The organism is Nocardiopsis alborubida (assembly GCF_012396365.1).
GTDB lineage: Bacteria > Actinomycetota > Actinomycetes > Streptosporangiales > Streptosporangiaceae > Nocardiopsis > Nocardiopsis alborubida.
Map to the genome: position 1 here is coordinate 1 of NZ_JAAXPG010000025.1, position 57,671 is coordinate 57,671.

The window sequence follows — 57,671 nt, forward strand, 5'->3', positions numbered from 1 at the left end:
GCGCACCGCCTCGCGTCGCTGGCGTTCTGCGGCGGTCAGCCCGCCGCCGGTGGAATACCTCATACCTTCGGGATACTCCGGCGGGGCTGCTTGTCAAGAACGGTAACCCCACAAATTAAAGTTCAGTAATGCCAGCCGTCATTCCAAGTGCGCGTTTTCGGACACCTTTTGAGCCCGCCCTAATTGCAGCCTTTCAATCAAGGGCGACCCCGAGAGAGAAAGGCTTATAATTTCGGCTGTGAATAGTGGAGAAATGGTGGGCGCCGGCCTATAATAAGAAGTATGGAGATGATGATCGCAGCGCCCGAGGCGGCCCCCGGGGAATGTTCCCCGGCCGTGGCCGCGCTGGCCGGTGCGCGCGAGATCATCCACCAGGCGTTGAACACCGAGGTCCCGCCCGGGGCCGACGAGGCCGCCGCGGAGGAGATCGCGGCGCTGTGGGCCCAGGTGGAGAAGATCCGCTACCAGGCGCTGGCGCGGATGGCGCGTTTGTACGCGCGCGGTGAGGTGGCCCGCTACAGCGGCTACTCCACGCTGGACAAGTGGATCACCCACCGCTGTAAGGTCCCCACCGCTCAGGCCAAGGATTTGGCCCGTTTGGCCCAGCATGTGCACGAGGAGACCCTGCCCGCCACTGCCCAAGCAGTAGCTGAGGGCAGGGTGGTGTTGGGTGAGGCGGTGGCGATCGCCAAGGTCACCGACAAAGCCGTCCAGACCCGCGATGAACAGCATTTCTCCGATGAGGGGGAGTATCGGCAGGGGTTTGAGTCGGCTCTGGTGGCCGCGAAGACGGAGCGGCCCGCGTTGTCGGTGAACCAGCTCCAGTCGGTGGCCCGTCAGGTCGCCTACCGTTTGGACCCCCGCCGCCTGGACCGCGACCACGAGGCCGCTCACGCCGCCCGCGGACTCACGCTCCATGACACCTTCCAGGGCAGCTACCAACTCCAATCTTGGGGCGGGTCTGGGGATGCGTTGGTCGTGCGCGCGGCCATCGACACCTTCTCCACCCCACCCGGAGAGGGCGAGGAACGGTCCCGGTCCCAGCGTGAGCATGACGCGCTCATCGCCGCGCTGCGTTTTGCCACCACCCACACTGGGTGTGACAACGCTCCGGCTCCGTTGGCGCAGATCCGCATCGTGGTGCCCGTGCAGACCTACCTGGACGCCGAAGGCCAGGAGGTTCCGGCGTTGGACGAGAACGGTCGGGTGGTTCCGGCCGGTGTGGTGCACGAGTTGGCCGCCGATTCTGAGGTGGTGCGGATGCTCACCGCCCCGCCCACCGGGCAGGTGCTGGATGTGGGCCACAGTCGCCGCCTGGCCTCAGCCCGGCAACGCACGGCCGCGTTCCACGGGCACAGCACCTGCGCCCACCCGCAAGGGTGCGAAGTACCGGTCGCCCTGTGCCAGGCCGACCACGTGCGGTCGTTCTCCCGAGGCGGGCGCACGGTGGTCGCCAACCTGCAACCGTTGTGCGGGCCGCATAACCGGGCCAAGTACCAACGCGAACTGCGCACACACCAGCAGCGGGGGCGAGGGCGACACCATCCGCCCGGCAGGGATCCGGATCCACCGCCCCGGGAATGACCCCCGGGTCGTGCCGAGCCCCGGCTTGCCCGCACCCGACAAACGGCCCGGGCCCCGCGCCTACCGTCGTCGCTGCCACCGTCGCCCGCCCCCGCCCCGGGGGCCGGTACCGCTGCCCAAGGCCCGCCAGGCCCTCGGCCTTTGGTGCCGACGCAGCAAAGCCCCACCACGCGCGAACAGCAAGCGTTGATCGCCCTCCCGAGCCACTTCGCGGCAGCTGACGCCGCTACCTCCGGCCACCATCAGCGGGTGGGGCGTTGAACGGCGCCCCCGGACACCCGCTGCCTTCGCTGCCACCGCAGCAAAGCCCCACCACGCGCGAACACCAACCGTTGATCACCCTCCCGCACCACTACGCGGCAGCTGACGCCGCCACCACCGACCACCACCCGCAACCAGGGCGTTGAACGGCACCCCCAGACACCCGCCGCCTTTGGTGCCAACGCAGCAAAGCCCCACCACGCGCGAACACCAACCGTTGATCACCCTCCCGCACCACTACGCGGCAGCTGGTGCCACCGCCGGAGCGAGCAACCACGCGCGAACGGCAAGCGTTGACCGCTTGCCTCGCGTACCCCGCTTCCCCGAACAGGTGCGGCGGGGAGCCCCGAAGAACTCCCCGCCGCACCTTCACGGACCCCGGCTCTCTTCGCCGACCGACGGAACCAACCTCGTCACGTCATCTCGTGCCTCGTCCCGCCCCGACCCAGCTCGACTCCGACCCGGACAGACCTGCCCCGGCCCGGTCCGGCCCGATCCGGTCCGTCACAACGAGGCGCGCACCCTCTCCACGATCCGGGGCACGGACACGCCGTAGCGGTCATAGAGGGTGGGCAGCGCCCCCGCGTCCAGGAACTCGTCCGGCAGCCCGATGTGCTCCACCCGCCGGGCCACCCCCACCCCGTGCTGGACCAGCGCCGAGGCCACCGACTCGAACAACCCGCCCACGACCGAGTGGTTCTCCAGCACGAACACCTTGCGGTCCCGCCCCACCTGCTCCAGGACCGCGTCCACGTCCAGCGGCTTGATGGTGGGCACGTGCAGGACCGCGACGCCGATCCGGTCGGCCTCCAGCTCCGCGGCGGCACGCAGCGCGCGCTCGGTCATCATCCCCGAGGAGACGAACAGGACGTCGTCGCCGCCGCGCAGGAGCGCGGCCTTGCCCAGCCGGAACTCGTAGTCGTACTCGTCCAGCACCGTGGGCACCGCGCCGCGCAGGATGCGGGTGTAGGTCGGCCCCTCGTGCGCGATCAGCTGGGGAACCGCCTGCTCGATGTCCACCGAGTCGCACGGATCCACGATCACCATCCCGGGGATGCCCCGCAGTAGGGCGACGTCCTCAGTGGCCTGGTGGCTGGGTCCGTAGCCGGTGGTCAGGCCGGGCAGCGCCGCGACGACGTTGACGTTCAGGCGCGGCTCGGCGATGTCCAGGCACAGGAAGTCGTAGGCGCGGCGGGTGGCGAAGACCGAGTAGGTGGAGGCGAAGGGCACGAAGCCCTCCATCGCCAACCCGGCGGCGGCGCCCATCATCACCTGCTCGGCCATGCCCATCTGGTGGAAGCGGTCGGGCATGGCGTCGCGGAAGACGTGCATGTCGGTGTACTTGGCCAGGTCCGCCGACAACCCCACGACGCGCTCGTCCTCGCGCGCGGCACGCACCAGCGCGTGCCCCAGGGGCGCCTGCACGGTGCGCGCGCCCTCCTCGGCGATCGAGGCGATCATGGCGTCCGACGTCAGCTTTCTACCACTGCCACTACCGATGCTGGTGGTGCTGCCGGTTCTGGTGCTGGCGGTGCTCATGCCGTGTACCCCTCGTATCCCTGGCGCAGCTGCTCGCGCGCGGTCTGCCACTCGTCCTCGGCCACCCGCATGAAGTGCAGCTTCTCCCTGCTCTCCAGCATCGGCACCCCCGCACCGATCCTGGTGTCGCACACCAGCGCGGTGGGCGAGCCTCGGTGCGCCCGCAGCTCGTCCAGGGCCGCGGCGACGGCGGCCACGTCGTTGCCGTCCACCCGCAGGGTGCGCCATCCGCTGACGCGCAGCTTCTCGTCGGCGGGCTCGGTGCCCATGACCTCCTGGGCGGGCCCGTCGGCCACCTGGCGGTTCATGTCCACGATCGCGGTGACGTTGTCCAGGCGGTGGTGGGCGGCGGCCTGCACCGCCTCCCACGTGGAGCCCTCGCTCAGCTCACCGTCGGAGAGCAGGTTGTACACGCGGGCGGGGTTGCCCTTGCGGCGCAGCCCCAGCCCGACGCCCACCGCGATCCCCAGCCCGTGGCCCAGGGAGCCGCCGGAGATCTCCATCCCCGGCGTGTAGGTCGCCATGCCCGACATCGGCAGACGCGAGTCGTCGGTGGCGTAGGTGGTCAGCTCCTCCTCGGGGATGATCCCCGCCTCGGCCAGGGCGGCGTACAGGGCGATGGCGTAGTGACCGATGCTGAGCAGGCAGCGGTCGCGCCCCTCCCAGTCCGGCTCGTCGGGCCGCAGCCGCAGGTGGTCGGCGTACAGGGCGGCGAGCACGTCGGCGAACCCGAGGGCCTGGCCGATGTAGCCCTGCCCCTGGACCTGGGCCTGGGTGAGGGCGTTGAGCCGGATGCGGTAGGCGGCGGCGCGCAGCCGCTCCAGCCTGGCGGTGTCGACGCCGCCTCCGGGTCTGGTGGCGGTCTGGTTCATGCGGACCTTCCTCGGTGTGCGAAGGGTGTGGTTCGGGGGGTGGCGCGTCCCGTTCCGGGACGCGGGGTTCAGACCAGGGCCCATGTCAGGCCGACGAGGGCGAACCCGCTCGTGCCCAGGGCCGTGACGAGCACGCTCCAGGTGCGCAGCGCGTCGCGCACCGACAGGCCCAGGTAGCGCGAGACGATCCAGAAGCCCGAGTCGTTGACGTGGGACAGGCAGATGGCGCCGCAGCCGATGGCGAGGTTGACCAGGGCGATCTCCAGGCCGGTGTACCCGCCCGAGGAGATGGCCTCGGCCAGGAGCCCGGAGGTGGTCAGGGCCGAGACGGTGGCCGAGCCCTGGGCCGCCCGCAGCAGTGCGGCCAGGCAGAACGCCAGGAGCAACAGGGGCAGTCCCAGGCCGAGCATGCTCTCGGAGAGCACCTCGCCGATGCCGCTGGCGGTGAGCACCCCGGCGAACGCGCCGCCCGCGCCGGTCACGAACACGACCACCGCCGCCGGGGCGAGCGCGGCGTCCATGACCGAGCCGACCGAGCGCATCGACCAGCCTCGGCGCACGCCCAGCAGGTACAGGGCGAGCAGGCAGCCGGTGAGCAGCGCGAACGGCGGGGCCCCGACCATGGTCAGGAGGCGCAGGGACGCGGACCCCTCCTCCAGGAACAGCCCGGCGACGGTCTGGAGACCGATCATGAGGATGGGGACGGCGATGACCGTGATCACCGCGGCGGCGCCGGGCGGGCGCTGCGGCTCCACCCGGGGGCGGGCGGAGACCTTGGTCGCGCCGGAGGACCCGGTGCCGTCGGCGCCGCCGGAGGGCTCCGTGTCGCCCGAGGAACCCGCACCGCCCGTGCCGCCGGTTCCGGGCTCACCGGTGCCGTGCTCGTACAGTTCGGCGGTGGAGGGCAGCATGGCGTACGCGCGCCGGTTGAGCAGCTTCGCCGTGTAGTGGGCGACCACGCCCACCGGGAGGATGAGCGCGGCGCCCAGGAGGGTCACCAGGCCCATGTCGGCCCCGGTGAGCACGGAGCTGCCGACGATGCCGGGGTGGGGCGGCAGCACCACGTGGACGAAGAGCATCAGCCCGGCGATGGGCAGGCCGATGCGCATGGGCGAGGACAGGCGGGCCGCCCGCGAGAAGGCGTAGATGATCGGGACCAGGACGATGAAGGCGACGTCGAAGAAGATCGGCACCGCGATCACCGAGGAGGCGATCAGCAGCGCCACGCCCACCCTGGCCGGGCCGAGCAGCGCGCTGAAGCGCTCCGAGAGCGCGTCCGCTCCGCCGGAGTGCTCGACGATGGCGCCGAGCATCGCGCCCAGCCCCACCAGCAGGGCCACGTTGCCCAGGGTGCCGCCCAGCCCCTCCACGATGGTGGGCACCACGTCCTCGAAGGGCATGCCCGTGGCCAGGGCGGTGCCGACGCTGACCAGCAGGAGCGCGACGAAGGCGGGGACGTTGAAGCGGATGATGAGGACGAGTAGCGCGCCGATCGCCCCCAGGGCGATCAGTGCGAGTACGAGGGCGTCCATGCTCGGGTTCTCTCTGTCGTGGCGGCGCGGGTTCCAGCACACCTGGCCCGAAGGCGTGTTCCGGGCATGGTGAGCGGACCGTCGGCGCCGCGAGGGGACGGGGGGTGGTGAGGGGAAGGGCACGGACCCGGCGGGGTCCGGCGGGGTCAGTCCCGGTAGATCCGGATGACCTGGGAGTCGTCGTGGTCGATCAGACCGGCCTCGGCGGCCCTGGTGTAGGCGTCGCGGGCGGCCAGGAGGAGTGGGGCGGAGAACCCGGCCTCCTCGGCGGTGTCGGCGACCAGCCCGGAGTCCTTGACGAAGATGCCGATGGTGCTGGTGATCTCGTCGGGTCCGTCCGGCAGCATGCGCGGGCCGCGGTCGCCGAGCATCCAGGAGCCCCCGGCGCCGCCGCCGACGGCCTCCAGCACGTCGGCGGGGTCGAGTCCGAGGCGTTCGGCCAGGGCCAGGGACTCGGCCGCGGCCGCGATGTGCACCGAGCACAGGAGCTGGTTGACGACCTTGTAGGACTGTCCGCGCCCGGCCTGGTCGCCGCAGTCGCGCACCGTGCCCATCGCCTCCAGCACGGGCCTGCACCGTTCGAGGGCACCGGGGTCGCCGGAGGCGAACAGGGTCAGGGCAGCGCGACGGGCCCCGGCCACGCCTCCGGTGACCGGCACGTCCAGCAGCCGCACCCCGCGCTCGCGGGCGCGGTCGGCGACCTCGCGCACGGGGCCGGGTCCGACGGTGCTCATGACCACGAGCACCGAGTCGGCGCGCATGGCCTCCAGGACGCCGCCCGGGGCGGTGACCGCGGCGCGCAGCTGGTCGGGGGTGGCGACCATGACGATGACGACGTCGGACTCACCGGCGCCCGCGGTGTCGGGCTGGGTGCGCAGGCCCTGGAGCCGGGCCTCCTCGCGGCGGTGCGGCGAGGGGTCCACGCCGACCACGGTGTGCCCGGCCGCGGCGACCTGGAGGGCCATGGGCAGGCCGATGGCGCCGACGCCGACGAACATCACGGCCGTTTTCGGGCATGGCTGCGGAACTGGTGTGGTGTCCATGTGTCTTCCTTCTCCCCCGCGGGGGGTGTTTCGGGCCGGTCGGTGTCCGGCTAGCGCCCGTCGGCGGGCGCGGTGCCCTCGGTGATGCGGCGCCACAGGGTGAAGTGCTCCACCATCGCGGCCGCGGCGGCGCTGCGGTCGTGCGCCTCGACGGCGTCGACGATGGGCGTGTGGACGGTGTCCGTCCTGCGGGGCTCCGCGGTGTCGCCCTCGGCGGCGCGGGCCTCGATGTCCAGGGCCAGGGCACGCTTGTGGGCGAGGACGTCCTTGAGCGCCAGGCTCATGCCGTCGACGAAGAACTCGATCACCGGGTTGTCGGCGATCTGGAACAGCTTCTTGTGGAAGGCGTAGTCGGCCTCGTGCCCGGCCTCGGCGTCACCCGCGGCGGTGGCCCGGACCATGTCCTCGACGTGGCCGCGCAGCGCGCGCACGTCCTCCTCGTCGGCCCGGTCGGCGGCCTCCTGGACCACGGCGACCTCCATCATCTCCCGTGCGCGTTCGACGCTGGCGTCGTCGATGTGGCCGAACTTGGACATGAGGCCGAACAGGAACTGGACGAAGGAGGCGTCGGGCTTGGTGAAGAACGTCCCCGCACCCTGGGTGCGGCGCACCATGCCGAGCATCTCCAGGCTGCCGAGGTTCTCCCGGACCGTGGCCCGGCTCGTGCCCAGCCGCTCGGCCAGCTCCCGCTCCGTCATCAGGCGCGACTCGGTACCGGCGGCCTTGGCCTCCGGCGCCAGCGCCTCGACCAGGGCGTCGAAGTTCGTGTCCACTGCACCTCCTGATTGGCCTGACCAATGTGGGAGAGCGTACAAGTCGCAGGTCGCGGGCGTCAATGGATTGGTAAGGCCAATATTTCCGCCGTGTGAAGGGCCGGTTCCGGCGCGGCGCACGGCGCGGTGGACGGCCCCGCGCCACCTCCGCGGGACCGTCCACCGCACCTTCACGGGCCCGGCTCACGCCTGTTGGGCCCTGCACGCGTCACATCAGGTAAAGGAACACCGTCAGCACCAGACCGGCGATGGCGATCACCCACGTGTAGGGCAGCGTCGAGAGCATCGACCGCTCCGGACGCACCCCCGCGTACTGCGCGCTCCACACCGTCTGCGTGCTGGTGGGGTCCGACACCCCCAGTACCTGGCCGTAGGAGGCCATCAGCCCCAGCACCGCCGGAGCCGGGTAGATGCCGCCGGAGATGAGCACCCCGGCCACACCCGCGCCCAGACCGAAGATGTTCATCGGCCCCCGGTACAGGGCCAGCGGCACCAGCACGGCGAAGACCAGCACGAACAGCCACGGATTGCTGGGGCTGATCGCGGTCACCACCGGGGTGAGCGCCGAGACGGCGCCGGGCAGGTTCACCGCCGCCAGCAGCATGCCGATCGCGATGAACAGCACGATGGGCGGAGCGGCCACGTCGAAGGCCTGGTAGAGCGTGCGCAGCGCGGTGGAGGACATCTCGCGCCACGGCACGGCCGTCAGCAGCGCGAAGACCACACCGGCCAGCAGCGAGGGCACGATGGGCACGTGCAGTCCCAGCGCCAGCACGATCGGCACCAGCGGCGTGACCAGCGCGTACCAGGGCGCGTCCCCGCGCCGCCTGCGCCGCTCGGCGGCCCGCTGGCGGCGGCTCGGCGGAGTCGTCCCGGCGCCTCCGGAACCGGTTCCCCCGGCTCCGGCCGGGACCCGCACCGCCCAGGTGTGCCGGGCGCCCCTGCGACGCATCTCGATGAGGATGTAGGCCAGCCCGCCCACCAGCGCGATCGGGAACAGGCGCAGCTGGAAGTGCTGGACGGTGGAGACCGGGACCCCGATGGCGTCGGACAGGAACTGCCAGTTGATCAGCTCCAGCGGCAGCCCCGCGGCGATGCCCACCAGCACGGTCCCGGCCGCGACGGTGGGGGTGACCCCGACCGCGATCATCGCGGGGATGCCCACCACACCGGCGAGCATGGCCGCGGGCGCGGACCCGGTGATGCTGCCGCACAGGATCGCGACGACGAAGACGCCGACGGCGACCAGCGAGGGGCGCTCACCGCCGAACTCCACGATCTTGCGCACGAGGGTGGAGGCGATCCCCGCCTCGGACATCAGCGTGCCCAGCCAGCTGCCCAGGAGGATGGCGATCATGGTCGCGGCCAGGCGCGGGGCGCCCTCCTGGACGACCGTTCCGGTGACGCTGCCCTCCCCGCCCGTGAGCGGGGCGCCGGCGATGAGCGCGATCGCGACGGAGAGCAGGACGAGGGCGAAGGCGGTGGGCAGGCGGCGCGTCAGCATCAGGCCGACGCCCACCGCCATGGCGAGGAGGATCGCGAAGGCGGTCACGGGCGTTCTCCGGGGAAGGTTCGCGGGGCGGGCCGGTCGTGGCCCGCGCCCCGGTGGGCAAGGGTGGCGGCGATGGCCGCGGTGAGCGCGATCGGGCTGCGGCGCAGCCCCGCGCGGCGGCGGGCGTAGGCGTGCGCGGCGATCTCGTCGGCGCCGACCACGTGGCCGCGCAGGCGCAGCGGCCCCAGGCGCACCAGGACGTGGTCGAGTTCGCGCCGCAGCGCGCGGCCCCGTCCGGCGTGCAGCATCCGGTGGGCGTGCTCGTGGGCCAGCGCGGTCTCGCGCAGGGCCGCGCGGGTGAGGTCGCGGCCCCACCCGGCATCGCGGGCCACGCGGTGGGCGTGGTCGAGGGCGTCGGTGTAGACGACCACCCGGTCGCCGGAGGCGCGGTGCAGGTACTCGGCGAGCAGGACCTCGCCCGGGCGCAGTCCGCCGGTGGCCCGCTCCTCCACACGCGGGCCCGAAGAACCCCTGAGGCTTGGAGCGCTCACCGCCCCCGAGGAACCCGTGACGCCTGGGGCGTCTGGGGCGCTCGTGGCGCCTCCTCCGGCCCCTCTGCCGCCCACCGTCCCAGCGGCCCCGGGATCCCCGACCGCTCCGGCGCTCACGGCGTCCTCGTCGGCCATGCGCTCGCCGAAGCGCAGCGCCGTGGCGGCCCAGGACAGCAGCAGGTCGCGGTCGCGTCCCTCGTGGGTGGCGGTCAGGGCGAGCAGGTCGGCGGCCAGCTCCTCGTCGGAGGCGGCGCCGATGCGCGCGTACTCCCGCGCGAGGTCGGCGTGGACCGCGCCCGGCGGCGTGTGCGCGCTCACCGCCGCTTCTCCATGACCGCGATGACCGTCTCGTCGGGGGCACGCCTGGCGATCTCCGCCGAGGCCAGCGCGACCAGGTGCCCCGGGTCCAGCACCCCCGACAGGTCGGCGAACTTGGGCCCCAGCAGCAGCCACACCGCCGGTGGCAGCGCCCCGCCGTCGCCGTAGGCGGTGCGCTCGGCCACCAGGTCCTTGAGCCGGCCCTCGGCCTCGGCGGCCACCAGCGTGTCCACCCAGGCGTCGGCGCTGTGCAGGCGCACCACCCCTTCGGCGTCCACCACCCGGACATGGGTGCGTTCGCGGGCCAAGCGCCCCAGCAAACCCCCGGGCCTGCGCACCAGCCCGAACACCCGGTACTGGCCGTTGGCCGCGTACTCGGTGAGTCCGGCCGGTTCGGCGCCCAGACTGGCCGCCGCCGCGGCGCGCGCCCGGGCCTCGGCGTCCGCGGTGGCGGTGCGGTCCTTGGTGCGCAGCTCGGTGGCGCCCGTGGCCACGGCCGCCACCAGGTTGCGCTGGGGGTCGACGGTGACGTCCACCTCGATCCCCGCAGGGTCGGCGCCCTGGCGCAGCACCGCCTGCTCGGCCTCGGCGCGCACCGCGAGCACGTCGGCGTGGGTCGCGCCGGGGATGATGCGCTCCACCGACTCGCGCACCAGCGCCAGCGCCACGCCCAGGGGGCTGATGACCTCGCTGTGCGCGGCGATGCGCGCGTCCAGCCCGGTGCGCTGACCCAGGTAGGGGGTGACGGTGGCCGCGCCTCCGCCCCCGCCGACCAGGGCGCACACCTGCCGGTCCAGCCCGTACTCGGCCACCATCTCGTCCACGACCGCGGCCACGCGCTCGGTGGCCTTGTGCAGCACCGCGCGGGCGGCCTCCTCCACCTCCACGCCCAGGGCCCGGGCCAGCGGGGCGAGGGCGGCGCGGGAGGCACGGGCGTCGGCGCGGGCGTAGTCGCCCCCGGGGACGAGCCCGGCGGCGTTGGCCGCGCAGGTCACGGTCAGGGCGAAGCGCCGCCCACCGCTCTCCAGGACGGCGTAGTCGCCCGGGTCGGAGGCCATGGGGCTGATCCGGACCAGGCGGGCGCCCTCCAGCTCGGCCGGATCGGCGAAGCAGGCGTAGGGCAGCCCGGCGATGTGGGCGCTGCGCGGCCCCACGTCGGCCAGGCCCGCCCGGCCGGGGCCCTCACCCCCGCCGATCCGGATGAGGGAGCCCCCGCCGATGCCGACGGTGCGCACGTCCAGCGCCGACAGGTAGGTCTCCTTGCCGCCCAGGCGGGCGTGGCGGATCTGCACCCGCCCGCGCCGGATGACGCTGATGTCGGTGGAGGTGCCGCCGGTCTCCAGGAACACGCCCTCGCTGACCTTCTCCCCCATCAGGGCGCCCGCCACCCCCGCGGCGGGGCCGGAGAGCACGGTGAGCAGGGGCCGGTGGCGCATCTCGGGCAGCGACATCACGCCGCCGTCGCAGCGCATGACCATGAGCGGGGCGGTGACACCGGCCTTGTGGATGCTGCGCTCGACCAGGTCGGCGGTCTGGAGCATGCGGGGCATGACCCCGGCGTTGAGCGCAGCGGTGCGGGCGCGCTTGCCCAGGCCGTAGAGCTGGGTGATCTCGTGGGTGGCCGTCACCGGAACCCCGCGGGTGCGGGCGGCCTCCAGCACGGCCAGCTCACCGCGGGGGTCGTCCACGCTGAAGGGTTCGACGGCGACGACGACCTCGGCCCCCTCGGCGACCACCTGGTCGACACTGGCCAGGGCCGCGCCCTCCCGGTCGGGTTCGCGCAGCGCGGCGTAGCGCACGGGCAGCGGGTGCCCCGAGTCCAGCCTGAGCTTGCCCAGGGAGCGCAGCCTGCGGGTGGCGAAGGCGTCGTAGCCGCTGCCGACGCCGACGATGCCGATGGTGGCCACATCGCCCTCCAGCAGGGCGTTGGTGGCCTGGGTGGTGCCGTGGGCGAGGAAGCCCACGTCCTCGGCGCGCACGCCGATGTCGCCGAGCAGGCGTTCCAGCGCGGTCATGATGCCGTGGGCCACGCCGTCGGCGTGGTCGTGGCTGGTGGGCACCTTGACCTGGCCCAGCAGGGCGTAGGTGGTGGCGCTGACGGCCACGGCGTCGGTGAAGGTCCCGCCGACGTCGATGCCGATGCGCACGGGACCGGGGCCCGGGGACGGGGTTGGGGTCGCGTCGCTCATGGTCACCCCTTCTGTGGGGAGTCGGGCGGTGGGGAGTGGGGCCGTACGGATACGGGTCGTGCGGGGGCGTGCGGGACCGGCGCGGGAGGGGTCAGTAGCCGCGCACGTCGGGCCAGTGGCGCTCGACGCCGGTGCGGTCCAGCAGGGAGGTGAAGGCCTCCAGCAGTGCGTCCTTGGCGCGCACGGCGTGCGGCGTGGTGCCGTGCTCCAGGGCGAAGGCGGCCAGCCGCCCGGCGGCCTCGCCGATGTTCCACTCCACCGGGTGCAGCCGGAAGCAGCCGTTGGTGATGTGGGTGGTGCCGATGTTCTTGGCGGCGGGCAGCAGGTTGGTCTCCCGCTCGGGCAGCAGGGCGCCCAGCGGGATCTCGAACGGGACGCTGGCCACGTCCACGTAGTTGTCGCCGCCCGTGGAGGGGTGCAGGTCGATACGGTAGCTGCCCACGCCCACCGAGTCGTGGCGGCGCACGATGCCGTGCGGGCCCAGCAGGTCCAGGGACACGTCGTGCTCGGTGACGGTGGTCACCGCCCGGATGCGCCGGGACTCGCGCACGTAGGCGGCCTTGGCCAGGCCCCTCTCCGCGCCGGTGACGTCGGGCCGGGGCTTCAGACCCGGGAAACCGGTGCCGCCGTCGGCGCGGGGCGCCTCGGTCTGGAGCCAGTACAGCACCGACAGCGACAGCTGGCGGGCCTCCTCGTGCGCCTCGCGGACGGTCCGGGCGTCCACCAGACCCTCGATCTCCAGGGCGGGCTTGAGCCAGTAGTCGTTGAGCGGCCAGTTGGCCAGGGTGATGTCGGAGTCGAAGGCGCCGGGCAGGTGCATGCGCCGGGCCAGGATGCGCCGGAAGCCCCACAGCTCCTTGTCGCCCGCGTCGGCGCTCTGGTCGGCGGCCACCGCCAGCGGGTCGGTGTCGGGGTTGGGCACGAAGGTGCGCGCCACCGGCTCCAGGGTGCGCGGGTCGGGGGCCGAGAAGCCCAGCAGCGGCCCCGGCCAGAACTCGGGTGTGTAGGAGCGCCAGAAGTCGTACATCGCCGGGCGCTCGATGGTGTGGTCCTCGCCGTCGTGGTGTGACATGGCGAAGCAGTAGGTGATGCCCTGGAGGTTGGCGGGGTCGGCCGCCTCGGGGGCGTGCGGCTCACCGTGCTCGGAGCGGGCCTCGGCGCCGGTGACGTGCTCCAGACCCGCCATCGGCAGCAGGTCGCCGTTCTCGGTGGCGTCCAGGACGTAGGCGGCGCTCACGGTGTGGCGGCGCCCCCGCTCGTCCTCCAGTTCCACCGCGCTCACCCGGTCGCCGTCGGTGTGCGCCGCCACCGGACGGTGGCGCAGCAGGACGGTCAGGCGCCCGGCCGCGCGGTGCGGGCCCACCATCTCCTCCAGCACCGCCAGGGCCACCCGGGGCTCGTGGCACAGCTTGCTGACCCGGCCCGCGCCGGGGTTGAGGGTGAGCGAGGAGGCGGCCTCGGCCCGCAGCGGGTAGGCGCGGCGGTAGTGGTCGCGGATGCCCTCGCGCAGGCGCCGGTAGGACGCGGTGGAGCCGAAGCGCTCGATCCACGGGTTCTCGTCGGGCGGCACCGCCTGCGCGGTGAGCTGCCCGCCGATCCAGTCGGTCTCCTCGGTCAGCACCACGCGGCGGCCGGAGTCGGCGGCGGCCAGGGCCGCGGCCACGCCGCCCAGTCCCCCGCCGACGACGAGGATCTCTGTGCCGGTCTCGGTCATGAGGGCCTTTCTCAGGTGTGTCGTGTCCGGGGCGCGGCGACGGTGCCGCCCTCCACCGGCTCGCAGGGCAGCAGGCGCCGGGGGGTCTCCCCGTGGGCGCCCGCGATCAGTTCCAGCAGCAGACGGACCGCGTCGCGGCCCATCGCGCGCAGGGGCACGTCGAAGCCGCCGTAGGCCGCGCCGCCGCCCGGGGCACGGCCCCGGGTCCCGGTCGGCGCGCCCAGCAGGGCCAGGGACAGCTCGGCCGGGCAGCGCAGACCGGCCCGGTCCACCGCGGCGGCCAGGCCGTCCAGGGCCGCGCCGGTGTCGGTCTGCTCGACCACGACGGCGGTCACGCCCTCCTCCAGCCAGCGCCGCAACAGTTCGTCCAGGTCCGAGCCGTCGGTGCGCGCCACCAGGCGCGCGGTGTCGATCCCGGCCGCGCGGGCGCCGCGCAGAACGCCCTCCTCACGGTCGGTCGAGGCCGGGGCCTGGTCGTGCTCGCGCAGGTAGCGCAGCTCGCGGTGGCCCAGAGCGGCCAGGCGCGCCACCACCTGGGCCGAGGCCGAGACGTAGTCGGCGCCCACGTAGGGCACGCCGGGCTCGTCGCGGCGGCCGATGTAGACGAAGGGGAAGCCGTCCTCGGCCAGGCGCCGGATGGGCTCGTCGGGCACGTGGCGGCCGAAGAACAGGCAGCCGTCGGCCACCCGCACCCGCCGCACCGCGGCCGGGTCGTCGGCGCTGGCGGCGGCGCGCGCGGACCCGGTGAACAGGATGAGGTCCTGGCCCTGGGCCGCGGCCTCCTCCTCCACCCCGACCAGGACCGGGTAGTAGGAGTGCGCCACGTCGGTGGGGAAGGTGGTGCTGAAGGTGTACAGCCCCAGCATCGCGTTGCTGGCCGAGGCCAGCCGGGTGGCGACCGGGTCGGGCACGTAGCCCAGCTCCTCGGCGGCGTCGAGCACCCGCTGGCGGGTCTCGCGGGCCAGGGACATCCCGGTGGGGGTGCCCCGCAACACCAGCGAGACCGTGGCCTGGGAGACCCCGGCCGCCCGCGCGATGTCGGACTGGCGGGGGCGGCGCCGCGGCCCCGCCCTCCTGACTTCCGTCACCTGTTCCTCCTCTTGCGTACCGCGTTAATGCGCATTAGTCGACGACTGTGAGCCGCGCCACGGCAGATGTCAAGAGGATGACGGGCGAATTCCCACCCGGAGACAGGATCTTTCGTTAATACGTATTAGAACCTTGACCAGCGCATCAGCGCTGGTGAAGACTCTGGGCCTCGGAGCCTCCCCCCGACCCGCTCCGGAAGGGAACCGTCATGTCCGACGACGCTCACCCCCGCCCCCTCACCGCCCCCGACCGCCGCGCGGTCCTGCGGAGCGCCGGAGCGGCCGCCGCGGGCGCCCTGCTGGCCCCGGGACTGCCGGCCCCGGCCTCGGCGGGCACCGCGACCGCGACCCCGGCCACCACCGACGGCGCCGCGGCGGCCGACGTCCTGCCGACGTACCGGTTCCTGCGCGAGGCGCTCGACACCGCCCGACTGGACTACAACCCGACCGGGGAGCTGATCTTCCCCTGCCTGCGCGGAACCGTGGGCCGCCTGCCCGACGCGCCCGGCCGCTTCCTGCTCTACTACGCCCCGCACGAGAGGCCCGGCGGCATCTGCCTGGCCTACGCCGACAGCCCGGACGGGCCCTTCACCGAGTACCCGCGCAACCCCGTCGTGGCCAACGTGTGGGACCCGCACTACGACGTCAGCCACGTGTCCTCACCGCACGTGATGTGGAACTCCGAACACCGCGAGATGTGGCTCTACTTCCACGGGGAGAACACCACGACGCGGCTGGCCCGCTCACGCGACGGCGTCGGCTTCACCTACGAGGGCGAGGTGCTGACCACGGCGATGGTGCCGGGCACCACCGAGGCCTCCTACGCGCGCGTCTTCGAGTACCGCCTGCCCGACCGGGGCGCGCGCTACGTCATGGTCTTCATGCGCAACAGCACCGGCAACCACCGCTCCATCGGGTGGGGGTGGTCGGCGGACGGGATCACGTTCGACTTCGATCCCGACCCGCTCGTGGACCACGCCGAGGTGGGGGTGTCGGACCTGTCCGGCCCGCACGTGGTCGAGCGCGGGGGCAGCACCTACGTCGCCTACCACACCAACCTGGGCGACATCCGCCTCACCGAGGTGGGGCGCGACTTCGGCCTGCGCCGCCACCTGGGCACGGTGCACACCCCCATGGCCGGGCCGCCGGACTCGGGCCGCAGCGCGGCGCCCTCCTTCGGCTCCGACGGAGGCGTGCAGTACATGTTCTACGAGGCCGGGCACCGGCTCGGGGCGACCATCGCCATCGCCCGCGCCGACTGAGCCGCGGCGTGCCCGGCTGACAGACGGACGGGGGTCAGGCCTTGCGGGCCACCCCGCAGTACTCGGCCACCGGACGCGCCCCGCCCACCTCGACCGGGGCCGGACGCCACAGGGAGCAGGAGACCACGCCCGGCTCCAGCAGTTCCAGCCCGTCGAAGAGCGCACTGATCCGCTCGGCCGTGCGGATGGTGAGCTTGGGGGTGCCGCGCTCGTTCCAGGCCGCGGCCACCTGGTGGGCGCGTTCGCGGTCGATGTCGTCGGTGGGGTGGGACAGGACCAGGAAGCTGCCCGGGGCCAGGGCCTCCAGGAGCCGGTCCAGGATCGAGCGGACCTCGGCGTCGTCGGCGACGAAGTTGACCACGCCCAGCAGCATCAGCGCCACCGGCCGCTCCAGGTCCAGGGTCCGGGAGGCCTCCCGCAGGATGGCCCGCGGGTCGCGCAGGTCGGCGTCGACGTAGTCGGTGGCCCCCTGGTCGCTGCCGGTGAGCAGGGCGCGGGCGTGGGTCAGCACCAGCGGGTCGTTGTCGACGTAGACGACCCTCGCGTCGGGCGCCACCGACTGGGCCACCTCGTGGGTGTTGTTGTGGGTGGGCAGCCCGGTGCCGATGTCCAGGAACTGCCGAACGCCCTCCTCGCGCGCCAGGTGGGTCACGGCGCGCACGAGGAAGCCACGGTCGGCGACCGCGTTGTCCACGATCTCGGGGAAGAAGGAGCGGATCTGCTCACCCATCTCCCGGTCCACCGGGTAGTTGTCCCTGCCGCCCAGCCAGTAGTTCCAGATCCGGGCGTTGTGGGGGACGGAGGTGTCGATCCGGGGGGCGGAAGCCTCAGGGGTCTCGGGGGGCACGGGCCTGCCTTCTACGCTCGTTCTGGGGAGAAAAGGGGCGTACCCGGACAAGTAAAGGGCTCTCGGGGCCCACCGGCAAGCTCTCCCGGGGCGTGTCCCCGACGACGGCACCGGCCCGCCAAGGCCCCGAGGCAACCGGACAGCCGTCGGCCCCGCACGCCGAAAAGCACTCGTGCCCCGGGCCCCCGGCGGATAACGTGCCAGGCAGCACCCGGACGACCGCACCCGAGCACCATCCAGCACCCAGCGCCCAGGAGAACGGAGCCGCAGGTGAAGCACTCCAGCCCCGAGTTCGCGCGGATCGCGCACGAGGGAACCGTCCTGCGGTGCCAGGTGGGCTCCGAGGCACACGGCCTCGCCCTGACCGGCCAGGCCGACCGCGACGAGATGGGCATCTGCGTCGAACCGCCCGAGTACGTCATCGGCCTGCGCCCCTTCGAGCAGTACATCCACCACACCCGCCCCGAACACACCCGCTCCGGCCCCGGCGACCTGGACCTGACCGTCTACTCCCTGCGCAAGTGGACGCGCCTGGCCCTGGACGGCAACCCCACCGTCCTGCTGCCCCTGTTCGTGCCCCCGAACGAGATCGTCACCATCACTCCCACCGGACACGACCTGCGCGCCAACGCCCCACGGTTCCTCTCCCGCCGGGCGGGCCTGCGCTTCCTGGGCTACCTGCGCGCCCAACGCGACCGCATGGAGGGGGTCCGCGGCGGCAAGCACACCAACCGCCCCGAACTCGTCGACCGGCACGGCTTCGACACCAAGTTCGCCTACCACATGGTCCGCCTCGGCATCCAGGGCGTGGAACTGATGGAGACCGGCCGCATCACCCTGCCCATGCCCGAACCCGAACGGACCTGGCTGCTCGAACTGCGCCGCGGCGAACACAGCCGCGACGAGGCCCTGACCCGGGCGCGCGAGCTGGAACACCGCCTGGCCGATCTGTGCCGGACCTGCGACCTGCCCGCCGAACCCGACCACGCCTGGGCCGACCGCTGGCTGGTCCAGACCTACCAGCACGCCTGGGCCGGACGCTGAGCCCGCCCCGGGAACCGGCGGCCACCGCCCGACCCCGCGACCGTGGCCACGACCACGCTGGTCACAGCGGCCACCCGGCGCGGCCCCGGCACGGGGCCGGGATAGGGTGATCCCCCGAAGAGGTAGGCGCCGCTCCCGGCTCCTCCGGGCGCTCCCGGCGCGGCGGGCGCCGCGCACGGTGCCCGGAAACAACGAACACTAAGGAAACACCATGGTCGGAACCATCGCCTTCGTGCTCATGGTCGTGGGCCTGACGATGATGCTCGCCACCGGGCTCATCGCGGCCGTGATCAAGACCCGCTAGGGAAGCACGACCGGGCCCGGTGACGGGTGCGTCCACACGGCCGCACCCGTCAGACCGTTTCCCGGCCCCGCCGGGGCTCACCGGCCCTCCGGCCGCCCACAGCCCCGAAAAGCACTTTCGGCCCCCACCCCCGAACCGCTACCGTGAGCCCCGCAAGCGACGTGTAGCTCAACAGCAGAGCACCCGGCTCGGGACCGGGAGGGTGCGGGGGCAGGTCCCGCCACGTCGGCTGACGACCGGACCACGGCACACCGACCTCCCCACCGGAGCACCCGCTCAGGACCGGGAACACTCGGGCCGACCGGACAGCGTGTGGCTCAAACAGTGAGAGCGCCCGGCTTCGGTCCGGGAGGGTGCGGGGGCAGGTCCCGCCACGCTGGCATGGACGACACCACCCCCCTGCGCGCCGACCGGGGCCACGCCGCCGGACGGCTGGCCAAGGAACTCACCACCGCCCTCACCCACCAGGACGTCCGCGTCCGCGAGGCCGCGCGCGCACGCGTCGACTCCTGGGAACGGGTCGTCAACGGCATGCGGGACGGCACCCTCATCATCGGCTCCCGCACCCCCGTCAAGGGCCTGCCCGCCTGGGTCACCCCCGAGGTCGTCCACGGCGGCTTCGCCACCGGCCTGCCCGCCGCGGGCGGCCCCCTGCGCCCCCACGAACAGGAACTCGCCCGACGCCACGGCCTGCCCGCCCAGCGCACCGCCCTCCACGCACACCACCTCACCGAACAGGGCCTGACCGACCTCAACACCCTGCTCGACAGCGGCGAGTACGAACTGGACCTGCCCGAACAGGCCGCCCCGCTCGCCGTCGCCTGGCTGCTGCGCAACGGCGACACCGCGGGCGCCCTGCACCTGCTCGCCACCGTCGAACCCCTCGCCGACACCCTGTGCCTCACCCCCCGCCCTGCGCCCCGCCAGGACCTGCCCGCCCACACGGTCTTCCGCCAGAGCGTCGGCGACGCGCGCCACGCCCTGGCCGAACGCGCCGCCCGCGACCCGGCCACCAGCCGGCCCCGGGCCCAGCAGGAGGCCCTGGCCGTGTGGAACCCCTTCGCCGACCGGGTCCTCACCCACTGGCTGGAGACCGTCCGCGACGGCCGGACCGACGCCCACCGCCCCGCGGGCTGGACCCGCCGCGGCGCCGCCCTGCTCACCGAGTACGAGCGCCTGGCCGCCGAGCACACCCTGTGCACCAAGCACCGCAAGCCCAAGGAGAACCTCGCGATCCTGCTCGCCGCGCTGCGCGAGGCGGTCGCCGAACCCGGCGCCGAACTCACCCCCCGCCGTCGCGGCCTGCTCCGCCACGCCGTGGACTCCATGGTGGCCAAGCGCGGCCTGCCCGGTTCCGACCGGCACACCGCCCTGCGCGCCCGACAGGCCGAGCACGCCGCCCGCCCCACCCACGACGTGCTCGCCGCCCTGCTGGCCGACCGCCTCGCCCCGCTCCCCCAGACCTTCGGCACCCCGCACATGGCGCAGCTGCTCACCCCCGTCTCCGCCGAGGAGGCCCGCGAGCGCGCCGTGCCCGAGGGCTGGCCCGTCCCCGAGGCCCTGGGCGACGTCGCCCGCAGGGCCACCGCCGCTCCCCTGGACGACCTGGTGGAACTCGGCGTGGTGCCCTCCGCCGAGGTGATGGCCGAGATCGTGCCCGCCCTGACCGCGGAGGCCGAGGCCGCCTCCGCGGCGGACCCCGCGCTCGCCAGGCTGGTCGCCGCCCACCACCGGGCGTTCAGCCGCAGGCGCTCCCTGCTCCTGCTCAACCTGGAGAGCCAGGTCCGCGAGGACGAGCTGCCCTGGACGCGGGCGCTGCTGGCACACCGCTCCGGCCCGGAGGCGCGCCGCGAGGCGGTGGCCGAGCTGCTGCCCGCGCTGGGCTCCTCCGTGCTCACGCACTTCCCCGGCACGATCGTGCCCAACCCGATGGTGAGCCGGCTGGCCGCCCTGGCCCGCTCCGCGGACCTGCGCCTGCCGCTCGTGGAGGAACTGGCCGCCGACATCTTCATGGGCACGTTCGCCCGCAAGTTCACGCGCGCCGCCAAGGTCGCCGCCGCCCTGCTGGGCGAGGGCCTCTACAACCGCTACTACGGAATCGACCCCGTCCGGGTCCTGGCCCTGGAGGAGGAACCGCCCCGCCCCGGCGGCGGGGCCACGGCCTTCGACCGGCTGTGCCGCGAGCGCGCGGGCGACCCGCACTGGGGCGTGGCGGGCAACGGCACGATCATCGAACAGGCGCAGATCCTCACCACGCACAACCTGGCCGTCCTGGTCGAGGCCGGGGCGCGGCCCGCGTGCGGGTGGGCGGAGCTGGCCCGGCGCGCCCACGCCCTGACCGTGCGGACCGTGGAGAGCCTGCCCCGGGTGTCCCCGCCCCTGCCCCACGTCAAGAACGCGGCCTTCGCCTGGCGGCAGACGGTGTTCTTCCTGTCCCTGTGCACCGAACGGGAACAGCGCGAGGTGACGGCGTGGATGGAGGGGCTCGCCCCCGAGCAACCCCACCACACGCGCGAACGCCTGGAGCCGGTGCTGGCCGGACTGCGCCAGGTGGTGGAGGGCGGCCCCCTGGAGGAGACCGAGGCACCCACCGGAAGGCGCCGCTTCCTGGGCTGGTCGGCCACGGGGCACTGGATGCTCCGCCTCGCCCCGCGGACCCCGCCCGGCGCGAGGCGCCCGTGAGACCGGCCCGCTGACAGCACGAGCCGACCGGTGCGGGGCATCCGTCCACGCTGCCCCGCACCGGCGGTACGGGCGCACCCGCACGGGTCCATTTTACGGACTCCGCCGGAGGAGGGACCAGCGGTCCGGGAAATTCGTGCGGTGTTCGGTTCTCCGAAGCGGGGCCGCTCCGGGTGCGCGCGGGGCGGAGGGCACGCGCCCCCGGCCCCCTTCTCCCGGTTCGTGGAAACTGGCACCGAAGATCGTTTTCATTCGCGCCTTCTTCTCTTGCCTCCTTTTGTTATGACACAGAAAATCCCCACCTTTATTATGTAGATTCGTAGTTGCCGAAACCCGTGCCGACCCGGCCGGACACGGCGCTCCGCCGCTCGGACGCACCGCGGACCTGGGGCCGACCCGGGCCGCCTGGCAGGTGTGCACGCGGCCCGGTCGGCCGTGGTCCGTTCGGGTTCGCAGGGGAAGGTCGGGGCTCGTTGGCACGGCTGGCGTGGACGCGGAAACGCCCGGGTACGGCCCTGGAGCCGCCACGGGGTCCCCGGGAGCGCTGGCGTCGGCTCCGTCTCCGACACGCTCCCCCAGCCAGCCGCGCCGGTCCGGTGGGTGCCGCCAGCATCCAACGGCACGCCCCCGGTGGACAACCCCAGCGGCACCCCGGGACACAGGCGTACACGCCCTTCCCTCGCGCGAACCGCGCCCCCAGGAAGGTTCGGTGCCGGTCGGAAACGTCCGTGCGACGGCATGGCCGAAAGGGCGGCACCTCCCCCGGCTTCCCCGTTCGCGGCGATTCCGGTCCCCGCACCGCACCGACTGCGGAAAGGCCGCGGACCGGCGAGGTGCGATGAGTGGATATTCCCAGCGCAAAGGACGGAAAACGGTGGGCGCCGGACCCGGGTGCAGCCGGCGCTGGCCCCGAAGGTGATCGCCGTTCCACCGTCGGCACGCGGCCGGGGCAAGCCCGACCCGGCCCTCAGCGGTCTTCGGCCCTCGCCCGTGAGGCAGGCGTCGTCCGTCCCGCCAGGGAGGCGAGGAGGCCGAGACGGTCCGCGCTCTCCGGATGCGCGTGGTCGGGGTGGTAGATGACGAGCAGCTGCTCGTCGGTGTCGTCGATGGCGAGTTTGGACACGTTCAGGTCCATGGCACCGACCCGGGGATGGTCGACGCGGACGAGGCCGCCGCGGGGTGGCCGGACATCGTGACGTGCCCAGGCCCGCCGGAAGGCCGCACTCGCCAGGGACAGCTCCTCCACCAGTCGTGCGACTCGTGGATCGCGCAGGTCCGTTCCCACCCGCCTGCGGAACATCGCGACCATCTCCTGCCGGTCGAGGTACAGGTGATGGTCCGTGTCGAGGAAGGCCGTGCGCAGCAGGTTCTCACCCGGACGCATCTCCGGGGAGAGCGCGCGTGCCAGAGGGTTGCTCGCGAGCACGTCCGCGTGTCGCCCGGCGACGAACGCCGGTGCGTCCACCGTGCGGAGAAGGTCGAGGACCCGGGGAGCGAGGGTCTCCCGCGGACGGGGTTCACGACGCGAAGGCCGCGGGGCGGTACTCAGTCCGAGCAGGTACTGGGTGGAGGGCTCGTCCAGTTGCAGCACCCGCGCGATCGACCCGAGTACCTGGGCTGAGGGATTGCGGTTACGCCCCTGTTCCAGCCGCAGGTAGTAGTCGGAGCTGATGCCCGCGAGCAGGGCGACCTCCTCGCGGCGCAGCCCGGGAACACGGCGGCGCGAGTCCTCGGGAAGGCCGACCGTCCGGGGGGCCACCAGCTCCCGTCGGGCACGCAGGTACTCGCCCAACGGGTTCTGGCTGTCGGATCCGAGTCCTGTCATCACCCCGGATCGTACCCGGACGGACGGGGAGGCCGCCTGGTCCTGTCACTCCCAGGATGAAGGTGGCCTACCCGGGGCCGGCGGCGACAACGGATCGTCGTTGGGGAGCGCCACGCGTGCCGACAGGTACGGGCGCTCGGCCCGTATGTCCAACCCGAACAAGGGAGGCCCTCGTGTCCTCGGATCGCATCGCTCTGGTTACCGGAGCCAACCAAGGTATGGGCAAGCAGGTCGCGAAGGAGCTGACCGCCGACGGGGTGACCGTGTTCGTCGGGTCCCGCGACGCCGTCCGCGGCGAGGCGGCCGCCGCCGGGATCGGAGCCGGCGCGATCCCGCTCCAGCTCGACGTGACGGATCCGGTATCGGTCGCCTCGGCGGCCCGGCGGCTCCGCGACGAGGTCGGTCGGCTCGACCTCCTCGTCAACAACGCCGCCATCTCCACCACTCGGTCGGGTGTCGACATGGCCGGGCTGCGCTCCCTGGCGGCGGTGGGCACAGTACCGCTGGAGGAGGTCCGGGCTGTCTGGGAGGTGAACGTCTTCGGGCCCATGGCGGTGTACCAGGCCGTGCTCCCGCTGCTCCGCCTGTCATCGGACGCACGCATCGTCAACGTCACGAGCGCGCTCGGTTCTCTGACGACCGTCACCGACCCCTCCCTCCCCTACCACTCGCTCTTCGAGCCGGTCTACGCGGCGTCGAAGGCGGCGCTCAACGCCGTGACGGTGGCGATGATGGCCGAGCTCCGGGACTCCGGCGTCAAGGTCAACCTCGTTTCGCCGGGGTTCGCGAACACCGCGCTGGTCAACTTCGAGGGCATGGAGTCGGTCGAGGACGCCGCTCGTGAGATCGTGCGTGTCGCCCGGTTCGGGCCCGAAGGACCCTCCGGCACCTTCACGACGTGGGAGGGAACGGACCTCCCGTGGTGAGTCCACAGGGCTGATCCGTCAGCGCCGCGTGCTCTCAGCCGTACGGGCACGGCCCAGCGATGACAGGGTGCGACACCTGTCACACGGGACTTCTGGGGGCGTGGGCGGCGGGTTCCGGCGTTCCCAGACGGTATGCGGGGAGGGTTCGCCGAAGGGCCGCCGATGCGGGCCGGGCCCCATCGGCGGGTGCGGCGGAGTTCGATCACGCGGCGTTCGCGGCGGGCGGGGGCGCGCTGGGGTGAGCGGCGCGGGCGGCTGGAGGCGCCGTCCATCCCGGCCCTGGCCTTGGGCGCGGCAGCGGTCGGCCCGGCATTTGGCGGTGGACCGCGTGCGTGCGACCGTCAGCGGCGTCCGCCGCGCGTGCGCGGGTCGAACGAGCCGGGGACGTCGGCGTTGGCGTCATCGGCGGCGGAGAGACCGTGGACGGTGCGGACCACCCCGTCGGCGGCCTGCCTCTGCGCCACGGCGACGTAGTCGAGGAGCTGCCAGAGGATCTTCTCCGCCTCGCCCAGGGTCTCCTGCATCCGCTTCGAGTACTCCCCCTCGACCCCCCAGGGCGCCTCCTCGAAGGACGTGATCGCGTCGCGCGCGTCGGCCACCACCTCGTCCGTGAAGTCGGCGGCCTCGTAGACGAGCTTGTTGTGCCGCCCGATCCCGTCTACGTCGACGGAGAGCCGGCCGTGTGATGCGGACATCGTTCTCCTCCTGTTCGCTGTCTGATGGCTGCGGTCGGACCGTCACTCCAGGTCTCGCGGGGAGAAGCCCAGTGCGCGCAGGGCCTCCTCGACGTCCACCTCGCCGCGCAGCACGGCGGACGCGTCGACGCCTTCGGGGGAGGCGAAGTCGTACGCCTGCACGGCCCGCTCCGCCATCCGCCGCTGGGCGCGGGCGATCACCTCGACGATCGTAGCCGACAGCTCTGCGGCGGCCATGCCCCGGTACCCGTCGGTGTGGAACACGAGCCCGGCGAGGTCACCGGTCGCGTCGACCTCCGCGGTCACCAGCCGGTTCCTGGACGTGGCCTCCTCGGTCTCCGACTCCAGGCCCTCGCCCGCCTCCATGAGCTCCCTCAGTGTCGTATCGAGCCGCCGCAGTTCGGCTTCCATCTGCTCCCGTATCGGTGAACTCATGCCTTCAGGATCTCCTTCAAGGTTTTACTCAGGTCGTTCACGACAGGGACGGCCCGTGGAAGCGCGCTGCCGACGGCACTCCGGACGGCGGCCGGAACACCACCCGGCCCCGCTGTTGCGCGGCGGCGCCCCGGACACCCGCCGAGCACCGCCGGCGCGACCGCCCCGGGGCCGGGGGAAACCGACACGCCGGAGATCCGGTCTCGGTCACGCAGCCCAACGCGACAAAGGACACCGCACCGGCACGCCTTCCGAATGGGATGGAGAACTCCGTTCGCGGTCGGTTCCCACCCGGCCTCCCGAGTGGGCGGTGCCGCCCCGCCCCGGGAGGTCGGAGGCGCTCCCGGGCCGGCCCCGGCCAGCGATCCCGGTAGCCGTGGTCAGGCCGGGTCCCGACAGGAGGCCCTCCCCCGGCGACGCACACCTGAGAAAGGAACAGGAAAGCGATCACGGGCAACAGAACAGGGGAAGGAGGAAGGGTGGATCACCGCACGGGACCGGGCCGCCCCGGCGAATCATTCCCCTCCGCCCGACACAACAGGTACCGCACCGGGTGAGGTGAATGCAACCCGCGGAGTCGTGACTATACATAGGGGTCATCCCCCTCCGCATTCGGCACCCGATCGGAAAAGCCCGGAAACACGGACGCAACAAAATCCCGCGTCCGCACCCGCGGAACACCTCGAAACCAGAGGGGCGGGTTCCACTCCTGCGCGCGATGATGTTACCTTTACCCTCGCTTCAGATGCGCGTGGTGGGGAAAGGGGTCGGGAATGCTGTTCGACCCCCAGAAAATGGGTGACTCAGCACACGATTTCGTCAAAGTGGTGCTGGGCATCGACCTTCCCCGGGCCAGCGCACCGGCCATGCGCGCCGCTTCGGAGGTCTACGACCTCCTCGACAAGCAACTGCACGAGCTCTCCGACGTCATGGACACGACGCGCACCAACGTCCGGAGGCACTTCGGCGGAGCGGCCTCCGACTACTACAACCGCTCCCTGGCCGCCTTCACCAGCGGCGACAGGGACTACATCGGCAACGCGGCGAGCACGAGCCGCATGCTCTCGACCGAGCTGCGCAAGGCGGCGGCGAACGTCGACTACATGGTGGCGATGGTCTGGGTCCAGGTGGCCCAGCTCATCGCCGAGATCACCTGGGCCATCGCGACGGCCAAGTTCACCTTCGGCGCCTCCCTGAAGTGGATCCCGGTCTTCAAGGCGATCCGGAGCCTGGCCATCCGGCGTCTCATCGCCTGGTTCCTCGTCACCGTTCCGAGTCACCAGGTCGTCAGCCAGGTCTTCGCGAGCTTCGGCGCGCTGATCCAGCGCGTCCAGATCGCCAACGGCGACCGGGACGGGTTCGACAAGCGCTTGGCGCACGACGCGCACGTGGGGGCCGTGATCGAGGGGCTCGTCTCCGCCGGCATCTCCGGGGGTGTCGGAGCGTTCGTCAGCAGCGGTTTCGCGAACGCCTTCAGTCGCAGCATGGACGACCTGCGCGGTCTGCCGGACCCCGTGCCCCCGCCACAGGTCAAAAACGGCGTGCCGGACCCCGTGCCCCCGCCGCAGGTCAAAAACGGCGTGCCGGACCCCGTACCCCCGCCGAGCACGCTCAACGACGACCTCGCCGACCTCTTCACCCGCCACCGGGACGAGATGCTGGTCCCGTTCCACCCCAACTCCCCCACCGGGGCGCGCTCCTGGGACAACGCGGTCGAACAGAACGCGTTCCGCGCGGAGGTGGCGGACGTGTTCCAGCGCTCCTTCGCCGAACGCATGGGCGCCGACCAGGCGCGACGGCTGGGCGACGACTACGCCGACACCCTGATCCGCTCGTGGGGCGACCCGGACCTGGGCTCCCGGCTCTCCCGGACGATCGGCGACCGGTTGCCCCCGCCCCTGCGCGAGCACCTGTCCGACGTCCCGCAGAACCTCGCCGGAACACTGCACCAGAGCGCGCAGGGCTTCCTGCCCTACGTGCGGGGCCTGGGACTGGGCGCGGGGACCGGGGCCGCGGAGGGCTTCCTCAGCGAGGGCCTGGGCAGTCTCGCCAGCGGCCAGGGGTTCGTCGTCACCCCCTGGTCCGCCACGTCCGGCGCGACCATGAACACGGCCCACCAGCTGACCACCGACTCGGCGCTGGCGGGCATCGACGCGCTCAGCGGCCCCGGCGGCACCCTCCTTCCGCCCGACCTCCCCCCGCCCCCGGAGCCGGAGCGGCCCGACCGGGCCGAGGGGGACCCGGTACGGGGCGCGGCTCCCACGGTGTGGCCCGCCGCCGGAGACGGCGGTGGGAGGCCCACGTCCGCCGACGGTCCCGACGCCCCCGACACCACCGTCGTACCGCCCGTCGGCGTCGATGAGCCCGCCCCGGTACGGGGTGACGGAGACGGAACGCACGACGGCGGGGACGAAGCCCCGGCGAGCGGCACGGACGCGCACCGCCCCGGCGGCTCCCCGGCCGCCGGAGACCAGGGCGCCCCTGCGGCCCGGAGGCAGCAGGACCACGGCCCGGACGGGGCCGACGGCGCGGACGCGCACGGGCCCGGGAACCCCTCCGAGCGGGTCACCGGGACGCCGGAGACTCCGGCCGCCCGGGCTGCGCGGAACCACGACCCGGACGGGGCGGACCACACCGACGCCTACCGTCGAGGAGACACCCCCGGTCCGCTCACCGGTGATTATGACGCCACGGGAGCCGGGGCTTCCCGGGACCGGACCCCGGCGCCCCCGCACGAGGAGGGAACCGAGGTCCCCCCACCGGCCCCGGCCGCCGTGACGCCCCCGGTCGGCGCCGACCGCGCCGCGCCGCCGCAGGGTACGGCTCCCCCGGGCCGCCCGTCCGGCGAGGCGGGCCAGCCGTCCCGCCCGGGAGCACAGGAGACGACGCGGTCCGATCCGGAACCGGCCCCCGCCGGAGAGGCCGGTCCCGAGCGGAACGACTCCCCCTCCCCCGTCACCGCGGAGTCCCCCGACCCGGCCGACATCCGGGAGATCGCGGCCCCGCCGACGGCCGCCCCCTCCGGGAGCGCGTCCCCGTACTCGTTCGACGCCTCGCTGAACCCCGTCGACGGCGTCCCGGACACCCCGGGCGAAGCCGACGACAACTCCTCCCTCGGCGACACGGACTCCGACGCGTCGTCGCTGTTCGACGACGCCGCCTCCGAAACGTCGAGTCTGGACACCGCGTGGTCGGACGCCGAGGACGCGCCGCCCGTCGAGGCCGCCGCCTCGCACCCGGCCGTGAAGGACGCGAAGGCTCCGGAGGGCGTTCCCGGCATCCCGGACGCGGCTCCCGGGTCCGGCCTCCTGGCCTTCCCCGTGACCGAGAGCGGTCCGGCGGGGCGCGTTCCCAGCGCTCCCGCCCTCTCGGACGGACCGGTCCCGGAGACCGTGCGCACCGACCCGCAGACACCCCCGCCCGGTGCGGCCGTCCCCTCCGCGGACCGCCACGACGCCATCCGGAGCACCGGGGACGCCGATGCGACCGGAGGGTCCGGAACCGGACGTGACACCGTCCGCGACCAGGGCGGCGACGGTGCTCCTCCGGCCCGCTCCGGCACCGGTCCCACACCGTCCGAGGAGGACTCGCCCGGGAGCGCGCCCCCGGAGACGGACAGCGGCGAGTCGGCACCCGCCGCCGACCCCGCGGACGCACGAGCCGATCGCGCCGCGGACCTGGTCGCGCAGGCCCGACGGCACCTGGATGACGGGGACGTCGCGCGGGCGCGGGCGGTGGGCGCGGACATCCAGAACCTGCTCGCCCCGCGGCCCGACGACGGCTCCCCGCAGAACCCCTCCGTGCGCAGGGCCCGCACCCTGGCGCTCGGGCTGGTCTTCACCCTGTCCGACCCGGCGAACCCGCGGGTTCCCGCCGCCCCGGACGCCTTCCCTGCGGACAAGGCCGAGGACGCCGCCACACTCCTGGGGGGCGTCGAACGCAACCTCCGGGACCGCCACGACCCGGCGCGTGCACGGCTCTGGCTCCCGGGCGGCAGCCTGACCACGCAGTACGTCCGCGACACCCTGCCCTCCGCTCCTTGGGCGAGCGCGACGCGGAACAGCGGGGCGCCGGTAGCGGGCTCTGGGGACGCCGCGCGCGCCGCCGAGGCCACGGCGCCCGACACGGCCGAGGGCACGCCGGCCCCCACGCGGAGCGCGGACGCGGACGCGCCTGCGGCACCGCCCGCTCCCGGACCCGAGCGCGCGGCGGACAGCGGCTCCGACACCCCCGCGAAGACGCGCACCGACCCCGCCGTCTCCGGGATCGACCCGAGGGCCGACGCCCGCGCCGCGTCGGTCCTGGACCGCCTGCCCGAACTCACCCGGGCCCTCGCGGACAACGACGTCCCCAGGGCGCGGGCGCTGGGCGCCGAGTTCTGGAGATCACTGCGACCGGTCGGCGGTCCGGTCCCGGAGAACCGCTCCATCCGCGAGGCGCGCACGCTCGCGCAGGCACTGGTGTACGTCCTCTCCGACCCCTCCGACAGGCGCGTCCCGCTGAGCGGCGGGTCCATCCCTCCCGAACGCGTCCGGGACGCCGAGGTCCTGGCCCGCGGTATCGGCCGCCACCTCCGGGACCGCCACGACCCGGTCCGCGCCCGGCTCTGGCTGCCCGGCGGGCGGCTCACGACGGACTACGTCCGCTACGCGATGCAGGACCCCGCGGACCGGGGCCCCTCCCCCTACGGCGCACCGGCCCCGGTGACGACCGTGAACACGGCGCTGGTGGACGGCGACGGAGACGCACCGGCCCCGCAGGGACGGTCCGGGGAATCGTCGACGCCGGACCGGACCGGGGACCCCGGACCGCGCGCGACGGACGCGGACACCGAGACCCCGCCGGCCCCGCTCTCCCCCTCCGAGGCCGAAACCGTGGCGCAGCGGGCCCGCGAGACGGCGGAGAACGCCCTGGGCCTGGCGCGCGGGGCCGCGGACCGGGTGTCCGCGGCGGCCCGGACGGCGGCCGACGCCGCCACCGGGACCGCGGACGCCGTGACCGCCGCCGAACAGGCCGCCCGGGCGCGCGAGGAGACCGCCCGCGCGGCCGGAGCGGCGCGGGACGCGGCGCGCCTGGCCGCCGAGGCCGCCCGCGCGACGTCCGCCGCCCTCGACCGTGCCGAGCAGGCGGTCCGGGAGACGGCTCCGGACACGGACGCCCACCGCGCCGCCGCCGACGCCGAGGCCGCCGTCCGCGCCCGTCACGAGGAGACGGTGCGGCTGCGGGAGGGGGCGCAGCGCCACGCGCGGGACGCCGACGCCGCGTTCCGCGACGCCGCCGCGACCGCGGACGGCGCCCTGACGGCCGTCTCCAGCCGCGTCGCCGGGGAAGCCGAGCGGACCGCGGCCGCGACCGAGCGCGCAACCACCGGAGCCGCCAACGCCCTGCGCGTCACGCGCGAGGCCGCGGACCGGGCCGCGCGGGCGGCGCGGGACGCGGCCGACGCGGACGACACCGCGGCCGCCGTCACCGCGGCGGAACAGGCCGTGCGGGAACGGGACACCGCCGCCAACGGGGCCGGATCGGTGCGGTTGGCCGCGGACCAGGCCGAGGGGTTCGCCGGTCGGACCGCCGCGTCGGTCGCGCTGGCGGAGCGGATCGCCCGGGCGGCCGCCCCCGGCACGGACGCCCACCGCACCGTCACGGGCGACGAGGCGGCCGTCCGGTCCGGTCGCGACCGGGCGGACCGGCAGCGGGCCGAGGCGCGGGCGCGCGTGGAGGAGGCCGCCACCGCACGCCACGGCTCCACCACCGCGGCCGTGGAAGCCCTCACCGCGGCCGCGCACCGCGCGGCGTCCGACTCCGCCGGTACCCGGATGGCGGCCGACGACGCCTACCGGCGGTCCGGGATCGCGCGGAACCGGCTCGCGCGGGCGGAGGACGCCGTCCGGACCGCGGTCCTGGCCGACACCGCGAGCCCCCGCCGTCCGCAGGAGTCCCGGGACGCGGTCCGGCGCCTCACCGATGCCGTCGGTGAGGCGCGGGAGGCCGCGGACTCCGCGCTGCGGGCGCGTACCGACGCGGAGGCCTCCGCGGGGTCCGCGCGCGTCGCCGGCACCGCCGCCGCCCTGGACTCCCTGGGCCGGGCGTCCGCCGCGCTGCGTTCAGCCCCGGACAGCGCCCATCCGGCGGCCACGCGGGTCGAGGCGGACCTGCGGCGGACGGACGCACTGGTGGGGGGCGCCCGCGACCTGCTCGGACGCACCGCGCAGGACCTCGCCGACGCCCGGCGCCACGCGCAGGACACCGTGCTCTCGGCCGAACGCGCCGAGGCGCTGCTCCCCTCGGACCTGCCGTCGGCGTCCCGCCTGCGCGAGAAGACGGACGCCCGGTACGACCTGGACTACCTCGTCACCTCGCGGCTGAGCGGCCCCGACCGCCTGTTCACCAGGGCGGTCCACCAAGCGGTCGCGGGCATCGTCGGACAGCGGATCGCCGACCCGCCGCCCGATCTCCCCCGGCTGGTGGACGCGGCCCTGAACCGGGTGGCGCACGAACACGGCATGTCCGCCTTCTTCGCGCCCGGGGGCCGGGAGATCACCGTCACCGATCCCGGGGCGGACGGCGCCGTCCCCAGGTCCTGGACCGTCCGGGTCTCGCTGGCGTCCGAGGACCCCGCCGGGTACCGGCACCTGGACGTCGAGCACCGGAAGTCGGGAGCGCCCCTGGAGTCCCGGGAGGAGGAGCGCAGCCGCTCCGCCACCACCGGGGGCTCATCGTCCTACGACCCGCGCCGTATCCTCGCGGCGCGTTTCACGGGAAGCCCGCTGCTGCTCGGCGACGTCACCGGGTCCGCGGCGGGACCGTGGGTGACGGCCGGCGGCAGCTTCTCCCGCGGGCAGCGCGCGGCGTCCCACGGCGGGACGACCACCGCCGCCTCCAAGATCGAGTACACGACCTTCGCCAAGCCCGAGTTCTACGCCAACGACCTGCGAGTGTGGGCCGAGGTGACCGCGCGGCCGGAAGGGGACGGGACGGCGCCCGCCGCGGGCGGAACCAGCGGGAGGGACACCGGTGAGGCCCCTGCGCCCGCCGTGGACCTCCCCGTCGGCTCCTCGGTGATCCGTGACGGCATGGTGTTCACCCTGGCCGGCGAGGTCCAGGGGCGGCCCGACGGGATGCCGGGGCGCATCGACCTCGCCCCGGGCGCCGGGGAGGGGGACGGCCCCGGCCGCCGGCCCCGCAACCTCGGCCCGACGGGCGGTCTGCCCATCGCCGTCCACAGCGTCACGCCGAACGCCCCGGACGGGAGGGGCCCGGCGCACACCGACCTGGGCTCCTGGGTCGCCGACTACCTGGTTTCCGACGCCTACCGGCTGAACAGGGAGGCGACCAGCGAGAACACCGCGGTCCAGTGGATGAAGGACCTCACCGGGCCGGGCACCGGCCAGGACATCGCGCGGTGGCAGCACGAGATTCGACACGTCCTCGACAACGACTCCTTCCAGGAGTACCTCCCCCACCTGGACCGGGGTCCGGTCACCGTGAGCGCCTCCCACCCCCGCCTGGGCGAGGTGATGATGGAGTTCTCCGCGAGGCCGCGCGACTACCGGATCAAGGACCACAGCCCGCTGATCGACGACGCGACCTTCAAGGAGAGCGTCAAGGACGGCACCAGCCTCACCCAGAGCCGCAACACGAGCTTCACCCTGACGGGGGGGACCGGTTTCGGCCTGGTGGCCGAGCTCCCCTCCGGAGGAACCCTGCGTGTCAACGCCCCCCATGTGGAGGCCACCTGGTGGCAGTCGCTGCACTCCGAGAGCCACAACGCCTCCGGCTCGGGCGAGCACCGGTCCCTCAGCCGCTACGTCTCCTCCACGGAGAGGTTCGCCGCCTACGAGGCTTCCCACGACCTGTTCGTCCACGTCCAGGGCGAGGCGGCGCCCCACCACTTCACCGTCACCGGTGTGGAGCTGCTCCCCGGCGAGACCGCGGGCCGGCTGGACCGGGCGGCACGGGGCGAGGGGCCCGCCGACAGCGGGGGCGAGGGCGAGCGGCGCCCGCCCTTCCCGCACCTGGACACCGAAAACCCCGTCCACTTCCGGGGGTCCCACTTCCTCGGCCTGGAGTGGAGCTCTCCCGCCCCCGGCGACGGGAGCGACGGGGACTCCGACGGCTCCCGGGGGACCGGGGCCCCGGACACCTCCGGGGCATCGGCACCGCCGGTCACGTCGGACGACCGGCGCGGCGTCCTGGACCGGTACCTGGACGACGTGCTGGCCGGGATCGCACGCGAGCACCCTGGCCTGGTCATCCCCGAACTGGCCCGCGACCGGAACACCTACGCCCGCAGGCCCGGACGGGAGGAGGCCTCCTACTTCGAGCGTTCGTTCCGTGAGCGCTGGGGGTTCCGCCGCTCCTACGACACCGCCTACAAGAACACGATGCTGGTGCGCGACACCCTCCAGAGCACCCTGGGCAAGGACGGCCTCGAAAGGCTCGCCCGCCCCGGGGAGGGCCTGCCCGTCCGGCTCCGGGAGTCGGCGACGGTGGACCCGACCCTGATGGCGAGGCTGAAGGAGTTCCTCCGCCCGAACACGGTCACCGTCCGGCTGCACGCGGAGTTCGGCCGGCTGTCCCACGACGGGAAGAGCACCGCCGAGACGGGCCTTCGGGTGCGCGGCACCGCCTCGGCCTCCACCGAGTCCGCGACCGGGAGCGCGTTCACCCTCGCCGTCTCCGCGGGTTCGGGCATGGTGCGCTCGGCCGAGGGCGACGCCCGCGGGTTCGCCCGGCTGCTCGGCGGGTTCATGGCCTCGATGGGCTGGAACCGGGTCGACCACTTCGACGCGGCGTACGGCCTGGAGCACAAGTCCGACGCCCGCCTGTTCTTCCCCGAGGGCTCGGACCGGTGGAGCGGCGAGGTGGTGCTCAGCGCCCGCCTGCACGACCACGACGCCGATGAGCAGGCCCGCGGCACCAGCCGGGGGACGGACCTGCTGGACAGGCCCATCAAGGCCGCCTACTCCGTGGTCACGCCCACCACCGTCGGCGACAACCTGGTCTCCGCGCGGCCGGAACCGGGGCAGGCCGACCGGGAGCGGTCGGAACTGACCCCCGAAGAGGCCCGGGAGATGCTCGACCCCCGTCCGGGGCGCCGCGACTCCCCCGGGGAGGACGCCCCGGGCGCCGAGGACGGGGCCGCGCCGTCCGAGGGGACCGCCCGGACCTCCGGGGCGGAGGGGGAGGCCCCCGCCGACCCGCCGACCGACAACACGCGTGTCCTGCTGGACCACGGCGCGATCATCGAGCACGTCAACCCCCTGCTCCGGGAGGCGGGCGACACGGGACCGGGCCGCAACCTCCTGCGCCGCACCCTCGACGTGTTCTCCCGTCCGCGCCGGTTCTGGTCGGACGGGGGGCGGATGAAGCTCTCCTCCTTCCTGGACGGCGTCGGCGGATCGGCCCTCCTCGCCAACCTCGTGTCCCCCACCGCGGTGGCCTCCGATCCCGCCTCCTTCGCGGAGTCGGGCCGCCGCAGGCGGATCGAGATGCGGGGCACCTGGCTGTCCCCCAACGACATGCGGGCCACCGGGGTCACCAAGGTCACGGTCGGCGAGATCACCGACCTGAGGCTGACCAAGGCACAGGTCACCGTCCAGGCCGAGACGTCGTCGACGGCGTCCGCCGCCGTCACCAGGATCAGCGGCTTCTTCGCCCGCTTCACGGGCTTCGCCGGTGGGACCACCAACTCCATCGAGGAGGGCGGGGCCGAATCCGGCGCCGACCGGTCCACCGCCGACGGCATCATCCCCATGGCCGGTCCCTCCCACATCAGGAGCTTCCTCCGCCGCGGCGAGACGACGGACTCCGGGGTCTCCTCCGCCTCGGGGCTCCTCCTGCTGCCCAAGGCGGCGGCCGTCTACGCCTTCACCGCCGCGGGCGCGATCGCGCAGGCGTGGGAGTTCAAGAAGCACCGCGGCCTCAACCTCCCCAACTGGTGGACCCACAGGTACGCCGGGTGGAGGGCCCGGGTCGACGACCTCGTCTCGGGCTACATCACCGCCCGCGACGCCGAACAGGCCGGCGTCATCACCGACGCCGTGACCCACGGGGACGACGGCGCGCCCGAACCCTCGACCCAGGCCAACCCCGCACCACCGCCCCACGCCCGCGTCCGCGCCGGATTCGACAGCGCGGGCAGGCAGGCCCTCCCCGTCGACCCGGCCCGCGCCGTGGACGCGCTGGAGACGAGGCTTCGCGCCCACGGGCTCACCCTCAGCCGCGGGGGCAAGGAGCGCCTGCTCGTGACCCTCTCCGAGCAGCTGGGGACCGCGACGGACGCGCTCCCGCCCGTTCCCGTCAACGTGGTGTCGACGGACCGCAACGCCCACTTCTCCAAGCCCGCGCGGGTCCTGGTGAAGTTGGACAGGACCAACCCCCGGGTGGACTACGTCACCTCGGCCGCCGCCACCGTCGAGGCCCACTCCTGGCAGGCCGAGCACTCGCACGAGGACTCCCGGCAGGCCTCGCACACCACGGGCCTGGACTTCGTCCCCTGGCAGCCCAGCGGCACGAACGGCGGCAGCGACCGGCCGCCGGACAGCAGCCTCCTCTTCGTCTCGCCCGCCGCTGGGGCCGGTGGAACCCGGAACGCGTCCGAGGGGTTGTCCTCGTCCGCGGAGACCACCCACACCATCGTGATGGAGTCCTCCGGCCCCTACGTGAAGATGACGGAGGACGCGTCCCTGACCCTGACCATCGAGGTCGACGGCGACGGGCTCGTGCCCACCGCGGGGGTCAGGCGGGGGGAGAGGGCGCCGTACCTGGAGTACAAGTCGCCGGTCGTGGAGACGGCGACGGTGGACGGAGGACGGATACGCACCTTCCACCTGGGTTCGTCGCTGGACTTCACCCCGCCCGCGGCGCCCGCCGCACCGCTGGACACGGTGCCCGCGCCTCCCACCGCCACCCCCCGCGCGGGCGACACCCTCGCGGGCGCCCTCACCACCGCCACCGGGGAGCTCGCCCCGCCTCCGGACGCACTGCGCGACGCCGTCATCATGCCCACCGCCGTCCACGGACCCGACCTGCGCGACACCGCGCTGCGGACCGTCGCCGCGTCGCTCGGCTGGGAGCCCCCGGCCGCCCCCGACTTCGGAGGCGACCCGACCGCCGAGCAGCTCGACCAGCTCCGCGCCCACCACGCCCGCGCCACCGACGACGCCCGCCGCCACATCGCCGACCGCCTCGAACTCGACCCCCGCTACACCCCCATCGACAACTCCCTCAACCCCGTGGCCCTCAAGGGCCTCCTCTCGCACAACCTCGGCCGCCCCTCCGGTACCGACATCCTGCGGATCGGGCGCACCCAGTGGCGTGTCGCCGCCACCCCCGACTTCACCGGCGCCCGTATCGTCACCGCGCGCCCCGACGCCAGGCTCGTCCACAAGGAGGCCGAAGGGCGGAGCGTCTCCCACAGCCGCTCCCAGGGCGGCGGAACCACCGCCACCACGGCCTTCCGGCCCACCGGCCACCACACCGTGGACCCCGACGACAACGACCGCAACGCCTACCTCACCGGCTCCGGGGAGGCCACGGCGCGCACCATCACCGGTGACTCGCCCACGGGCGACGGCCTGGCCAGCGGAGAGCCCTCCGACATGGAGCGCCAGCGGCTCGGCACCGCCTACCTGGTGGAGTTCGACACCACCTGGACCACCGGCGCCCGAACCGAGGAGAAGGCGTTCTTCGGTGGCACCGTCCCCCGGCAGTTCACCTCCCACCACACCAACAGGACCAGCGCCTGGATCTCCCGGAGCGACGCCGTAGCCCTGGGCGTCCTCACCTCCGAACAGGCAGACGCCGCCGAAGCGCCCATCACCGCCGAGTACGACGCCGCCAAGGCCATGGCCGACGCCGAGGCCGCCTACACCGAGCAGCGCGCCAAACTCCCCGCACTGGTCAAGGCCTACCTCGACGCGTACAAGGCCCACGCCGCCGACCCCACACCCGCGAACCGCGCGGCCCTCGACGACGCCCGCACCGCCTACGGAACCCAGACCACCGCCTACCGGACAGCCCTGGGCGCCTACAACGACGCCGTGACTGCCTGGACCACCGCGACCAACGCCACCGCCGCCCACCTCGCCGATATCACCCCGCCCGACGCCCCGCCGCCGGCGGCCCCCCGTTCCACACCCAGCGCGCCGCTGGAGGAGCAGCTCCGCCCGGTGTTCGGCCTCACGCCCCGGGAGGCTCCGGCCGCGCCCGACCCGAGCGGCACGACGACGGAACCGGACTCGCGCACCCCGGCCCCCGCGGCCGGGCCGCCGCACCCGGGGACCACCTCCCGCACGACCGTCTTCGCCATGACCGACATCGCCGGAGAGGTGCGGGATCCGGACGGGGACGGCACCGGGATGAGCGGCGCCGACCTCGACTCCCTTGCCCGCGGACTGGGGCTGACGGACACCGACGACCCCGCCGGGTCCGGGACGATCCGCCGACTGCCCACCGGCGCCGAAACCGACCGCTACGGCACCCTCCTGCACGACCCCGCCTACAACCCCAACACCTTCGACGCCCTCCCCACCGCGACCCAGGACGCCGTCTCCGCCTACACCCGCTCCTCCTGGCTCAACCGCTTCGCTCGCCTGAACCCGCTCGACGAAGCGACCGTGCAGGCCGAACTGGACCGCATCCGCGACCAGAGCCGACCCCACCCCGGATGGCAGGTCTACGAGATCGGCGACGGCCGCTGGCCCGACCTGACACAACTACGAGAAGCCGCGCAGCAGGGGACACTGAGCCCCGAGCAGACCCGGATCGTGCGAGGCGTCCTGGACAACCCCTATCCGCAGGCCGCACTGGACAACCTCCAGGTAAGCTCCGGAAACGCGGGCCGGATCGCCGAATCCCTCGCCCTGCACGGGGAACCGGCGCACTTCCCCGACGCCTCCGAAGTCCTGGCGCTGCTCCGGCGCCTGGACCGCGCCACCGGCCACCCCTTCCCCGAGGGCTTCGAAGCCGTGCACGGCATGTACCACCACCAGCACCTACTGGGCGAGGGCAGCACCGACCCCCACACCCTCGCGGGAACCACACACGTCGAACAGGGCTACCTGTCGGTCTCCCTGGGGACCGTCCCCTCCGCGGCGGGCGGCTCCCCCGTCGACCTGATGCGGCTGACCGTGCCGCACGGCTCCCACGGGCTGTGGGTCGGCGACCGCAGCCAACACCCCCGCGAACGCGAGGTGATCCTCGCCCGGGGGACCCGCTACCAGATCACCGCGGTCGAACCCTGGGGACGCGGCTACCTCTTCCACGCCCAGATCCTGCCCCCCACCCACGACGACGGGCCCACCACAGCACCCCCGACCTGGACGGGCCAGGCACTGGAGCGCATCGACCAGGCCCTGAACGCGAATGACACGGCAGCGGCCCTGACCGGGATACACCAGGCGGCGCAACGCCTCACCGCTGACCTGGCCTCCACTCTCCGGGATGCCGACGGCCCCGACCGGACCGCGACGATCGACCGCCTCGAAGGGCTGCGAGACGCGGCCGAGCACCTGGCGGACCGGGCCGGGGAGATCGCCGACACCGCCCCCGAAGCCGTCACCACCACGGTCGCTCTGGCCGCGGACCTGGCCGCCGCCGCGCAGAGCGTGGCCGCGCGCGCTGGCGACGACGCGGCCGCGGCCCGCGACGCGATCCCCGAACCGTCCGAGGTGGACCCGGAGAACCCGGACCGGATCACCGACGCCGCACGCGAGCGCGACACGGCCCTGACCCGGGCCGGGGAGGCCGACACCGCCCGCCAGGACGCCGAACGCGCCGCCCACATCGCCTACGAGGCCGCCGACACCGCCACCCGCACCGCCGGGGACGGGGCCGGGGTCCGGGTCGAGGAGGCCCGCGCCGCCGCCCAGAGCGCGGACGCCCATCGCCGCGACGCAACGGCGGCCGCCCAGGACGCGGCCGACCGGCACGAGAGCCTGTCCCGTACCGTCAACGTGGCCGCGAACATCGCCGTCGGTATCGCGCTCGGCGACGCGGCCTCCTCCCGCGGCGACGCCGCCGCGCGGGCGGCCGCCCTGGACCGGGCGCGGTCCATCGCCGACCTGACCCCTCCGGGCTCCGTCGCGCGCGCGAGGCTGGACATGCGCATGAACATGCCGGGGTTCTCCGGCCCGTTCGGCTCCAACAACCCCGTCGTCATGGCCGTGACCGACATCGCCGGGCAGGTGCGGGACCCCGACGGGGAGGGCACCGGGATGAGCGGCGCCGACCTCGACTCCCTGGCCCGCGGCCTGGGGCTGACCGGCACCGACGACACGGAGCCGAACCCGGCGAAGGCGTCCGTGCCCGCGACCGGCACACCCCCCAGCGCCCCGGCGGACTCGCTCCTGGACACGTTCCACAGCGCCCTGAACACGCAGACCCCGCCCGGCCGGAGCGGACCGGTGACCGGTGAGGAGTCCTCCGCCCCCGGGACCGCGCCGTCCCCGCGGCCGGTCCCGACCCGGTCCGCGCCCGAGCCGAACACGGGCGACGAGACCACCGTGTTCCTGATGGAGACGGCCGACGAGGACCCAGCCGAGGAGGGCGGACGCCTCCCCGAACCCGGCTGGACGCGCGAGCGCGAGGACCGGATGGCCGACCTCCTGGGGCTGGAGGACCCGGCCGCCCGCGCCGCGGAGCTCGACGATCCGGGCACCAACCCGCACACCTTCGACGCGCTGCCCCGGGAGCAGCGCGAGGCCGTCGTCGCGCAGGCGGCAAGCGGCTGGCTGTCGTCCCTCACATGGATCCCCTCACTGGACACCGACTCCGTCCAGAACAGGCTGGAGGACCTGACGTACGACGCGGGCGACAACGCGAGCGGTGACGACCTCAACGGCTGGCCGCTCTACGAGGAGAACGGGAACCGGTGGCCGACGCTCACCGAGATCCGGGAGATCCACTCCGACGGCGGGTCCACCCGCACCTTCGACCGGCTCGTCAACGACATCTTCAGGGCGCCCGACCCCGGCCGACGGCTGCGCCACTGGTACGACAACGCGGACGACGCCGGAGCCCTGGCCAAGGCCGCCGGCGGCGCCTACCCGACGGCCGACGAGGTCCTGGACACCCTGCGCATCCTGGACGCCGCGACCGACCGCCCGCTTCCCGGCCCCGTGGAGGTGACCTTCGCGCTGAGCGGGGACGAAGGCCTCCACGGACTCGTCGGATACGTCGAGGGCGACCCCTCCTCGCTGGTCGGCACCGAGCAGCGGGAGGCGGGGTACCTGCGCACCTCGCTGGACCGCTCACCGGCCACCGTAGACGACACCGCGGCCCTGGTCCGCCTGACCGTGCCCGAGGGCGGGCGCGGCCTGTGGATCGGCGACCGGGCGGACGCCTCCGACCCGTACACGCTCCTCCTCACCCGCGGCACCGGCTACCGCGTCACCGGCGTCACGGAGTCGGACGGGATCGTGGAGATCACCGCCGTGGCCCTGCCCACGGAACCGCGACCGGTGGCCGCACCCCCGGCGGAGCCCGCCGCCGTCCACGACGACGCGGGCCACGGAGGCGACGACACCGGCGACGGCACGGAATCGGACACCTCGGACACGGATTCGGACGCCTCGGACGCGGACACCGACGGCAGGGGCACCCTCGACGAGGACGGCATCCGCCGCTTCGACTCGCCCGGGGAGGTCGACGGGCAGGACCGGTGGCTCCAGGACCCGGCGAACAACCCCCACGCCTTCGACACCCTCACCCCCGACCAGCAAGGGATGGTCGACGTCTACACCAGGTCGGCCTGGATCACCCGTGTCGCCCGCATCCGGCCCTTCCTGCCCCAGACCGTCGCGCGGCAGCTGATGGAGTGGCGCTCCCAGTCCCGGGCCGAGGCCGCCGACCCCGACACGGCGCAGACGGCCCACGGCTGGGACCTGTACGAGGCCAACGGACTGGCCTGGCCGTCCGTGGAACGGCTGCGCCAGATCGCGGCCTCCCCGCGGCCGCTGCCCCCGCGGACCCGGGGGCTCATCCGATACATCCTCGACGCCCCCGACCCCCGTGCCGAACTCGACCACTGGTTCCACAACGCCGGTTACGCGGGGGTCATCGCCCGGCTCAACGGAGGCGTCTACCCCGACGCCGCCGCGACCCGGCGGCTGTTCCGCCTCCTGGACGGCGCGGTGGACCGCCCGCTGCCCGAGGGCATGGCCGTGTCCCGCGGCATGCAGTCGATCGACCACCTCCTGCGCACGACCGGGGGCGCGGACCCCCGACTGCTGGTGGGCACCGTCCACACCGAACCCGGCTACATGTCCACCACCCTGGGCGACTCCCCGTTCAAGACGGACTCGGGCGGATTCCCCTTCCTGCTGCGCCTGGACGTGCCCCAGGGGAGCCGCGGCCTCTGGATCGGTACGCGCAGCCACGACCCGGAGCAGATGGAGCTCACCCTCGGCCGCGGCACCACGTACCGCATCACCGGCGTCCAGGACGGGATCGACCCCGAATCCGGCGGCCCGCAGACAGTGCTCACCGCGACCGTGGTCGTCCTGCCGAGGGCGGTGCCCGACCTCTTCTCGGAGGGGAGCACGGGCGAGGACGGCGTCCGCAGGTTCTGGAACCCGGAGGAGGCCCACTGGTACGGTCACCGCCTCCACGACCCGGCGCACAACCCGTACGCCGTCAACGCGCTCCCCCGGGCGCGGCACGACCTCGCCCGCGCCCTCAGCGCGCTCGCGGGCGGGTTCGACCTCACCCGAACGGACCCGGACGGCGCCCGGGAACTGCTGGACTCCCTGCGCGCGGCGAGCCGTGTCACCCCGGCCTCCACCCCGGCGGACCGGCAGCGGAACCTCGGGTGGGAGCTGTACGAGGCGAACGGCCTCACCTGGCCCTCCCCCGACCGGCTGCTCCAGCTCCTGCCCGTGGAGCAGGGGCGCAACCCGGCGCGGGCGCGGTTCATCACCGACATCCTCAGGCACGGCCCCCAGGAGGCGGCACGCAGGCTCGGCGGGCTGTACAACACGGCCGGGGCCGCCGGGGTCCTGGCCCGCGCGAACGGGGGCGTCTACCCCTCGCCCGAGAGGCTGCTGGACATGCTGGCCTCCTATGAGGACGCCGTCCGCCGTCCGCTGCCCGAGGCGGTCGAGAGCACCTGGTACCTGGGCCACGCGGCGGCGCGGGAGCAGTTGCGCGGATTCGACCCGCGCGACCCCTCCGCGCTGACCGGGACCGAGCAGACCACCCGGGGGTACACCGCGGTCGCGCTCAACCCGCGGTCGACCGGACCGGGCGACGGGGCGGCCGCGGTCGTCCGCCTCGTCCTGCCGTCGGGGGCGCACGGGCTCTGGCTGGGCGACGCGGGCCCCCGCCCCCAGAACCAGGAGGTCGTCCTCCCGCCGGGGACCGCGTTCCGGATCGACTCCGTGGACGCGTCCGGCGGCCTCCCCGTGATCACCGCGCGGGTGCACGCACCGACGGGCGGCGCCCCCGCTCCCACGGTGGCGGACGGCGCCCCCGCACCCGCGGTGGTGGGCGCGCCGCCCGCCGCCGAGGCCGCGCCCGGCGGGACGAACGACGCCGCCGGCGGGCCGGACGCGCTCCGCGCCGGGCACGGGCCCGGCGACGGACGGGGGTACGTCGACGGGAACGGGATCCGCAGGTTCCGCACCGAGGAGGAACTCGACGCCTACGACCTGTGGCTCCACGACCCGGCCAACAACCCGCACGCCTTCGACGCCCTGGACTCCGAGCACCGGGACCGGGTCATCGGCTACACGATCGAGGGCTGGCTCAACACCGTGGCCCGGGAGTCCATGAACGCGGACCAGGTGGCGATCGTGCTGGACCTGATGCGCCAGGACACCGTCGCGGCGTTCGAGACCAACCCCATGGGCTCGCGCGGCTGGGAGCTGTACGAGATGAACGGCCTCGCGTGGCCGACCCTGGACCGGCTGCGGGAACTCCTGGCGCAGGGGCGCGTTCCGGAGAGGGCCGAGGGCTTCGTCCGGTACATCCTGGACGCGCAGGACCCGCAGGAGGAACTCGACCACTGGTACGTGCACGCCGGTGAGGCCGGGGAGATCGCCAGGTCGAGCGGCGACGTGTTCCCGACCCCCGAACGCGCGCTCGAACACCTGCGGACCCTGACGGAGGCCATCGACAGGCCCCTGCCCGAGGGGATCGAGGTGATCCGCGGCCTGGAGGAACTGGACCACCTCGAAGGCTTCGACGGCAAGGACCCCTACTCCCTCGTGGGGACCGTCCACACCGAGCGCGGGTTCATGTCCACGTCGCTGGGGAACGAGCTCGCCGGGGTCACGGCCAGGTACGCCCACGCGGTGCACCTGGTCCTCCCCCGCGGTTCCCGGGGCCTCTGGATCGGTTCGAAGAGCAGGTACCCCGGAGAGCGCGAACTGATCCTCCCCGCGGGTACGACCTACCGGATCACCCGGGCGGGCTGGGGAGGCTCCCGCGGGCTGGAGGGCCTGTACATCGAGGCCGAGGTGATCGTGCCGCCGCGGCCGGATGCCGACCCGGCCCCGCCGCGGGTCGAGGAGTCCGCCGACCTGCACGTGTTCACCGTGGAGACCGACACGGACGCCACCGTCACCGATGCCGACGAACCCGGCCTCGGCGCGGACGAGGAGGCCGGGCTGGCGGCGCTCCTGGGACTGGAGGACTCCGGGCACGAGAGCGCCGACGACGCCTACGACGACCGGCCGCTCCTGGACCGCTACGACTCCGACGACGACGCCTACGACGACCGCCCCCTCCTCGACCGCTACGACTCCGACGACGACGCCTACGACGACCGCCCCCTCCTCGACCGCTACGACTCCGACGACGACGCCTACGACGACCGCCCCCTCCTCGACCGCTACGACTCCGACGACGACGCCTACGACGACCGCCCCCTCCTCGACCGCTACGACTCCGACGACGACACGCCGACGGCCTCGGCCGCGCGCACCGACCGGACCCCGCTCGACCGCACGGACGACGGCGACACCGCGGTCGCGGCCCCCGAGACGAGCGGCGGGGAGGCCCGCGTCTTCCGCACCCGGGAGGAGCTGGACGCCTACGCGGAGCGGATGGACGACCTGGACGGCGCCCCGCACACCTACGGCGCCCTCCCGCCGGAGCTGCGCGCCCTCATCGGCGCGCACACCGCGAACCCCTGGCTCAGCGAACTCGCCCGGCTCGCGGCCTCCGACCCGGCGTTGGTCCAGGACCGGCTCGACCGGTGGAGCAGGACCAGCCTGGAGAAGGCCGCCGACCCGGACCGTCCCAACGGGTGGGTGCTCTACGAGGCGAACGGCCTGTCGTGGCCCCCGCTCGAACGGGTGCGGGAACTGTACGCCGAGGGAGGCCGCTCCCCGGCGTTCGCGGCGATCGCGGCGGACGTCTTCGGGTCGTCCGAGCCGCGGGCGCGGCTGGACCACTGGTACGAGAACGCGGACGAGGCGGGGGAGATCGCCCGGGCCAACGGCGGCGTCTACCCCACCGGGGACAGGGCCCTGGAGATCATCCGGGACATGGACGCGGCCGTGGACCGGCCCCTGCCCGGCCCGATCGCGGTGTCCTTCGCGTTGGATGTCGACCGGGACCTCGCCGAACTCGACGGATACGACTGGGACGACCTGACCGCCGTGGTGGGCAGGGACCAGCGCGAGCGGGGATACGCCACCGTCTCCCTGGGCGACTCGCCCTTCACCGCCGCGCCGCGCGACACCGTGGCGGTCGTCCGCATGGTCCTCCCCGAAGACGCCCGGGGCCTGTGGGTCGGCGACCGGGGCGCGACGGGCGACCGGTACGCGCTGGTCCTGCCCCGGGACTTCGGCTACCGCGTCACCGACGTCCGGATCACCGACGACGGGATGGAGATCGACGCCGAGCCGGTCCCCCCGGACATGTCGGCGCGGGAGCCGTCGGCGGAGGAACGGGACGACGACTCGGACGCCTCCACGGTCGTCGACGAGGGGACGCGCCTTCCGGCGGGTGACGGCCGCGGACACGTCGGCGACGACGGATACCGGCGCTTCCGCTCCCTGGACGAACTGAACGCCTACGACCGGTGGCTCCACGACCCGGCCAACAACCCCCATGCCTTCGACACCCTGCCCGCCGACCGGCAAGGGATGGTCGACGCCTACACCAGGTCCGCCTGGATCACCCGGCTGGCCCGGATCCGGCCCCTGTCCCCGGCCGGTGTGGCGAGCCAGCTGGAACTGGTGCGGGCCGGGGCCCGGCACGAGGCCGGGCGGGCGGCGACCGTGGCGACCGCCCACGGCTGGGACCTGTACGAGGCCAACGGGCTCACCTGGCCCACCCTCGACCGGCTGCGCGAGATCCGGGCGAACCCGGACGGCCTCCCCCCGCGCACCGCCGGACTCGTCGACTACGTCCTCACCGCACGCGACCCCGCCGCGGAGCTGCGCCACTGGTTCCACAACGCCGGGTACGCCGGGGTCATCGCCCGCCACAACGGCGGGACCTATCCCGACGTGGACCGCGTCCTGGAACTCTTCCGCCTCCTCGACGACGCCGTCGACCGCCCCCTGCCCGAAGGCCTGGTCGTCTCCCGTGGCATGCACTCCATCGACCACCTGCTGCACGCGGTGGGCGGGTACGCCGCCAACGACCTCGAAGGCACGGTCCACACCGAGCCCGGGTACATGTCCACCACCCTGGGCGACCAGCCCTTCAAGACCGACTCCGCCCCCTTCCGCTACCTCCTGCGGCTCAACGTCCCCCAGGGAGCGCACGGCCTCTGGATCGGCTCCCGCAGCCACGATCCCGGGCAGCGCGAACTCACCCTCGCCCGCGGTTCCACCTACCGGATCACCGGTGTCCGGGACGCGTTCGACCCGAACACGGGCGGGGTCGTGACCGTGCTCTCCGCGGAGGTGGTCCTGGGTCCGGAGCCCTTCGCGGACCCGCTCTCGGACGGACGGGTGGACGCGTCCGGTGTCCGGCGGTTCCGAACGCCCGCCGAGGCCGACTGGTACGCGCACCGGGCCGCGCGCGCGGAGCGCGGTATGCCGGTACTGGACACCCTCCCCGCGGAGGCGCGCCGCGTCGTCGCCGCGTTCTCGGACACCCCGTGGCTCGCGGACCTGGCGCTGGTGCCCCCGGACGACATGCGGACGCAACTCGACCGGTTGCGCTCGATGAGCCGTATCGAGCGGCCCTCGGTCGTGGACCCCCACGGCCGCAGCGGCTGGGAGGTCTACGAGGCCAACGGCCTCGCCTGGCCCACCCCGGAGCGGCTGCGGGAGATCGTGGACGCCGCGGAGGAGGGGGTTCCCAGGACGCACTTCCTGCGGACGGTCCTCACGCTGGGGCGACCCGAGGACCGGCTGGCCGAGCTGTACCGCAGGAGCGGTGCGGCCGGGGCGCTGGCCGCGGCCAACGGGGGGACCTACCCCTCCGCCGAGGGTGTGCGGGAACTGCTCGGGACCTACGACGAAGCGGTGGGGCGCCCGCTCCCCGGGGCGATCGAGACGACGTGGGTCCTGCCCCACACCCGCGGCCTCCGGTTCCCGGAGGGGTACGACGAGGGGGATCCCTCCGGCCTCGTGGGCACGGTCCAGAGCAGTCCGGGTTACACCACGGTCTCCGTGAACCCGGAACCGGTGGGCCCGGGACACCCCGCGGCGACCGTCCGGCTGACCCTTCCCGAGGGCGCGCACGGGCTCTGGCTGGGGACGCAGGGCCCGCGGCCGTCGAACCACGAGATCGTCCTGCCCCGGGGCATGTCCTATCGCGTCACCGGCGCGGAGAGGACCGCCCAGGGCCTGCTGCTGTCCGCCGAGGCCATCCTTCCGGAACAGGCCGGCGCCGCGTCCGGGGCCCGGCCGCCGACCGTGGAGGACGCCCCTCCCGCGACCGTCGGGACCGGGCAGGACACGGCCGCTCCCGGCGGGGAGGAGGAACACACGGCCCACACCGACGCCTCCGCGGACACCTCCGTCGCCGGGACCGGGCTCCCGGTCGGCACCGTTCCCGCCGACGACGGCAGGGGGTACGTCGACGACCGGGGCGTGCGGCGGTTCCGCTCCGTGGAGGAGACCGACGCCTACGGCCGCTGGCTCCACGATCCGGCGAACAACCCGCACGCCTTCGACACCCTCCACGAACGGCAGCGCGAGGACGTGCGCGGGTACACGGCCGACGGATGGCTCAACGCGGTCGTCCGCGACGACCTCCCGGCCGAACGGGTCCAGGACGCCCTGGACAGGGTGCGCGAGTCGACCCGCCTCCAGGTCCGCACGGATCCGATGGCGGCCCGCGGCTGGAGCCTGTACGAGCTGAACGGCCTGTCCTGGCCCACCGTCGAACGCCTTCGCGAACTCCTGGCGCGGGACCTGGTCCCCGGACACACCGCGGGCTTCGTCGGGTACATCCTCGACGCGCCGGACCCGGAGGCGGAACTGGCGGGCTGGTACGCGAACGCGGGCGGGGCCGGTACCGTGGCGCGGTCCAACGGGGGCGTGTTCCCCACCGCGGCCGATGTGGCCGCGTCCCTGGGCCGCCTCGACCGAGCCGTCGACCGCCCCCTGCCCGAGACTGTCGAGATGGTCCGCGGCCTGTCCGACGTCGCGTTCCTCGACGGGTTCCGGGACATGGACCCCTACTCCCTGGTGGGCACCGTCCAGACCGAGCCCGGTTTCATGTCCGTGTCGCTGGGCAACCGGCTGGCCGGGCACCACAAGGCCGAATCCCGGCACGTCGTCCACCTGACCGTGCCCGCGGGCAGCCGCGGCCTGTGGATCGGCGAGAGGAGCGACTACCCGGAGGAGCGCGAGGTCGTCCTCGCCCGGGGCACCACCTACCGGATCACCCGCGCGGGCTGGGGCGGATCGTTCGGACTGCCGGGGTTCCACATCGAGGCCGAGGTGGTGGTCCCGCAGCGGCCGGAGACCGCTCCGGCCCCGGAACAGCAGGCGGGGGACACCTCGGACCTCCAGGTGTTCAGCGTGCAGACCAGCACGTACACCACCGTGACCGACCCCGAAGCGGCAGGACTCGGCGACAGCACCGAAACCTTCCTGACCGCGCTCCTGGGGCTGGACGCCGCCGCCGGAACCGATGCCGCGGCCTCCGGGGGAGGTCCCGCCGGGCCGGACCTGCCCGACGACCGCCCCGGACACGTCGGCCCCGACGGCGTGCGCCGGTTCGCCACCGACGGCGACGGCGCGGGGTACGGGAAGCTCGTCCTCGGCGGCCGGTTCCCGTCCCTGACCGCGGAGCAGCAGAACTCCGCCCGGGCCTACACGAAGAACGCGCAGTTCTACAACGACTTCTCCCGGCACGCCAGCCCCGAGTCCGAGGTCCTTCGGCTCAGCGAGCACCGGTTCTTCGGCGCGTGGGTCGAGAAGTGGTTCGGCGGGCACACCCCGTCCAAGGAGAACGCGGAGGAGACCTGGGACCTCCTGCGCGAGGGGATGGACATGCTGGACCGGGCCGTGGAGCCGGTTCCGGAGGCGGTCGAGGTACGGCGCTCGGTGTTCGACGTGGGCTTCATGGCCCCGCCGGGGCGGCCCTTCCACGACGTCACGGACCTGATCGGCACGGAGTTCGTCGAACGGGGCTTCCTCTCGGGGTCGCTGGGGGCCGAGACCGTGAACCGGACCGCCGCCTACCAGTTCCACCTGGCCGTGCCCGCGGGGCACCCGGCCCTGTGGATCGGCGACGACAGCGTGCACCGCTCCGAGCGGGAACTCCTCCTGCCGCGCGGAACGCGCTTCAGGATCGACGACGCGCTCCAGGACCCCGACACCGGGCAGTGGACCCTGCGGGTCACCGTGCTGCCGTTCACACCGCGACCGTGACGAAGGAGGGGAGATGGCCGACGAGGAGCGGGCCGCGCGGGACGGGTTCCGCCCGGACTTCGCGGGCGCCGAGCCCAGGTTCGCCGCCGACACCGACGGGCCGGTGCTGCACGTCCCGGTGCTGCGGGGGGACGGGAGCGTGCTGGGCCGCCTCTGGGCTTCGCGGGACGGGGCCGCCGCGGGGTTCCTGCCCGCGCCCGGTCCGGCGGGGCTGAACGCCAAGGGCGCCTGGGTGCGCCGCCTGATCCTGGCCCGGGCCCAGGGGCTGGACGCCCTCGGCGCGCTGGCACGCTGGACCGGGGCCCCTCAGGACGACCGGGCCGGGGCGGTCCCACCGGGGAGCGTGCCCGAGCACGCCGACCGCCTGCTCGGAATCCCTCCCCCTGATCCGGGCGGGGCCCGCGACACCGAGGTGACTGATGGAGACGAGAGGAAGTGAGGACGGCCATGGACGGTGGGAGCTCACCCGAGGACGGGTACCGCACGGACCGGGGTGGGACGGACTCCGAACCGTCCCGCGGGGCCGACGGCCCCGGGGGCTCTTCCCTTGCGCCGGGTGCGGGGCAGGAGGTGTTCGACCGGTGGAGCGACGAGGCGCTGGCCCCGGTGCTGGTCGGCCGCTCCTACGCCCCGACCACGGCAGGTCCCGTGCTGTACCTGCCCGTGCACCGGGACGGCGTCCTCATCGGCTACCTGTGGGCCTCGGACACCGAGGAGGCCAGCGACTTCCAGCCCCTCCTGCCGCCCGACGCGGCGGGCAACGCCGCCCGCGGCTGGTGGACGATGGAGCACGTGCGCCTGCGCGGTGAGGGGCTGACCGCGCTGGAGGCGCTCCGGTCCTGCGCCGGGAGGGTCGACGACCCCCAGGGGGGACGGGTGGACGCCGACGCCCCCGAGTCCCGTGCCGCGAGCCTGGAGGAACTGCGCGCCCTCGCCCGGGGTTGAGGCACCGGCCCCGGGCCTGCTAACGAGTTGGTGCGTGACAGCAGGTGAAGGTCTCGCTGGAGGACGGTGGCATGCTCTGGTCGTGAGTCCCAGCCAGGGACCGGCCACAGCACGAGCAGGCCCAAGCCCACGCGGACAGGGTGCCGCTGTGGTGGCGCACGCACGGCGGACGGCCTCCTCGACCACGGTGCGCGATCAAGGGGGGAGAGTCTTCTCAGGTCTGCTCGTCTCGGTGGCGAAGGGTCCGCGCCAAGGCGCAAGGCCCTGCGCGGCACCCACCCGGACGGGTGACATCCGGGAAACTCCTCTTACACAGGACTTTCAGGGCATAGGCGGCAGGTTTCGGCGTTTCCCGGATGTGGCGGTCCAGGTGTCCCTAGGCTCGCTCGGAACCGTTCCGAGGAGTCCCGATGCCCGCCCTGCCCGAGTCCGGCACACCCCGCCATCCGTACCGCAACCTGGTGCTCCTGTCCCTGCTGACCCTGTCCGGCAGCCGACCCGCGCACGGCCTGCTCGAACACGCGCACCGGCTGGTCACCGGAGCCCTGCCGCGCGGGCGGCGCCGCCCGCGCCCCCAGGCCTACCCCCGGGTGCGCCGCCGGGTGCTGCGCCGCTCCCTGCGCCCGCGCGGTCGGCACCTCAGAGGCGGCGCGGCGGGGCTGCGCCTGTCCCCCGTGGACGGCGCGGGCGGCGAGGCCCGGCTCCTGGAGGGGTTGGACGGCCTGGACCCGCGGGCGCGTGCGGCCTACGGGCTGCTGCGGGTGGAGGGACTGTCCGCCGAGGAGGCCGCCGCCCTGCTCTCCTCGGTCGGCGTGCGCGACGCGTCCGGCGCCGTGGAGCGGGCCCTGGAGGCGGGGGGTGAACACCGGCTCCCCGACCCCACGGTGGTCCGGGTCAGCGGTCGGGGCCCGATCGTGGAACGGCGCGCGCTGGCCGCCGTCGCGGTCCTGGCCGGGCTGGCCCTGGTCGCGCTGTCCCTGGGCACCGCCAGGACGGTCGCGCCCGTGCTGTCCCCGGGCCCGGCGCCGGTGGCCCTGGCCGACGCCCCCGACGAGGGGGTCTGGCGCGAGCGCTTCCGGCTGGACCTGACCGCCTGGCACCCGCGGGGCGACGCGGTCGGCGACGAACAGCTGGTCCAGCGGGCCCTGCGCGCGTGGTCGGCGCACAGCGCCGAGGGCGGCGCGGGTCCGCTGCGGGGCCGGACGGCGCAGGCCGCGGGCGGCGGCGCGGTCCCGGCGCCGCGCGCGCCCCGCCTGGTGTTCGCGGGCGAGGTGGCCGGGGACGAGGTGGTGCTCCTGCACGACGCCCCGTGGGTGGCGCGCTACACCGACGACGGCTCGGACGAGCGGGTGGAGGTGTTCGGCGAACCCGGCAACGGGGTGGCCGACTGGCCCGCCCTGCGCCTGGCAGACACCGCTGAGGGCACCCGTTACCTGCTGCCGCCGTGGGTGACCGAGGCCGCCTCCGCTCCGCTGGGCGGGCAGGACCCGGACTGGACGGACCTGGCGCACGAGGACGGCGTGACCGGGCCCGTGCCGACCGGGGAGCGGTGCGGCGTGGGACCGGCGCTGCGCCTGCGCGCGCCGGAGGTGGCGCACGGGCAGCCCTACACCGCCGTCGACCTGGGCGGTCTGGACACCGCCCACCTGGGGTACATGCCGCCCCCGCCCGGGGAGATCCGTCGCCTGGGCCCGCACGAGGTGCTCGACTCCGACAGCGGCTTCGGGCTGTGGGGGTTGGCGGCCTGCGCCGGGGAGCCGCCCGCCGAACCGGTCCGCACGGCCACGGCCTGGGAGTTCGCCCGTCAGGAACTGCCCGGCGGCGGCACCGGCCGGTGGGTGTGCGTGCGCTACGGTGCCCACGACGGCGGCGGCCTGGCCCGCGCCGTGCTGGTGGCCGACACAGAGGAGGGCACCGACACCGTGGTCGCGGGCGAGCGCGAGGGCGGCTGGGAGTGCAGCAACCTCGACCGGCAGGTGGCGGCGGGCGCCTGGTGGCAGGACGGGGACGGCCGGTGGCACTATCTGGCGGCGGCCTCCCGGGAGGCGGACCGGATCAGCGTGCGGGGCGCCGCCAGCGGCAGCGCGGAGGGCGGCGAGGCCCTCGCCGTGGAGGGGCCCGAGGGCGGGGAGCCGCCCGCCGGGGAGGTCGGACTCGTCGCCGTGGACGTGCGCGGGGAGGAGATGACCGTGCTCGCCCGCTGAGCCGCCGGGGCCCCGGGGCCGGCCCAGTCGCGCGCCCGGCCGCCGCGCCGCCGCGCCGCCGCCCGCGGCCCGGGGAATCCGCCGCCGCGCGGCGGTGGCCGGTTCCGGCCAGCACGCGTGTGCGCGGGCGCCGGAATACCCCGGGCCGCCCGGTGGTATCACTGGTCTGGACTCCCCCGCGCAGACCGGAGCCGACTACCGAAGCGCGACAGGGCCGGGGTTTCCCGGCCCTGGGAACAGTGGACTGCCCGGCCCCGGCCGTAGTGAGGTGTGACCTATGTCGATCTGGTCCCGCGGTGACCGTACCGGAAGGGTCGAGGAAGCCCTTCTGATGCTGGAGGGGCAGGGGATCATCGACGGCCTGGAAATCCTTCCGAGCGAGGCCAAGCCCTACCGCGTGCTCGTGCCCGCGGGCCTGGTCCACATGGACGAGGACGAGGCGTCGATGTTCGCGCTGGGCGCGGTCGTGGGGGCGTTCGGCGCCATAGCCCGCCAGCACGCCTGAGGCCGGGTCCGGCCCCGCCCGGGCCCGGCGCTACCGGGCGGCCTCCGTGCGGCCCATGGTGCGCAGTACCGCGTCCAGGAGCAGGTCCCGGACCGTCGCGCGGTGCTCAGCGGTGTGCGCCACGGTCAGCTCGTTGTTGAACGTGGACAGGCACAGGCCCACCACCATCTCGGCGATCGGGCGCGCGGGGCGGTCGTCCTTGGGCAGCTCCTCCACGAGGCGGGCGATCTCCACCGCGTCGCGCACGGCCTCCACCCACGGTTCGGTGCGCTCACGCCACCAGTCGCGCTGCGGACCGGGCTCGGAGCCCAGGCCGGAGACGGCGGCGAGCAGCCCGCCCGACTCCAGCCACAGCCCCGCCCAGGCGTCCACGACGCGGCCCATGTAGCCGTCGATGGTCTCCATGCGGCCGAAGGTGAGGTCGAGCCGGGAGGCGAACGCGGTCAGCCGCACGTCCACGGCGGCCTGGAGCACCTGGTTCTTGTGGCCGTAGTACCGGTAGACGGTGGAGCGGTCGATGTCCAGGCCCTCGGTGATCTCCTTGTAGGTGATCTGGCTGAAGGGCTTGGCTCGCAGCAGCTCGACCAGGCTGTCCTGCAACTGGAGCATGCGCTGCGCTGCGCGCGGGCTTCCGCCCGTGCCCTGTCCCGCCTCCCCCTGCGCCCCCGTGCCCGATCCCTGTTCCGCCATCTGTCCCCGCAGCCCTCGTCGACCGAATTCCCCCCACCTTGCCGCACCGGGGAGGCTTCCTCCAACACCGCGTTGGGGGGAGGACGGACGCGTGGCCTCGCACGGGGCCCTCCCGCGCGCCGGGGCGGACCGCCGGGGCACGGTGCCGCCCCCGCGCGGACGCGTCGGGCGGCGGGGGCGGGGTCGGCTAGCCCTCCCGCTGGGCGGCGAGTTCCTGGACCCTGCGGGCGCGGTGCGAGGTCAGGAAGTCGCGGTACCAGTGGTAGCTGTCCTTGGGGTGGCGCTCCAGGCGCTCGTAGTCGACGCGGACCAGCCCGAAGCGGCGGTCGTAGCCGTAGGCCCACTCGAAGTTGTCCAGCAGCGACCACACGAAGTAGCCGCGCACGTCCACCCCCGCGTCGATGGCCGTGGCCAGGGCGTCCAGGTGGTCGCGCAGGTACTCGATGCGGCCCGTGTCGCGCACCCGGCCGGTCTCGTCGGGCTGGTCGTCCTCGGCCGAGCCGTTCTCGGTGATGAAGATGGGCGGCAGGTTCGGGTAGCGCCGGTCCAGGTCGATGAGCAGGTCGGCGAAGGTGGCCGGGACCACCGGCCAGCCCATGGTCGTGTGCCGCACGCCCTCGATCGGCACCTGCTCGGTGCGGATGTCCACGGCGGTGCGCGCGGTCGGGTCGGCCTCGCTGTGGGGGGCGTCGCGCAGCATGATCGGCCGGTAGAAGTTGACGCCCAGGAAGTCCAGCGGCTGGCCGATGATGCGCAGGTCGCCGTCGGCGCGGTAGGAGCCGTCGGCCATCCCCTCCCAGACCTCGTCCTCGTTGTCGGGGTAGGTCCCGGCGAAGATGGGGTCGAACCACACGCGGTTGTGCAGGGTGCGGGCCCGCTCCACGGCGGCGCGGTCGGCCTCGGAGTCGGTGGCGGGCAGGAAGTGGTCGGGGTTGAGGGTGATGCCGACCTCCCCGGCGGCGGCCGCGCGCAGCTCGCCGGTGGCCATGCCGTGGGCGAGCAGCAGGTGGTGCGCGGCGGCCAGGGCGGGCGTGCCCTCCCTGGTGCCGGGGGCGTGGCGGCCGACGGCGTGGCCGACGAAGGCCGAGCAGAAGGGTTCGTTGAGGGTGATCCACCGGTTGACCCGGTCGCCGAGGCGGTCGGCGACGATGCGGGAGTACTCGGCGAAGCGGTAGGCGGTGTCGCGGACCCGCCAGCCGCCCTCGTCCTCCAGCGCCTGGGGCAGGTCCCAGTGGTAGAGGGTCAGGGCGGGTTCGATCCCGGCGCCCAGGATGGTGTCCACGAGGCGGTCGTAGAAGGCCAGCCCCTCGGGGTTGGGGCGGCCCTTGCCCGTGGGCTGCACGCGCGGCCAGGCCACGGAGAAGCGGTACAGGTCCACGCCCAGGTCGGCGAGCAGGGCGACGTCCTCCCCGTAGCGGTGGTAGTGGTCGCAGGCGACGTCGCCGCTCTCTCCGCGGGCGACGCGCCCCGGGACCCGGCAGTAGGTGTCCCAGATGGAGGGCCCCCGGCCGCCCTCGTGTACGCCGCCCTCGATCTGGTAGGCGGCGGTGGCGGTGCCGAAGAGGAGGCTGGCGGGCAGTGTGGGCTCTTCCATGGCGTTCCTTTCCTGGGAGCGCTCCCAATCCTACCGAAGGCGACCTCTGACACCAACCATCCTTAAGTAGTCGAACAAACACCCTGAGCACGCGGAACACCGGTGCTGGGCGTCCTCCCACCACCTCCGTCCGCTCCCGGTCCCGCCCGCGGCACAGGGGCCTCACGCAAGCCGGACCGCCTCCCGTATCGTCGCACTGCACGGTGCCCCTCCCCCGTCTGCCCCGTCTCCCCCAGCGCACGGAAGGAACCCATGAGCGACTGGATCGACTACTCCCAGAACCGGAAGATCCGGGAACTGGAGGAGAGTCTCGGCTCAGCCCACTACCAGATGGCCACCGAACGCCGCAGGATGCGCTCGGAGCTGTCCCGTGTCCAGGGCACCCTCGAACAGAGGCTGGACCGCGTCTCGGCATCCCTTGACGCCTTCATCGAGCTCAGCGACGTGCGCGCCGTCCTGGCGATGTTCGACGGAGCCGCCCTGGCCCGCCACCGCACCCTCCAGATGCTGGACGGCGTGCCCGTCGCCCACCCCGACCTGGAGGACGTCCCCGACTACTGGCTGGTCCCGGCCGCCCTCGGCCTGCACGCGCTGCTGGAGGACGACCCGGCCGCCGCACGCGTCCGCTTCGACGAGGCCGCCCGGCGCGACGCGACGCGCGCGGGCCACTTCGCGGCGCTGGCCACCGCCCTGACCAGTGCCGACCACGCCCGCGCCATGAACGCCGCCGCGACCGCCGACCTGCTCCCCCAGCTGCCCCTGCCCACCGAGGAGGTGACCCGGGGCCAGCGCGCCCTGTGGCTGCTCACCGCCGACGGCTCCTTCGGCGACGACGCCCGCCAGCTCCTCCTGTCGTCCACGCTGCGCGCCTGGTCCGAGGAGCAGGTCGAGGTTCCGGCCTCCGCGGGGCTGTCCGCCCTGACGGCGGACGCCTCCGGTGCCTCCCCCTCCCCGGCCTCCCGTGGGAGCCGTGGGAAGAAGGCCGGAGGGCTCGTCGAGCGCGCCGAGGCCGCGCGGCGGATCACCGCGCTGCGCGAGGGCGTCGCCCGTGTCGTCGCGCTCGACGGCGAGGACGCCTCCACCGCGGCACTCGCCCCCGACGAGGTCAGCGCCGCCTTCCTCAGCGACACCCTGCGCCTGCTGGTGGAGGAGGGCAGTCCCGAGGAGGCCCCGCTGCTGGCCCGCGCCCGCGAACTGCGCGCGGTCATCGAGAGCAGCGGCGAGGGCGGGCCGCCGCAGCGGTGGACCGACACCGTGGGCACCGTCGCCTCCCTGCTCGGCGACGACCTGGTCCGCCAGGACGCACCGCCCCACCGCCGCACCTTCGCCCTGGCCCTGCAGCGCCCGACCGTGATGGAGCGCGCCGAGGAGCTGGTGCGCGAGGCCGCCGCGCCGGTGGAGGACTCCACGACCCTCCAGGTGCAGGGCGTGCAGGTGACGCTCTCCTCCCACGGCGCCGAACCCCGTGAGCTGGAGCGCGCCCGCACCCAGCTGCGCGCGCGCTGGCACGACACCGGCTCCGCCCGGACCTACGCGTGGGGCCTCCTGGCCATGGCCGGTCTGCTGGCGGTGCTGGGGATGGTCTCGGCCAACGGTCTGGTCTGGTTCCTGTGCGTGGCCACCGCGGTGGGCGCCGGGATCGCGCTGATGGTCGACCAGACCAGGCGCGCCGAGGCCCGCGACACCGCCGAGGCGACCGTCCGGCGGCTGGACGCCCACATCGCCGAGGCCGCCGAGAAGTGGCGTGATTCGCTGCTGGCCTCCGAGGAGCACGCCGTCACGGCCAGGCACGAGGCGGGGCAGATCGACCGCCTGCTCAACACGTGAGGAGAGGAGGAAGGACACCAGGGGACATGGGACCGTCCTCCGCGCGGACCAGGCTCCGCGGCGACCCGCGGAGTCCGTGGCTCCACCTTCCCTGGCGCAGGTGAGGGGCAGGCGGGGGCGGCGGGCCTCAGACGCCCTCCCGCGCCGGCCCGGCCACGAGCAGGCGCATCTCCATCGGCAGGTCGCGGATCCCCCGGGTGGTCAGTCCGGCCGGGCGCAGCAGCGCCTCGTACTCGCGCTCGGTGCGCTCGGCCCCGGTGGTCATCACCATCATGTGCGCGTCGAACACCGCCGACAGCCAGGGCAGGCCGTCGTCGGGCAGGACCCGCTCGGCGATCAGCACGAGCCCGTCGGTGGCCATCGCCTCGCGGCAGTGGCGCAGCACGGTGCGGGCGTCCTCGTCGGACCAGTTGTGCAGGACCCGGCTGAGCAGGTAGACGTCGGCGCCCCGGGGCACGCTCCGGAGGAAGTCGCCCTCCACCAGCTCGCACCGCCCGTCCCCGACGAACGCGCCCAGGCGCGCGCGGGCGGCGGCCAGCGCGGGCGGACGCTCCACGAGCACCCCGCGCGCGTGCGGCGCGCGGGCCAGGACGGTGGCCAGGAGCTCGCCGTCCCCTCCCCCGAGGTCGACCACCGTGCGGGCTCCGGTGAAGTCGTGGACGTCGGGGACGGCGGTGGAGAACCGGCCGCCCGCGGCCATCCCGGCCGTGTAGCGCGCCGCGTCTTCGGGGTGGCGCTCCAGGTGGGTGAACACGTCGGTGCCGTGGGCGGCCTCGAAGGCGGTGCCGCCGGTGCGCACGCTCTCGCCCAGGCGCGCCCACGCGGCGGTGAACATCTCGCTGTCGTAGAGCAGTGCCAGGTCGGCCATGCCCGAGGGGTGGTCCCTGTGCAGGGCGGCCCCGACCTCCGTGGGCCGGTAGCGCCCGTCGCGGCTCTCCACGACCCCCACGGCCGTGAGCAGGCGCAGCAGGCGTTCCAGCCGGTCGGGGCGCAGGTCCAGTTCACCTGCCAGGGCGGCGGCGTCGACGGCGCCCCCGGCGAGGCGGTCGAGCACGCCCAGTTCGACCGCGGTGGCCACCGCCCGGGCCACCCACGGCCCGGTCATGAGCCGCAGCACCTCGCGCTCGGCGGATCCGTT

28 protein-coding genes, 2 tRNA genes and 1 pseudogene (1 of these 31 running past the window's edge) are annotated in these 57,671 nt (G+C 74.1%); 13 read left to right on the forward strand and 18 right to left on the reverse strand.

Features of this window, described 5'->3' with window-relative positions; translation table 11 throughout:
- Positions 1 to 291 precede the first annotated feature (291 nt).
- Entirely contained in the window at positions 292 to 1,584 is a 1,293-nt protein-coding gene (locus HGB44_RS23210) for an HNH endonuclease signature motif containing protein (RefSeq protein ID WP_168444122.1), read from the forward strand.
- A 765-nt stretch (positions 1,585 to 2,349) separates the two neighbouring features.
- On the opposite strand, the gene HGB44_RS23215 is transcribed toward HGB44_RS23210, so the two are convergent.
- The 10 genes from HGB44_RS23215 to HGB44_RS23260 all read right to left on the reverse strand — a co-directional run bounded on the left by HGB44_RS23215 (position 2,350) and on the right by HGB44_RS23260 (position 14,956).
- Positions 2,350 to 3,384, reverse strand: a complete 1,035-nt coding sequence (locus HGB44_RS23215) for a transketolase family protein (protein WP_061082349.1) — start codon at positions 3,382 to 3,384, stop codon at positions 2,350 to 2,352.
- The gene (locus HGB44_RS23220; RefSeq protein ID WP_061082350.1) at positions 3,381 to 4,256 is read right to left on the reverse strand and encodes a transketolase; all 876 of its coding nucleotides are present in this window, start codon (positions 4,254 to 4,256) and stop codon (positions 3,381 to 3,383) included. Before HGB44_RS23220 ends, HGB44_RS23215 begins: the two co-directional genes overlap by 4 nt.
- 68 nt (positions 4,257 to 4,324) lie before the next feature.
- Entirely contained in the window at positions 4,325 to 5,788 is a 1,464-nt protein-coding gene (locus HGB44_RS23225) for a GntT/GntP/DsdX family permease (protein ID WP_061082351.1), read from the reverse strand.
- Between the two features lie 146 nt (positions 5,789 to 5,934).
- Positions 5,935 to 6,831, reverse strand: a complete 897-nt coding sequence (locus HGB44_RS23230) for an NAD(P)-dependent oxidoreductase (RefSeq protein WP_061082352.1) — start codon at positions 6,829 to 6,831, stop codon at positions 5,935 to 5,937.
- 50 nt (positions 6,832 to 6,881) lie between these two features.
- Positions 6,882 to 7,604 (reverse strand): FadR/GntR family transcriptional regulator, encoded by a 723-nt coding sequence (locus HGB44_RS23235; RefSeq protein ID WP_061082353.1) that lies wholly within the window; start codon positions 7,602 to 7,604, stop codon positions 6,882 to 6,884.
- Positions 7,605 to 7,812: 208 nt separating this feature from the next.
- Positions 7,813 to 9,156 (reverse strand): transporter, encoded by a 1,344-nt coding sequence (locus HGB44_RS23240; RefSeq protein ID WP_061082354.1) that lies wholly within the window; start codon positions 9,154 to 9,156, stop codon positions 7,813 to 7,815.
- Positions 9,153 to 9,965 (reverse strand): hypothetical protein, encoded by an 813-nt coding sequence (locus HGB44_RS23245; RefSeq protein ID WP_231972563.1) that lies wholly within the window; start codon positions 9,963 to 9,965, stop codon positions 9,153 to 9,155. The genes HGB44_RS23240 and HGB44_RS23245 overlap by 4 nt, the downstream gene beginning before the upstream one ends.
- The gene (locus HGB44_RS23250; RefSeq protein ID WP_061082355.1) at positions 9,962 to 12,154 is read right to left on the reverse strand and encodes a hydantoinase/oxoprolinase family protein; all 2,193 of its coding nucleotides are present in this window, start codon (positions 12,152 to 12,154) and stop codon (positions 9,962 to 9,964) included. Before HGB44_RS23250 ends, HGB44_RS23245 begins: the two co-directional genes overlap by 4 nt.
- Before the next feature lie 91 nt (positions 12,155 to 12,245).
- On the reverse strand, positions 12,246 to 13,868 hold the full coding sequence (locus HGB44_RS23255) for an FAD-dependent oxidoreductase (protein WP_061082356.1): 1,623 nt from the start codon (positions 13,866 to 13,868) through the stop codon (positions 12,246 to 12,248).
- Between the two features lie 11 nt (positions 13,869 to 13,879).
- Positions 13,880 to 14,956 (reverse strand): LacI family DNA-binding transcriptional regulator, encoded by a 1,077-nt coding sequence (locus tag HGB44_RS23260; protein ID WP_061082357.1) that lies wholly within the window; start codon positions 14,954 to 14,956, stop codon positions 13,880 to 13,882.
- A 209-nt stretch (positions 14,957 to 15,165) separates the two neighbouring features.
- On the opposite strand from HGB44_RS23260, the gene HGB44_RS23265 reads away from it, so the two are divergent.
- Entirely contained in the window at positions 15,166 to 16,218 is a 1,053-nt protein-coding gene (locus tag HGB44_RS23265) for a glycoside hydrolase family protein (protein WP_061082358.1), read from the forward strand.
- 34 nt (positions 16,219 to 16,252) lie between these two features.
- Here HGB44_RS23265 and HGB44_RS23270 read toward each other — a convergent pair whose 3' ends face one another.
- Positions 16,253 to 17,065 (reverse strand): SAM-dependent methyltransferase, encoded by an 813-nt coding sequence (locus HGB44_RS23270; RefSeq protein WP_061082359.1) that lies wholly within the window; start codon positions 17,063 to 17,065, stop codon positions 16,253 to 16,255.
- A gap of 270 nt (positions 17,066 to 17,335) precedes the next feature.
- Between HGB44_RS23270 and HGB44_RS23275 the strand changes: the two genes are divergently transcribed.
- The 4 genes from HGB44_RS23275 (at position 17,336) to HGB44_RS23290 (ending at position 21,095) form a co-directional block, all read left to right on the forward strand.
- Entirely contained in the window at positions 17,336 to 18,109 is a 774-nt protein-coding gene (locus HGB44_RS23275) for a nucleotidyltransferase domain-containing protein (protein WP_061082360.1), read from the forward strand.
- A gap of 461 nt (positions 18,110 to 18,570) precedes the next feature.
- A tRNA-Pro gene (locus HGB44_RS23280) sits at positions 18,571 to 18,642 on the forward strand.
- Between the two features lie 77 nt (positions 18,643 to 18,719).
- Positions 18,720 to 18,793, forward strand: a tRNA-Arg gene (locus tag HGB44_RS23285).
- A 1-nt stretch (position 18,794) separates the two neighbouring features.
- Positions 18,795 to 21,095, forward strand: a complete 2,301-nt coding sequence (locus HGB44_RS23290) for a hypothetical protein (RefSeq protein ID WP_061082361.1) — start codon at positions 18,795 to 18,797, stop codon at positions 21,093 to 21,095.
- Positions 21,096 to 22,062: 967 nt separating this feature from the next.
- On the opposite strand, the gene HGB44_RS23295 is transcribed toward HGB44_RS23290, so the two are convergent.
- A complete protein-coding gene (locus tag HGB44_RS23295) occupies positions 22,063 to 22,920 on the reverse strand; it encodes a helix-turn-helix domain-containing protein (RefSeq protein ID WP_061082362.1) in 858 nt (285 codons plus the stop codon).
- Positions 22,921 to 23,093: 173 nt separating this feature from the next.
- Between HGB44_RS23295 and HGB44_RS23300 the strand changes: the two genes are divergently transcribed.
- Positions 23,094 to 23,846 carry an SDR family NAD(P)-dependent oxidoreductase gene (locus HGB44_RS23300; protein ID WP_061082363.1) on the forward strand — a complete coding sequence of 251 codons (753 nt, stop codon included), beginning with the start codon at positions 23,094 to 23,096 and terminating at the stop codon, positions 23,844 to 23,846.
- Between the two features lie 158 nt (positions 23,847 to 24,004).
- Here HGB44_RS23300 and HGB44_RS23305 read toward each other — a convergent pair.
- From HGB44_RS23305 to HGB44_RS23315, 3 genes and pseudogenes are all read right to left on the reverse strand, one after another.
- Positions 24,005 to 24,124, reverse strand: a pseudogene (locus HGB44_RS23305) (IS481 family transposase); the annotation flags it as partial.
- Positions 24,125 to 24,187: 63 nt separating this feature from the next.
- The gene (locus HGB44_RS23310; RefSeq protein WP_013153549.1) at positions 24,188 to 24,541 is read right to left on the reverse strand and encodes a hypothetical protein; all 354 of its coding nucleotides are present in this window, start codon (positions 24,539 to 24,541) and stop codon (positions 24,188 to 24,190) included.
- A 42-nt stretch (positions 24,542 to 24,583) separates the two neighbouring features.
- Positions 24,584 to 24,976, reverse strand: coding sequence for a hypothetical protein (locus HGB44_RS23315; RefSeq protein ID WP_061082364.1), 393 nt, complete (start codon positions 24,974 to 24,976; stop codon positions 24,584 to 24,586).
- Between the two features lie 794 nt (positions 24,977 to 25,770).
- Between HGB44_RS23315 and HGB44_RS23320 the strand changes: the two genes are divergently transcribed.
- The 5 genes from HGB44_RS23320 (at position 25,771) to HGB44_RS23340 (ending at position 52,422) form a co-directional block, all read left to right on the forward strand.
- On the forward strand, positions 25,771 to 48,768 hold the full coding sequence (locus HGB44_RS23320) for an ADP-ribosyltransferase (protein ID WP_168444121.1): 22,998 nt from the start codon (positions 25,771 to 25,773) through the stop codon (positions 48,766 to 48,768).
- A 13-nt stretch (positions 48,769 to 48,781) separates the two neighbouring features.
- Positions 48,782 to 49,207 carry a hypothetical protein gene (locus HGB44_RS23325; protein ID WP_013153555.1) on the forward strand — a complete coding sequence of 142 codons (426 nt, stop codon included), beginning with the start codon at positions 48,782 to 48,784 and terminating at the stop codon, positions 49,205 to 49,207.
- A gap of 131 nt (positions 49,208 to 49,338) precedes the next feature.
- Positions 49,339 to 49,713, forward strand: a complete 375-nt coding sequence (locus tag HGB44_RS23330; RefSeq protein ID WP_231972682.1) for a hypothetical protein — start codon at positions 49,339 to 49,341, stop codon at positions 49,711 to 49,713.
- 410 nt (positions 49,714 to 50,123) lie between these two features.
- Positions 50,124 to 51,917, forward strand: a complete 1,794-nt coding sequence (locus tag HGB44_RS23335; protein WP_061083690.1) for a hypothetical protein — start codon at positions 50,124 to 50,126, stop codon at positions 51,915 to 51,917.
- A 277-nt stretch (positions 51,918 to 52,194) separates the two neighbouring features.
- Complete coding sequence (locus HGB44_RS23340) at positions 52,195 to 52,422, forward strand: hypothetical protein (protein ID WP_013153558.1); 228 nt, start codon at positions 52,195 to 52,197, stop codon at positions 52,420 to 52,422.
- Positions 52,423 to 52,452: 30 nt separating this feature from the next.
- Here the strand turns inward: HGB44_RS23340 and HGB44_RS23345 are convergent, their stop codons facing one another.
- Positions 52,453 to 53,031 carry a TetR/AcrR family transcriptional regulator gene (locus HGB44_RS23345; RefSeq protein WP_061083448.1) on the reverse strand — a complete coding sequence of 193 codons (579 nt, stop codon included), beginning with the start codon at positions 53,029 to 53,031 and terminating at the stop codon, positions 52,453 to 52,455.
- 268 nt (positions 53,032 to 53,299) lie between these two features.
- Positions 53,300 to 54,706 (reverse strand): GH1 family beta-glucosidase, encoded by a 1,407-nt coding sequence (locus tag HGB44_RS23350; RefSeq protein WP_061083447.1) that lies wholly within the window; start codon positions 54,704 to 54,706, stop codon positions 53,300 to 53,302.
- A gap of 252 nt (positions 54,707 to 54,958) precedes the next feature.
- Between HGB44_RS23350 and HGB44_RS23355 the strand changes: the two genes are divergently transcribed.
- Positions 54,959 to 56,533, forward strand: coding sequence for a hypothetical protein (locus HGB44_RS23355; RefSeq protein WP_061083446.1), 1,575 nt, complete (start codon positions 54,959 to 54,961; stop codon positions 56,531 to 56,533).
- 127 nt (positions 56,534 to 56,660) lie between these two features.
- On the opposite strand, the gene HGB44_RS23360 is transcribed toward HGB44_RS23355, so the two are convergent.
- A protein-coding gene (locus HGB44_RS23360; protein WP_061083445.1) for a methyltransferase crosses the window boundary here: on the reverse strand, positions 56,661 to 57,671 show its 3' portion. The gene runs 9 nt beyond the window's last position; 1,011 of the gene's 1,020 nt are visible here — the last part of the coding sequence; the start codon falls outside the window, past its right edge; the stop codon is at positions 56,661 to 56,663.

Excerpts from the sequence above, each read along its gene's own strand:
- HGB44_RS23210 (WP_168444122.1), top strand. The coding sequence starts at position 292 with ATGATCGCAGCGCCCGAGGCGGCCCCCGGGGAATGTTCCCCGGCCGTG.
- HGB44_RS23215 (WP_061082349.1), bottom strand. The coding sequence starts at position 3,384 with ATGAGCACCGCCAGCACCAGAACCGGCAGCACCACCAGCATCGGTAGT.
- HGB44_RS23220 (WP_061082350.1), bottom strand. The coding sequence starts at position 4,256 with ATGAACCAGACCGCCACCAGACCCGGAGGCGGCGTCGACACCGCCAGG.
- HGB44_RS23225 (WP_061082351.1), bottom strand. The coding sequence starts at position 5,788 with ATGGACGCCCTCGTACTCGCACTGATCGCCCTGGGGGCGATCGGCGCG.
- HGB44_RS23230 (WP_061082352.1), bottom strand. The coding sequence starts at position 6,831 with ATGGACACCACACCAGTTCCGCAGCCATGCCCGAAAACGGCCGTGATG.
- HGB44_RS23250 (WP_061082355.1), bottom strand. The coding sequence starts at position 12,154 with ATGAGCGACGCGACCCCAACCCCGTCCCCGGGCCCCGGTCCCGTGCGC.
- HGB44_RS23255 (WP_061082356.1), bottom strand. The coding sequence starts at position 13,868 with ATGACCGAGACCGGCACAGAGATCCTCGTCGTCGGCGGGGGACTGGGC.
- HGB44_RS23265 (WP_061082358.1), top strand. The coding sequence starts at position 15,166 with ATGTCCGACGACGCTCACCCCCGCCCCCTCACCGCCCCCGACCGCCGC.
- HGB44_RS23290 (WP_061082361.1), top strand. The coding sequence starts at position 18,795 with ATGGACGACACCACCCCCCTGCGCGCCGACCGGGGCCACGCCGCCGGA.
- HGB44_RS23295 (WP_061082362.1), bottom strand. The coding sequence starts at position 22,920 with ATGACAGGACTCGGATCCGACAGCCAGAACCCGTTGGGCGAGTACCTG.
- HGB44_RS23310 (WP_013153549.1), bottom strand. The coding sequence starts at position 24,541 with ATGTCCGCATCACACGGCCGGCTCTCCGTCGACGTAGACGGGATCGGG.
- HGB44_RS23315 (WP_061082364.1), bottom strand. The coding sequence starts at position 24,976 with ATGAGTTCACCGATACGGGAGCAGATGGAAGCCGAACTGCGGCGGCTC.
- HGB44_RS23320 (WP_168444121.1), top strand. The coding sequence starts at position 25,771 with ATGGGTGACTCAGCACACGATTTCGTCAAAGTGGTGCTGGGCATCGAC.
- HGB44_RS23325 (WP_013153555.1), top strand. The coding sequence starts at position 48,782 with ATGGCCGACGAGGAGCGGGCCGCGCGGGACGGGTTCCGCCCGGACTTC.
- HGB44_RS23335 (WP_061083690.1), top strand. The coding sequence starts at position 50,124 with ATGCCCGCCCTGCCCGAGTCCGGCACACCCCGCCATCCGTACCGCAAC.
- HGB44_RS23340 (WP_013153558.1), top strand. The coding sequence starts at position 52,195 with ATGTCGATCTGGTCCCGCGGTGACCGTACCGGAAGGGTCGAGGAAGCC.
- HGB44_RS23345 (WP_061083448.1), bottom strand. The coding sequence starts at position 53,031 with ATGCTCCAGTTGCAGGACAGCCTGGTCGAGCTGCTGCGAGCCAAGCCC.
- HGB44_RS23350 (WP_061083447.1), bottom strand. The coding sequence starts at position 54,706 with ATGGAAGAGCCCACACTGCCCGCCAGCCTCCTCTTCGGCACCGCCACC.
- HGB44_RS23355 (WP_061083446.1), top strand. The coding sequence starts at position 54,959 with ATGAGCGACTGGATCGACTACTCCCAGAACCGGAAGATCCGGGAACTG.